General features: G+C 63.5%; 48 protein-coding genes (1 of these 48 cut by a window edge). 32 read left to right on the top strand and 16 right to left on the bottom strand.

Translation table 11 applies throughout. From position 1 onward, the window contains the following. Positions 1-1,841, top strand: the 3' portion of a protein-coding gene (locus tag LIX00_RS20270; RefSeq protein WP_227356371.1) for a molybdopterin-dependent oxidoreductase. The gene continues 1,579 nt to the left of window position 1, outside the view; 1,841 of the gene's 3,420 nt are visible here — the last part of the coding sequence; its start codon lies beyond the left edge, outside the window; the stop codon is at positions 1,839-1,841. A gap of 78 nt (positions 1,842-1,919) precedes the next feature. On the opposite strand, the gene LIX00_RS20265 is transcribed toward LIX00_RS20270, so the two are convergent. Beyond that, positions 1,920-2,204: a DUF8113 family protein gene (locus LIX00_RS20265; RefSeq protein WP_227356370.1), complete on the bottom strand. Its 285-nt coding sequence runs from the start codon at positions 2,202-2,204 to the stop codon at positions 1,920-1,922. Positions 2,205-2,276: 72 nt separating this feature from the next. Beyond that, positions 2,277-4,067 (bottom strand): aldehyde ferredoxin oxidoreductase family protein, encoded by a 1,791-nt coding sequence (locus LIX00_RS20260; RefSeq protein ID WP_227356369.1) that lies wholly within the window; start codon positions 4,065-4,067, stop codon positions 2,277-2,279. An 81-nt stretch (positions 4,068-4,148) separates the two neighbouring features. On the opposite strand from LIX00_RS20260, the gene LIX00_RS20255 reads away from it, so the two are divergent. Next, positions 4,149-4,757 (top strand): molybdenum cofactor guanylyltransferase, encoded by a 609-nt coding sequence (locus LIX00_RS20255; RefSeq protein WP_227356368.1) that lies wholly within the window; start codon positions 4,149-4,151, stop codon positions 4,755-4,757. On the opposite strand, the gene yqeC is transcribed toward LIX00_RS20255, so the two are convergent. Continuing rightward, entirely contained in the window at positions 4,754-5,482 is a 729-nt protein-coding gene (yqeC, locus tag LIX00_RS20250; RefSeq protein ID WP_227356367.1) for a selenium cofactor biosynthesis protein YqeC, read from the bottom strand. The two genes, LIX00_RS20255 and yqeC, sit on opposite strands and share 4 nt — an antisense overlap. Before the next feature lie 221 nt (positions 5,483-5,703). Between yqeC and LIX00_RS20245 the strand changes: the two genes are divergently transcribed. Next, positions 5,704-7,353 (top strand): putative glycosyltransferase family protein, encoded by a 1,650-nt coding sequence (locus tag LIX00_RS20245; protein ID WP_227356366.1) that lies wholly within the window; start codon positions 5,704-5,706, stop codon positions 7,351-7,353. Positions 7,354-7,371: 18 nt separating this feature from the next. On the opposite strand, the gene LIX00_RS20240 is transcribed toward LIX00_RS20245, so the two are convergent. Continuing rightward, entirely contained in the window at positions 7,372-8,652 is a 1,281-nt protein-coding gene (locus LIX00_RS20240) for an ABC transporter substrate-binding protein (RefSeq protein ID WP_227356365.1), read from the bottom strand. 409 nt (positions 8,653-9,061) lie between these two features. Further along, positions 9,062-10,045 (bottom strand): LLM class flavin-dependent oxidoreductase, encoded by a 984-nt coding sequence (locus LIX00_RS20235; protein WP_227356364.1) that lies wholly within the window; start codon positions 10,043-10,045, stop codon positions 9,062-9,064. 284 nt (positions 10,046-10,329) lie between these two features. Between LIX00_RS20235 and LIX00_RS20230 the strand changes: the two genes are divergently transcribed. After that, positions 10,330-12,579: a glycoside hydrolase family 3 N-terminal domain-containing protein gene (locus tag LIX00_RS20230; protein ID WP_227356363.1), complete on the top strand. Its 2,250-nt coding sequence runs from the start codon at positions 10,330-10,332 to the stop codon at positions 12,577-12,579. An 11-nt stretch (positions 12,580-12,590) separates the two neighbouring features. Here the strand turns inward: LIX00_RS20230 and LIX00_RS20225 are convergent, their stop codons facing one another. Continuing rightward, on the bottom strand, positions 12,591-14,192 hold the full coding sequence (locus LIX00_RS20225; RefSeq protein WP_227356362.1) for an LVIVD repeat-containing protein: 1,602 nt from the start codon (positions 14,190-14,192) through the stop codon (positions 12,591-12,593). A gap of 57 nt (positions 14,193-14,249) precedes the next feature. Beyond that, positions 14,250-16,037 (bottom strand): S8 family serine peptidase, encoded by a 1,788-nt coding sequence (locus tag LIX00_RS20220; RefSeq protein WP_227356361.1) that lies wholly within the window; start codon positions 16,035-16,037, stop codon positions 14,250-14,252. A gap of 233 nt (positions 16,038-16,270) precedes the next feature. Here LIX00_RS20220 and LIX00_RS20215 point away from each other — a divergent pair, with 233 nt between their 5' ends. After that, the gene (locus LIX00_RS20215) at positions 16,271-17,578 is read left to right on the top strand and encodes an acetamidase/formamidase family protein (protein WP_227356360.1); all 1,308 of its coding nucleotides are present in this window, start codon (positions 16,271-16,273) and stop codon (positions 17,576-17,578) included. Positions 17,579-17,709: 131 nt separating this feature from the next. On the opposite strand, the gene LIX00_RS20210 is transcribed toward LIX00_RS20215, so the two are convergent. After that, the gene (locus LIX00_RS20210) at positions 17,710-17,973 is read right to left on the bottom strand and encodes a ubiquitin-like small modifier protein 1 (RefSeq protein WP_227356359.1); all 264 of its coding nucleotides are present in this window, start codon (positions 17,971-17,973) and stop codon (positions 17,710-17,712) included. A 287-nt stretch (positions 17,974-18,260) separates the two neighbouring features. Here LIX00_RS20210 and LIX00_RS20205 point away from each other — a divergent pair, with 287 nt between their 5' ends. The 14 genes from LIX00_RS20205 (at position 18,261) to LIX00_RS20140 (ending at position 34,275) form a co-directional block, all read left to right on the top strand. Continuing rightward, a complete protein-coding gene (locus LIX00_RS20205; RefSeq protein WP_227356358.1) occupies positions 18,261-19,262 on the top strand; it encodes a Cdc6/Cdc18 family protein in 1,002 nt (333 codons plus the stop codon). Between the two features lie 72 nt (positions 19,263-19,334). Continuing rightward, a complete protein-coding gene (locus LIX00_RS20200; protein WP_227356357.1) occupies positions 19,335-20,006 on the top strand; it encodes a P-loop NTPase family protein in 672 nt (223 codons plus the stop codon). Next, on the top strand, positions 19,993-20,265 hold the full coding sequence (locus LIX00_RS20195; protein WP_227356356.1) for a DUF8156 family protein: 273 nt from the start codon (positions 19,993-19,995) through the stop codon (positions 20,263-20,265). The genes LIX00_RS20200 and LIX00_RS20195 overlap by 14 nt, the downstream gene beginning before the upstream one ends. Before the next feature lie 4 nt (positions 20,266-20,269). Next, a complete protein-coding gene (locus LIX00_RS20190; RefSeq protein ID WP_227356355.1) occupies positions 20,270-22,369 on the top strand; it encodes a type B DNA-directed DNA polymerase in 2,100 nt (699 codons plus the stop codon). Positions 22,370-22,628: 259 nt separating this feature from the next. Continuing rightward, entirely contained in the window at positions 22,629-24,305 is a 1,677-nt protein-coding gene (locus tag LIX00_RS20185) for an acetate--CoA ligase (protein WP_227356354.1), read from the top strand. 68 nt (positions 24,306-24,373) lie between these two features. Then, positions 24,374-25,246, top strand: a complete 873-nt coding sequence (locus LIX00_RS20180) for an LLM class flavin-dependent oxidoreductase (RefSeq protein ID WP_227356353.1) — start codon at positions 24,374-24,376, stop codon at positions 25,244-25,246. After that, entirely contained in the window at positions 25,243-27,399 is a 2,157-nt protein-coding gene (locus LIX00_RS20175; protein ID WP_227356352.1) for an oxidoreductase, read from the top strand. Before LIX00_RS20180 ends, LIX00_RS20175 begins: the two co-directional genes overlap by 4 nt. 215 nt (positions 27,400-27,614) lie before the next feature. Further along, positions 27,615-28,037 carry a RidA family protein gene (locus LIX00_RS20170; RefSeq protein ID WP_227356351.1) on the top strand — a complete coding sequence of 141 codons (423 nt, stop codon included), beginning with the start codon at positions 27,615-27,617 and terminating at the stop codon, positions 28,035-28,037. After that, positions 28,027-29,175 (top strand): acyl-CoA dehydrogenase family protein, encoded by a 1,149-nt coding sequence (locus LIX00_RS20165; protein ID WP_227356350.1) that lies wholly within the window; start codon positions 28,027-28,029, stop codon positions 29,173-29,175. The genes LIX00_RS20170 and LIX00_RS20165 overlap by 11 nt, the downstream gene beginning before the upstream one ends. After that, a complete protein-coding gene (locus LIX00_RS20160) occupies positions 29,172-29,627 on the top strand; it encodes a MaoC/PaaZ C-terminal domain-containing protein (RefSeq protein WP_227356349.1) in 456 nt (151 codons plus the stop codon). Before LIX00_RS20165 ends, LIX00_RS20160 begins: the two co-directional genes overlap by 4 nt. Positions 29,628-29,687: 60 nt before the next feature. Next, the gene (locus tag LIX00_RS20155) at positions 29,688-30,455 is read left to right on the top strand and encodes an SDR family NAD(P)-dependent oxidoreductase (protein ID WP_227356348.1); all 768 of its coding nucleotides are present in this window, start codon (positions 29,688-29,690) and stop codon (positions 30,453-30,455) included. 99 nt (positions 30,456-30,554) lie between these two features. Next, positions 30,555-31,328, top strand: coding sequence for an enoyl-CoA hydratase/isomerase family protein (locus LIX00_RS20150; protein ID WP_227356347.1), 774 nt, complete (start codon positions 30,555-30,557; stop codon positions 31,326-31,328). An 85-nt stretch (positions 31,329-31,413) separates the two neighbouring features. Continuing rightward, on the top strand, positions 31,414-32,586 hold the full coding sequence (trpB, locus tag LIX00_RS20145; protein WP_227356346.1) for a tryptophan synthase subunit beta: 1,173 nt from the start codon (positions 31,414-31,416) through the stop codon (positions 32,584-32,586). A gap of 240 nt (positions 32,587-32,826) precedes the next feature. Further along, positions 32,827-34,275, top strand: coding sequence for an MDR family MFS transporter (locus tag LIX00_RS20140; RefSeq protein WP_227356345.1), 1,449 nt, complete (start codon positions 32,827-32,829; stop codon positions 34,273-34,275). A gap of 144 nt (positions 34,276-34,419) precedes the next feature. Here LIX00_RS20140 and LIX00_RS20135 read toward each other — a convergent pair whose 3' ends face one another. Continuing rightward, positions 34,420-35,403, bottom strand: coding sequence for a BtrH N-terminal domain-containing protein (locus LIX00_RS20135; protein WP_227356344.1), 984 nt, complete (start codon positions 35,401-35,403; stop codon positions 34,420-34,422). Between the two features lie 122 nt (positions 35,404-35,525). After that, entirely contained in the window at positions 35,526-36,809 is a 1,284-nt protein-coding gene (gene kynU / locus LIX00_RS20130; RefSeq protein WP_227356343.1) for a kynureninase, read from the bottom strand. 84 nt (positions 36,810-36,893) lie between these two features. On the opposite strand from kynU, the gene lipP1 reads away from it, so the two are divergent. The 9 genes from lipP1 to LIX00_RS20085 all read left to right on the top strand — a co-directional run bounded on the left by lipP1 (position 36,894) and on the right by LIX00_RS20085 (position 43,891). Further along, on the top strand, positions 36,894-37,820 hold the full coding sequence (gene lipP1, locus LIX00_RS20125) for a LipP1 family hormone-sensitive lipase (protein WP_227356342.1): 927 nt from the start codon (positions 36,894-36,896) through the stop codon (positions 37,818-37,820). A 200-nt stretch (positions 37,821-38,020) separates the two neighbouring features. Then, positions 38,021-39,181, top strand: coding sequence for a PrnB family protein (locus LIX00_RS20120; protein WP_227356341.1), 1,161 nt, complete (start codon positions 38,021-38,023; stop codon positions 39,179-39,181). Positions 39,182-39,921: 740 nt separating this feature from the next. Further along, complete coding sequence (locus LIX00_RS20115) at positions 39,922-40,260, top strand: ArsR/SmtB family transcription factor (protein WP_227356340.1); 339 nt, start codon at positions 39,922-39,924, stop codon at positions 40,258-40,260. Then, positions 40,257-40,520, top strand: coding sequence for an SRPBCC family protein (locus tag LIX00_RS20110; protein WP_227356339.1), 264 nt, complete (start codon positions 40,257-40,259; stop codon positions 40,518-40,520). Before LIX00_RS20115 ends, LIX00_RS20110 begins: the two co-directional genes overlap by 4 nt. Further along, on the top strand, positions 40,517-40,990 hold the full coding sequence (locus tag LIX00_RS20105) for an SRPBCC family protein (protein ID WP_227356338.1): 474 nt from the start codon (positions 40,517-40,519) through the stop codon (positions 40,988-40,990). Before LIX00_RS20110 ends, LIX00_RS20105 begins: the two co-directional genes overlap by 4 nt. Beyond that, positions 40,987-41,154, top strand: a complete 168-nt coding sequence (locus LIX00_RS20100) for a hypothetical protein (RefSeq protein WP_227356337.1) — start codon at positions 40,987-40,989, stop codon at positions 41,152-41,154. The genes LIX00_RS20105 and LIX00_RS20100 overlap by 4 nt, the downstream gene beginning before the upstream one ends. Then, positions 41,151-41,588 (top strand): DoxX family protein, encoded by a 438-nt coding sequence (locus tag LIX00_RS20095; protein WP_227356336.1) that lies wholly within the window; start codon positions 41,151-41,153, stop codon positions 41,586-41,588. The genes LIX00_RS20100 and LIX00_RS20095 overlap by 4 nt, the downstream gene beginning before the upstream one ends. A gap of 287 nt (positions 41,589-41,875) precedes the next feature. Continuing rightward, positions 41,876-43,069, top strand: coding sequence for an inorganic phosphate transporter (locus tag LIX00_RS20090; protein ID WP_227356335.1), 1,194 nt, complete (start codon positions 41,876-41,878; stop codon positions 43,067-43,069). A gap of 87 nt (positions 43,070-43,156) precedes the next feature. Further along, entirely contained in the window at positions 43,157-43,891 is a 735-nt protein-coding gene (locus tag LIX00_RS20085) for a DUF1003 domain-containing protein (RefSeq protein ID WP_227356334.1), read from the top strand. A 13-nt stretch (positions 43,892-43,904) separates the two neighbouring features. Here LIX00_RS20085 and LIX00_RS20080 read toward each other — a convergent pair whose 3' ends face one another. Then, positions 43,905-45,761 (bottom strand): glycoside hydrolase family 15 protein, encoded by a 1,857-nt coding sequence (locus tag LIX00_RS20080; RefSeq protein ID WP_227356333.1) that lies wholly within the window; start codon positions 45,759-45,761, stop codon positions 43,905-43,907. A gap of 177 nt (positions 45,762-45,938) precedes the next feature. Further along, entirely contained in the window at positions 45,939-46,787 is an 849-nt protein-coding gene (locus tag LIX00_RS20075; RefSeq protein ID WP_227356332.1) for an SMP-30/gluconolactonase/LRE family protein, read from the bottom strand. Between the two features lie 146 nt (positions 46,788-46,933). On the opposite strand from LIX00_RS20075, the gene LIX00_RS20070 reads away from it, so the two are divergent. Continuing rightward, a complete protein-coding gene (locus tag LIX00_RS20070; protein WP_227356331.1) occupies positions 46,934-48,235 on the top strand; it encodes an APC family permease in 1,302 nt (433 codons plus the stop codon). A 78-nt stretch (positions 48,236-48,313) separates the two neighbouring features. Here LIX00_RS20070 and LIX00_RS20065 read toward each other — a convergent pair whose 3' ends face one another. Both LIX00_RS20065 and LIX00_RS20060 read right to left on the bottom strand, forming a co-directional pair. Beyond that, positions 48,314-49,378, bottom strand: a complete 1,065-nt coding sequence (locus LIX00_RS20065) for an FAD-binding oxidoreductase (RefSeq protein WP_227356330.1) — start codon at positions 49,376-49,378, stop codon at positions 48,314-48,316. 187 nt (positions 49,379-49,565) lie between these two features. Beyond that, positions 49,566-49,862 carry a DUF202 domain-containing protein gene (locus LIX00_RS20060; RefSeq protein WP_227356329.1) on the bottom strand — a complete coding sequence of 99 codons (297 nt, stop codon included), beginning with the start codon at positions 49,860-49,862 and terminating at the stop codon, positions 49,566-49,568. A gap of 233 nt (positions 49,863-50,095) precedes the next feature. On the opposite strand from LIX00_RS20060, the gene LIX00_RS20055 reads away from it, so the two are divergent. Beyond that, the gene (locus LIX00_RS20055; protein ID WP_227356328.1) at positions 50,096-50,815 is read left to right on the top strand and encodes a CPBP family intramembrane glutamic endopeptidase; all 720 of its coding nucleotides are present in this window, start codon (positions 50,096-50,098) and stop codon (positions 50,813-50,815) included. Between the two features lie 67 nt (positions 50,816-50,882). Here the strand turns inward: LIX00_RS20055 and LIX00_RS20050 are convergent, their stop codons facing one another. Then, positions 50,883-51,905: an NADP-dependent phosphogluconate dehydrogenase gene (locus LIX00_RS20050; RefSeq protein ID WP_438267111.1), complete on the bottom strand. Its 1,023-nt coding sequence runs from the start codon at positions 51,903-51,905 to the stop codon at positions 50,883-50,885. 554 nt (positions 51,906-52,459) lie between these two features. Between LIX00_RS20050 and LIX00_RS26385 the strand changes: the two genes are divergently transcribed. Next, entirely contained in the window at positions 52,460-52,795 is a 336-nt protein-coding gene (locus tag LIX00_RS26385) for a DUF7344 domain-containing protein (RefSeq protein WP_438267110.1), read from the top strand. Positions 52,796-52,999: 204 nt separating this feature from the next. On the opposite strand, the gene LIX00_RS20040 is transcribed toward LIX00_RS26385, so the two are convergent. Continuing rightward, complete coding sequence (locus LIX00_RS20040) at positions 53,000-54,679, bottom strand: outer membrane protein assembly factor BamB family protein (RefSeq protein ID WP_227356326.1); 1,680 nt, start codon at positions 54,677-54,679, stop codon at positions 53,000-53,002. A gap of 525 nt (positions 54,680-55,204) precedes the next feature. Between LIX00_RS20040 and LIX00_RS20035 the strand changes: the two genes are divergently transcribed. Beyond that, the gene (locus LIX00_RS20035) at positions 55,205-57,535 is read left to right on the top strand and encodes a hypothetical protein (RefSeq protein ID WP_227356325.1); all 2,331 of its coding nucleotides are present in this window, start codon (positions 55,205-55,207) and stop codon (positions 57,533-57,535) included. Positions 57,536-57,671 lie beyond the last annotated feature (136 nt).

Genomic DNA, 57,671 nt, shown 5'->3' with positions numbered 1-57,671 from the left:
CCACCGTCGCCGCGCTGAAACAGACGGTGGGCTACGGCGCGATGACGAACCGCATCAACGAGGACATCGGCGAAACCGACTGCTACCTCATCACCGGGTCGAACACGACCGAGAGCCACCCGGTTCTGGCGACGCGCATCGTCCAGAACGTCCGCGACGGCGCGGACCTGTTCGTGTTCGACCCCCGGAAGATGACCATCGCGGACCACGCCGACCAGTACACCCGGACGAAGCCCGGTTCGGACATCGCCTGGCTCAACGGGATGATGCGCCACATCATCGAGGAGGATCTCCACGACGAGGCGTTCATCGAGGAGCGGACCAGGCACTTCGACGACCTGAAAGAAGCGGTCGAACCGTACACGCCCGAGGTGGTCGAGGAGATGACGGACGTTCCGCCCGAGGAGCTGAAAACCGCGGCCGAGACCATCGCGACGTCCGACACCTGCATCTACGGCTGGGCGATGGGGCTGACCCAGCACTCCCACGGAACGCGCAACGCGCTCGCCATCGCCAATCTGGCGCTGCTCTGCGGCCACCTCGGCAAGCCACGTTCCGGGCTGTCGCCGTTCCGGGGCCAGAACAACGTGCAGGGCGGCGGCGGCGACATGGGACCGCTCCCCAACAACCTCCCGGGGTACCGACCCGTCGACGACGACGACGTGCTCGACGAGTTCGAGGAGGCGTGGGGCGTCCGCCCGCCGGACCGGGTCGGGCTCCGCGTCACCGAGATGTTCAGCGCCGTCCCGGGCGTCGAGGAGACCGTCACCGGCGGGGAGGGGAGCGACGCGTACGGCGGGGACGACACCGTCGTCGAAGAGCGGGAGCGCGGCACCGAGGACCCGAGCCCCGAGGAGGGTTACACCCCCGAGAACACCGACGTTCGCGGGATGTACATCATCGGCGAGAACCCCGCGATATCGGAACCGGACATCCAACACGCCGGGGAGGCGTTGGAGGCGCTCGACTTCCTCGTCGTCCAGGAGCTGTTCATGACGGAGACGGCGAAGCTCGCCGACGTGGTGTTGCCGGCGGCCTCCGCCGCCGAGAAGTACGGCACCGTCACGAACACCGAACGGCGGGTTCAACTCGTCCGGCCGGCCGTGGAGTCCCCGGGCGAGGCGCGCACGGACGCCGCCATCCTGCAGGACCTCGTCGGTCGGCTGGGCTTCGACTGGGAGTACGAGAGCCCCGCCGAGGTGATGGACGAGATAAACGACCTCGCGCCCATCTACGGCGGCGTCACGTACGAACGGCTGGAGGAGAGGGAAAACGGCCTCCAGTGGCCGTGCTGGGACGAGGACCACCCCGGGACGCCGTACCTCTACGACGAGGCGTTCAACTTCGACGACGGGAAGGCGCGGTTCGTGCCGGCCGAGATGCCCGACGAGAAGTTCCCGACGCCGACCGAGGAGTACCCGTTCACGCTCTCCACCGGCCGCGTCCTGTACCACTGGCACACGGGGTCGATGACCCGCCGGGTCCGAACCTCGATGCAACACGTTCCGGAGAGCTTCGTCACCATCCACCCGGAGGCGGCCGAGCGACTCGGCGTCGTCGACGGGGAGTACGTCGGCGTCGAGTCGGAGCAGGGCAGAATCGTCGTGAAGGCGAACGTCGAGGAGACGTCGGGACCGGACGTGCTGTTCATCCCGATGCACTTCGTCCACGGAGCCGTCAACACGCTGACCAAGGAGGAGTTCGACCCGACGAGCAAGATTCCGCAGTACAAGGTGACGAACGTCCGGGTCGAGCCGCTCGGAACGGAGCCCGACGAGGAGCCGACGTCGCCCGACGAACTGGCCGGGGACGACTCCGAACCGCTGGCCGGCGACGACTGATTCTCCCGGCGACCGCGGAATCGATCCCGGCGGGAGACGGCTCCCGCGCCGATTTCGGCGGTTCTCGAATTCCCTACCCTACGGCCGGAGATCCATCGACTCGGCCCGCTCGACGGCGAGTTCGGCCACTTCCTCGACGGTCGACGCCGACTGCGCCGCGAGGACGCGGGTCATCACGCCGAGCTGGTCGGCGGCCGTCTCCCTGAGTTCCGCCTCGTCGACGGCGTTGCCGAAGTAGTACTCCTTCGTCCCGTCCTCGCGTATCAGGCCGACGTACATCGAGCGGACGTCGTCCCCTTCCATCGCCTCGACCGCTCGCGCTCGCATCTCCTCGAACTCGTCGGTGTCGGTATCGTCCGCCATGTTCCCGTGAGCGTTCTCGCTCCGGGCACTAAACTGTGGGGAGACGCCTTCGAGAGCGGGGGCTGCCCACCGTCACCCGTCGTTCGGCGGACCGACGGGCTCCGACGCGACGCCGGTCGCGTCGTCGACGGCGTCCGCGAGGTCGAGTCGTTCGAGGAGCGCACGCGCGGGTCGCCCCTCCTCGCCCCAGCCGCGCTCGGCGTAGTACCGCTCCAGCGTCGCCTCGAACGCGTCGGGGTCGAGCGCCTCCCCGTCGGCGGGGCCGCCCGTCAGCGGCTCCGTGAACACCGCCGGCAACCCGTCGTCGGCCCGCGAGAACCCTTCGCGGACGTTGAAGAGGCGGACGAGCGTCCAGATGCGCTCGCCGACCGTCCGCAGGTCCGACGCCTCGTAGTCGTATCCGACCGCGGAGAGCCACTCTGCCCCGAGGTCGCTCCGGAGAACCTCGCCGACGAAGTCGTCGATTATCAGGCTCCAGAGGACGGAGCGCGCGTTCTGTTCCGCGATAACCCCGCGGACGCGGTCCGCGTCGCTCGGCTCCTCGCCGCGGAACACCTCCGTTTCGACGGGGCGGGCGCGGCGGTGACACCCCCCGCGGTCGCTCGTCGCGTAGGCGAGCGCCATCCCCTTCGCCCCGCGGGGGTCGTAGGGGGGTACCTCCATCGCTTTCACCGTCGGCACGAGGTCGTCGCCGCCGAACGACGCCGCGGCGGCGCTGACGCCGTCGGCGAGGGCGTCCCCGAGCGGCGTCTCGCGACGGGCTATCTCCTCGATGAGGGCGCGCGCACCGTCGGGGTCGCCGAACCGGAGGTCGCGCTCGACGATGCCCTCCTGGCTCGCCCGAATCGCCCACGCGACCGCGCTCCCTGCGCTGATGACGTCCACGCCGAGGCGGTCGCACGTCCCTCCGAGGACGGCGACGCCGTCGAACTCGTCGATGCCGAGGCCGGCGCCGAGGCTCATGGCGTTCGCGCCGCGGGGGACGTGTTCGCCCTCGTCGGTCTCGACGCGGAAGCCGCCCGGGACGGCGTCGTCGTCGCGCTCGCGCTCGCGGGCCGCGGCCCGCGCCGCCTCGATACCGATGTCCTCCGTCCCGTCGAAGCGGCCTTCCTGCCAGCCGCGGGTCGAGAGGACGCCCACCTCGTCGGCGAAGTCGACGCTCTCGAGGGTTCCGCTGGCCGCCTGCCACCGACCGACGTCGGCGTTCCTGAAGCGCTCGGCGTACTCCTCGCGTAGCGCCCGGAGGTCGTCCGGCCGGTCGCCTCGGGCCACGACGGCCTTCAGCCGCTTCGCGCCCATCACCGCCCCCGCCCCGCCGCGTCCGGCGTGGTGCTCCCCGCCGTCGGAGGCGATGGTCGCGTACGCGACGCGGTGTTCGCCCGCCGGGCCGACGCAGGCGACGGGGGCGTCGTCGACCCCGCACGCCTCGACGGCGTCCGCGCCCCAGAGGTCCTCGGCGGAGGAAATCGTCGCCGCGCCGTCCTCGACCTCCAGCTTCACCGGCCGTTCGGCGCGTCCCGTCACGAGCACCCCGACGTGTTCCCCCAGCGCTCCGGCGAGGCCGGCGGCGAACTCGCCGCCGCCGTACGAGTCGAGGAACGCCCCGGTCAGCGGCGACTTCGTCACGGCCGCGTACCGCGGCTCTCCGGGGAGCGCGCCCGACAACGGGCCGCGCACGAACAGGAGTACGTTCTCGGGACCGAGCGGGTCAGCGCCGGCCGATAGCTCCTCGTACAGGTACCGCGCCCCGACCCCCTTCCCGCCGACGTATCGACGGAGCCACTTCTCGGGCACGGCCTCGCTTTCGACGCGCTCCGCGGTCAGGTCGACCCGGAGCACTCTATCGAACGGACGACGTGGCATCAGTGGTACAACGCGCCAGAGAGAGGAAGGTTCTTTCGGCGCGGCGAAATCCCCTTGCCCCCCGCGAACGAACGGAGACGCATGCCGACGGGAGTCATCATCGCCGGCGGCCGCTCGACGCGCTTCGGCGACCGGGACAAGGCCGTCGCGGAACTCGCCGGCACGCCGATGGTACGCCGCGTGGCGGACCGCCTCGCCGGATCCGTCGACGCGCTGGTCGTGAACTGCCGGCCGGAGCAGGCGTCCGCGATTCGCGCGGCGCTGGAAGGGTATCCCCGCGAGGTGACCGTCGCGGAGGACCCGGAGCCCGACCTGGGACCGATGGCCGGCATCGGAACCGGCCTTCGGGCCGTCGAGTCCGCGTACGCCTTCGTCGTCGCCTGCGATATGCCGTTCGTCGATTCGGACGTCGTCGAGTACCTCTTCGAGCGGGCCGCGGGGCACGACGCGGCGGTCCCGCGCCTCGACGACGAGTGGTTCCAGACGACCCACGCCGTCTACCGCGCCGCGCCGATGGCCGAGGCGTGCGAGAGGGCGCTCGCCCGCGACGAGCGCCGAATCGTCGAGCCGCTGTTCGAACTCGACTACGTCGTCGTCGACGAAGCGGAGGTGCGCGAGCGCGGCTCGCTGGCGACGTTCGAGAACGTCAACACCCGGGAAGAGTTCGAAGCCGCCGCGAAGCGCCTCTAGTCCACGACGTCGACCAGCGGCTCGTCGTCGGCCATCCGGGTGAGCGCGACGCGGGGGACGTCGGCTCGACGGAGGACTTCGTCCGCGATTTCGCGCGCGACGGATTCGAGCGCGCCGTCGTCGACCTTGTTCACGACCGGAATCACCGTCGCGCCGTCGGGGACGCCCTTGCGACCGCCCCGCTCGTCGGCCAAGACGGCGGCGACGTCCTCCGCGCGGACGACGTCGCCTTCCGACAGGCCGGTGATGGCCGCGACCCGTTCGGGGCGGTGGACGCGTTCGTCGGTGAGCGGCTTCCCGACCACCCGCGCGCTGGCTATCGGCAGAACCGTCCCCGCGCTCGGCGGAATCTGCGGCTCGCGGTCGCCGGGGGCCTTGAACTCGCACATCCGCGCGCCGTCGGCTTTCACGAGGGTGACGGTGGCGACGCTCTCCGCCGCGAGAGCGGCGACGGTTTCGGCGTCGTACCCCTCGTAGCGGTCGGCGCGGTCGCGCCGAGGGACGAGACCGAGCGGCCACGCGTCCGCCTCCCGGAGCGCCGCGACGGGATCTTCGGTCACGACCACCTCGTCGACGTGCCGGTCGAAATCGGGGATTCGAACCGTCGCCGTCACGACGGCCCGTTCGGCGCGCGCGGCGAGGGCGTACAGCGTCGATTTCTTCCCCCCCGCACCCACCGCGCACACCGTTCCCGTCTCGGCGGCGAGCGCTTCCACGAGGTCCATGGTTCCACTGCCACCCCTTCCGTCAAAAATACCGGGGTGGTGCGAACCCGTCTACCGCCGAATCGGACCCGTCCGAATCGACGCCCTCGGCGTCCCGCCGGCGTGTTTTCCGTCCCTCCCCCGCGGGGTTTCGTGACCGCTCGCGTCGTCCTCGGCAATCCCACAACATAGAAAACGGTTCCCTCGCGTAGTGCAATCACGTTCACTCCCCACCTCCGAAGATGCAACTCGATACCTTTACTACCGATTTCGAAGACGACAATCTGAGACGCTGGTTACTGGAGTATCTCTGGATTACGCCGGCGCTGTTCATCGCGGGTCTCACGTACAGCAGCTATCTGGCCACCCATCAGTATCCGGCCTTCGGCGGCGGTCTGTTTCTCTCCATGGCCGAACAAATCGCCAAGCACGGCTATCGCTTTCCCCGCGTAGTGCCGCAGTACACGGCGAACGGCGTCCCGTTCGCGTACCCGCCGCTGATGTTCTACTGCCTCGCGGTCCTCTACGACGTGTTCGGCGTCGACCTGTTCGCGCTGACCCGTTACCTCCCCGGACTGGTCACCATCGCGAGCCTGATTCCGTTCTATCTGCTCAGCAAAGAGTTGCTCCGCTCCCCCCAGCGGGCGGGGATGGCGAGTTTCGTCTTCGCGGTGACCCCGGCGTTCGTTCGGTGGCACTTCTCCGCCGGCGGTATCGTCCGCGCGCCGGCCTTCCTGTTTTCGCTCGTCGGAGTGTACACCGCTCTGCGACTCTTCAAGACGATGTCGTGGCGATGGGTTCTTCCCACCATCGTGTGGTTCACCCTGACCGCGCTCACGCATCCGGAGTACACCGTGTTTCTCGGTCTGAGCATCGCGGTGTTCACCGTGGCGTACGCTCCGACGGTTCGCGGGTTCGCGTACGCCGCCGTCGTCGGTATCTGCGGATTCGTTCTGACCGTCCCGTGGTGGGGGCGGATCATCTCGATTTACAGCCTCGAGAACCTCGTCTCGGCGTCGAGTACGCACGGCGGACTCGGCGGCGGACTCGGCGTCGTGGTGGACCTCGTTCTCGCTGGTTCACAGTCCACCGCGACGGTATCGCCGTCTCCGCACCTCTACAGCGTGATTCTGCTATCGCTCTGGTACGCGATTCCGCTCGCCGGCGTCGCGTACCTACTCGCCGAGCGCCGCGGCTTCCTCCCGGCGTGGCTTCTCCTCGTCGGTGCGATCACCGGAGAAACCCGGTTCATCTTCGTCATCGGGTCGCTGGTGACGACCATCTTCGTACTCGACGGCGTCGTGCCGTGGGTCACGCGTCGGATGGAGCCGGTTCTGGGGCGGCAGCAAACGCTCATCGCGGTCCTGCTGGTTCTCTCGGTCTTCGGAGCGAACATCTCGACCCTGTACGTTTCCGGAGCCGTCGTCGAGTACGAAGGAAGTAACTCGATGCCCTCGTTCATCGACGAGTACGATTACTCGGCGATGCAGTGGACGCAGCGCAACGTCGACCGGTCCGCGGAGTTCATCGTCCTCGGCGACGCCGCCGAGTGGTTCCCGTACATCGCGAATCGGACGAACGTCGTCGGCCCGTGGGGCGTCGAGTGGGAGAGCAGCCCGGTAGCCTACGAGTGGCAGTACACGGCCTACCAACGAATCTCCACGACGACGACCGTCGAGGAGCTGAATAGAAACATCGCCCTCACCACCACCACCCCGGATTACATCTACGTCCCGAAAGGAACGTACACCGTCTACGGGCGCAAGTACGACCAACGACGGTCGTTCATCACGGAACTCCGTCGCTCCGACGAGTACGATGCCGTGTATCAGAATCGGGAAGTCGTCATCTTCGAGCGAGCGACTAACACGTCCGTTCCGAACGGCGGTTGAGACGAACCCCGCCGCCGGTCAGTCGAACACCCGTACTATCTTTCCGACCGCTTGGTCGACGTCCCACGTCGACGTGAACTCCTTCATCGCGTTCGTCAGTTTGGTTCGCGGTTCGGGGGCGATAGCCAGTCCGTGGGCGATGGACGGAAGTTGCGTTTTCACGCGCCGAAACTGGCTCATCTGACGACGGAAGAACGGAGCGAACGCCGCCTTCGGTACGTCCTTTCTCGGCGGAATAGCGCCCCGCTTCTGCGCGAAGTTCCGTTGCGCCTCGGCCGACCCGACGTACCGCAAGAATCGAGCGGTCGTTTCGGACGACGGGTTGTTCTTCGGAAACGGGAAGGACTCCATACCCAGGAGATACTGATCTTCCGTCCCCGGAAACTCCACGCAGTCCCAGTCCGTTCCGAACGCGAACTCGTCGTCGTTTACGAACTCCGCCGCGGCCCAGTCGCCCTGGTGGAAAAACGCGACGTTCCCGTTCCGGAAGCGGTCCGCCGCGTTGTGCCAGTCGACCGGCGCGAGCGCTTGCGGCGAGAGTTCGCGATACCGACCGACCAGGTCGAGCGCGTTCCTCACCGCGCGTTCCCTCGACCGCACGTTCCCGTTCGCGATGGACCGGTGGGCGGCCACCCCGTGTTCGGCCACCAACATCGACTCCCACAACTCGATGGTCGGCCAGACGTGTTTCGTCGCGTGTACCAGTCCCTCCGCATCGCTCTCCTCCTCGACGGTCTTCACCTCGTTCAGGAGCGTCCGCGGTCCGTCTATCGCGTCGGGGTCGATACCGACGTCCTCCAGAATCTCGACGTTGTAAAAGAGGTTGTTGAGTCGGTGGATACTCAACGGGACGGCGACGAACGACCCGTCGACCCTCGACAGCCGCTTCGAAACCGTCGAAAAGGAGTTCCACTCCGTCTCGCCCGCCCAGAAGCCGTCGTCGAGGGTCGCGAGCGCCCCCGCCTCGACGTACGTTTGCAGGTTCTTTCCGCCCCACGCCTGCCACGAACTGGGCGGATTGTCCTCGATGATTCGCTTTCTGATCGTCGTTTGTAGATCGCCGCCGGCCCGACCGGCGACCGTTCGCTCGTCGATATCCGTTTCCGGGTAGAAACTTCGAAAGCCGTCGAAGAGCGCCTTGCTCGCGTCCTTTTCGATGGCGGCGGTCCACGAGTGCTGAATCTCGAGCGACTCGGATTCCTCTTCCGTTTTCGGCCCCTCGGTCGTCGTTCGGTCCCGCTCTTGCCAAGTCGCACAACCCGCGAGCCCACCGATCCCCCCGACGCCGGCAGCCGCCATCGACTTGAGGTACGCACGACGCGAATGCATAGAAGCTGTCTATTCACTACCCGTTCACTCCTCTTATACTATACCCTATCGACCTCGTTCGGGAGTGGCTACCGCTGCTCCCCACCGAGCGCGTCGCGTCCGACGGCCGCATCAGCGGTTCTCTAACGTCGTTTCGAGACGGTCGCTCTCCCGACGGAGAGTCATCGTGGGCCTCGTACTCGGATGACGCCCCGACGAAGGTTCCGACGTACGAGCCGGTAATATTCTCGGTCAGTACGACCAGTCATACTGCCTCGTACAACTGTCGAGTGTTACTATCAGGGTCGGCCGCGTCGGGGCGCTCGGTCCCGTCCGACTGCGAGTCGTCGCTTCCTCCGACATTCTCGGGAACCGCCGTCGGTCGACGAACCCGCGGTGATCACTCGCCGGACGGTGCCATCTCTTCGATGGTTCGCTCGGTCATCTCGTCGTCGGCGTTGCTCGGGATGGTCACCATCGGACGGGTGACGCAGTCGATATCTGCGATTGCTCGGAACTGCTCGCGGGCTCGCTCGGGCGTCCCCGCGACCCCGAGCGCCTCGACCATTTCGTCGGTGACGCTCTCGGCGGCGGTCGCACGGTCGCCGCCCCGCCACGCCTCGGCGACGGCCGCGGCCTCGTTCGGGAACCGCTGGGCGACCGCCCGCTCGTAGCCTCGTCCGTTGCCGACGTAGTAGGCGACGTGGCCTCGGATGGCGTCTCTGGCCGCCTCGGGGTCGTCGCTGACGGCCGCGGGGACGTACGGCGCGACGTCGATGGCGGTGTCGCGGCCCGCTTCCTCCGCTCGGTCGGCGATGTACGCGAAGTTCTCTTCGAGATCCGGAAACGGAACGTTGTGGGGAATCCAGCCGTCGCACAGCCGAGCGACGACGCGCCGGTTCGCTTTTCCGAGCGCCGCGTGGTAGACGGGGACGTCGGCGTCCAGCGACGGGAAGTCCCGAACGTCGAAAACCTCCCCCTCGTACTCGACGCGCCCCTCGTCGCCGAGGAACGCCGCAATCAGCTCGATCGTCTCGTGGGCCCGCCGAACCGGATTGGGGTCGTTCCAGTCCGCGCCGTGGAGGTCCTCGACTGCCTTCTTCGTCGACGTCCCGACGCCGAGCCGGAACCGACCGTCCGAGACCCGGTCGAGCGTGGCGGCGGTCATCGCCAACACGGCCGGGGTCCGCGAGAAGACGTTGAGAATCGCCGTGCCGAGTTCGACGGTGTCGGTGCGAGCGGCGATGTCGGTGAGCCGGACGACGGAGCTCGTCCCCCAGAGTTCGCCGAGCCAGATGCCATCGTAGCCGAGCGACTCGGCGCGGACGCCGAGTTCGGTCTGGTCGAGGTTCGTCACGTGCGGCAACAGCAGGTCGGTTGGCATGGTTTCCCTCACGCATCGGGGCGTGAAAAACCGGCGGGGTGAAAGCGAATACACCGTGGAGGGCGCGGCCGTCGGCATCGAGCCACCGCATCCGGAGGATCGGCTGTACGACGATGCCGTCACCGGAACGCGGAATTCGGCGGTCTCTCCCCCGATTCTGTCCGTATTAACACGCTTATAGAATATAAAATTTAGATAGCGTACAAAAAATTGATTACCCGTCTTTCTCCACTTTTGATGTCATGCGAAAGAATACCACAGACGGTACGTCTCGACGACGGTTCATGGAAACGTCCGGCGGAATCGCGTTGGCAGCGGCGCTCGCCGGCTACCTCAGCGAATCTGCGGTCGCCACCGCCCGCCCGACGCCGAGCGACCGCGTGACGCGGTTCGTCGACGAGATGACGCTCGAGGAGAAGGTCGGACAGATGACGCAGATGGCGGCCTACGAGGTGCCGACCGAAAGGGCGGCCGAGGTGCTTCGCAAGTACAAGCCGGGGTCGCTCATGTATCTGACCTCGAAGAATCCGAACGAGGTCGCCCGGACCAGTAACGAACTACAGAAGGCGATGGTCGAGGAAACGCGACTCGGAGTCCCGTTCGTTTACGGCATCGACTCGGTTCACGGCAACAACAACCTCGAAGGGGCGACTATCTTTCCGCACAACCACGGAGTCGGCGCGACGTGGAATCCGGACGCCGCCACGGAGATGGCGTCGATAACGAGTCGAACGATGCGCGTTACCGGAACGCACTGGAATTTCTCGCCCGTCGCCGACCTCCAGCGCGACCCGCGCTGGGGGCGGTTCTACGAAGGCTTCAGCGAGGATCCGTTTCTCGCGTCCCAGTTGGTCGCCGCGAAAGTTCGAGGGTACGAGGAGAAGACGAACGGCTACAAGCGCACCGGGGCCACCGTCAAACACTTCGCGGGGTACTCGGAACCGGCGAACGGGAACGACCGCACCGCCGCGCTGCTGCCGTACCGAACCTTCGCGAGCACCATCCTCCCGCCCTTCTCCGCGGGTTTCACCGCCGGGGCGGAGACGGCGATGGTCAACAGCGGATCGCTGAACGGCGTTCCCGCGCACGCTTCGAAAGAACTTCTCACGGACATTCTCCGCGATCGACTCGGCTTCGACGGGATGGTGGTCTCCGATTGGCACGACTTCTACCGGATGATCAAGGTTCACGGCTACGCCGAGAACCTCAAGGAGGCGACCCGCCTGGGAATCAACGCCGGCGTGGACATGTACATGGTGCCGGCCGCGGGTATCGAGGGCGACACCGCGGAGGGTTACCAGCGCCGACTCATCGAACTCGTCGACGAGGGGAGCGTCACGACGGAGCGAATCGACGAAGCGGTCACGAACATCCTCGCGTTCAAGGAGCACGTCGGCCTGTTCGAAGATCCGTACGCCGCACCCTCCGAAGTGGACGAGGTGGTTTCCGAGGGCCGCGAACTCGCCCGGGAGGTCGCGACGGAATCGATGACCCTCCTCACCAACGACGGCACGCTCCCGCTCGGTTCCGACGTCGGCTCGATTCTCGTCACCGGTCCGAGCGCCGACAGCGTGGCGAATCAGATGGGAGGGTGGACGCTCGGATGGCAGGGAGTCGGTGACACGAAGCCGCCGGCGGTTACCGTCCTCGAAGGAATCTCCGACGCGGCGCCCGCCTCGACGACCGTCACGCACGTTCCCACCGGCCTGCGAGAGTTCACGAACGAAGAGGAGGTTCGGACGGCGGCCGAGTCCGCCGACGTGGTCGTCGCCGTCCTCGGCGAGGGGCCGTACGCCGAGGAGAAGGGTGACACGGACACGCTCGAACTCCCGACCGCCCAACGGCGACTCGTCGAGACGGCCGCGAACACCGGGACGCCCACCGTGGGCGTCCTCGTGGCCGGTCGCCCCCGGGGAACGACGGTGTTCGACCACCTGTCGGCGTCCGTGATGGCCTATCTTCCGGGAACCGCGGCCGGGCCGGCGGTCGCCGCGACCCTGTTCGGCGACAACAACCCGAGCGGTCGGCTCCCGTTCACGTGGCCGACGGGAACCGGTCAACTGCTCAACCTCCACAACAACTACCCGCCGGACCAGTTCAACGAGGCCGGCGATAATCGACCACCCGAGTCGGATCAGACGCCGCTCTTCCCGTTCGGTCACGGCCTCAGCTACACCGACTTCGAGTATGCGGATATGAGAATCAGTCCGAAGAAGCTTCCGCAACGCGCCGCGACGGACGAGCTAACCGTGTCGGTCTCGGTTCGCAACACCGGTGACAGAGCGGGCGAGACGGTCATCCCGGTGTACGGCGGGCGCGACCACGGGCAGGTGCTCTACCCGCGGAAAGTCGTCGTCGGCTTCGACCGCGTCGCCCTCGAACCGGGCGAAACCGAGCGTGTCGATATCCGAGCTTCGATCCTTCCGCTCGCGACCGTGCTCGGCGACGTCTTCGCCCGCGGTGAACTGGTCGTCGATACGGGCGAGTACTGGTTCGCCGTCGGCGAGGTAACCGAGAGTCTCTCGGTCGTCTAGACTGTCGATTCCTACGTGCTGAACAGCCCATCGAGCGCCATCCGAAGGTCGTCGCTGTACCGCCGCGCCAACCTAAACAGCCCGACGGAGCCGACGATACCCGCCGCGCCCACGCTCGCACGCGCGACGTTTCTGTCGGGTTTGTACCGAAGGGCGTAGACGCCGGTGTTGATGTCTGCGGCGTAGGTGACGCCGTTCTGGGTCACGGCCGTCCAGGTGAACGGTGCGGCGTGGTTCAACCCGACCACCTTCGACTCCTCCGGAACGTCTTTGGCGGCTTGGAAGTAGCCCTTCTCGGTGAGCGACCAATCGTCGGCGTCGATGCGCAGGAAGCGCGTCCCGCCGTGGTAGTGACCGACGTGAACCCACTTTCCGGCAGTGACTGTGAAGTTGTGAGGGCTGAAGGTGTAGGTGCCGTCGTAGGACGCGTCGTCGCGCCACTCCCAATGGTCGAGTTCGACGATATTATCCTCGCCCTTCGCGTACCCGTCGTCGAGGCCGTCGGCGTCGAGGAGTTTCACCTGCCCGGAGTGGCCGTTCTTATCGCTCGGGTACTCGTGGCCGGCGACGAGCACCCGCTTGCCGTCGAAGTAGGTCGGCGCGGGTTCGGCGTAGTGGGCGTTCGACATCGTGAAGTGGCCGAGCACGGAGATGTTCCTCGGATTCGAGAGGTCGAGCGCGTACACGCCGGCGTTCCAGTACGAGAGGTAGCCCACGGGTTTCTCCAGGCGAGGGTCGTCTTGGACGACGATGTCGTGGATGTACCTGTCGCCGCCGGTGACGTTCCCGTCCGCGAAGTTCCCCTCCTGGTTCCACGTGTTGACCAGTTCGAGGAGACCCGTCGTCCGGTCGAACTCGAAGACGTACACCCCGGAGGTGCCGTCCAATTCGATGTCCTTGATGGCGAAGACGTAGTCGGTGCCGCCGACTTCGTGGTGCCAGCAGTTGTGGAAGCCGGTGTCGTGGGCGAAGGTACCGACGATCGTCGGATTCTCCGGATCGGTCACGTCGACGGCCGTGATGGCCCCCGCTAACGGCCCGGTCGAGTCCTCCTCGGTGCTCGGCGTCGGATCCGGGTCGTCGAACAGCGCCGAAACGGGCTGTTTCGTGTAGAACACGTAGTCGCCGTCGGCGCTCGTTTTGAGATCCATCACCGCCGCCGCGTCGTTGTCGTTGCGGACGAACGCAACGAAGTTCATCTCGGCGTCTCGAAGGTCGCTCGCGTTGTCCGCGGCGTTGAACTCCGAGATGTCGACGACGCCCATTCCCCGGTTGTTGGTCGGATCTTTCGAGGAGAAAAAGCAGACGTACGCGTAGTCGCCGATAACGCGCATCTCGGAGATGCCGCCGAAGTGGGGATCGTCGGCCGAGTTGGCGCTCGACGGTCCACGCCTTCCGAGGCTGTGGTAGTCCAACAGTTCGACGTTGCTCGACGAGCCGTGAAGGCTAGCGTCCGTATGGTCGTGACTCGACGAGGTGCCGTCGCCGGCGGAGTCGCCGTTGAACTCGTGGGCGCTCGCGGTCGGCGCAACAGTGAGCGCAGCACCGCCACCTAGCGTCTTGAGCACTGTGCGTCTCGTCGCGTCCGTCAGTGTGGTGCGGTCGTTGGTCATGGGTTCGTAACGTGGTGTCGTGCGCTCGTAGTCCGATTCGAAGGAACGTTGCTGGGCTCAGTAATCGGCTAGCTTCACGGTGCCGAACGTGGCCCAATCGCCCGACTCGGCCCGCTTCACGGCGTCGAAGGCGTCGACGAAGCCCGCGCCGACGTTCCACGGCGCGTAGCTGTCGTGGACGTCCTCGGCCTCCGTTTCGATGGTGTTCAGCACGTCGATGGGGTCGGGAGATTCGTCGAAGTTCTGCCGGTATGCGTCGACGACGAGGGTAGCGACGCCGGCCGTAACCGGACAGGACATCGAGGTACCGCTGATCGCGCCGTAGTACTCCTCCGTGTCCTGGTGTTCGGTGCCGGCGGCGTAGGCTTGCAGCGGGTCTTCCGGTGCGAGCGTGCTCATCACGTAGTTACCCGGGGCGGCGACGCCGGGGCGGTAGATTCCTGTCGGCGTCACGTCGCGTTCGATTCCCTCGTAGGCCGTGAAATCGACGGTGTAATCCGCCGCGACGTCCGCGAACGGTCGAACTTCGAAGTAGTAGGTCGTCCCGCCGTCGACGGTGGCCGACAGTTCCTCGGGTTCGCTCAGCGTCGCGCCGCTCGCGACGACGGGGCCGTCCGTGCTCCCCTCGTGAAGGTAGAAGTCGACGTCCTCGGCGCTCGGCGTCCACGACAGGCTGGCGTCCACGTAGCCCGCTTTCTTCGGGGCGTCCCATCGGTGGTACTCGCTGCCGGCGGCCGTCACCGTGCCCGAGTACGACCCGGAATCGACCTTGGTTTCGGTCTTGTCGGCGGCGTAGTACTCTTCGAGGTTTCGCAGCGCTTTCTTGCGATCGTAGTTGGTCGGCCCGTCGTAGCTCGGCGTGCGACCGCGGGAGGAGAAGTCGGTGACGGTCTTGTCGTCTTTCGTCGCCGCGACGCCGAGGACGTGGGGTGCGGTCGCGTACTGGTTGAGCGTGTTCGTACTCGGCCCGCTGTTGCTCGCCGCGAAGACGGGGAGGATGCCCTCGTTGTAGGCCGCCCACGTGGCGACGTTGACCGCGTCGTCCGGGTTAAAGTCGGTACCGTCGCCGCCGCCCCACGAGTTACTCACGATTTGCACATCGACGTCGCCCGCCTGCTGGCGCGCGAGCAGGTGGTCGAACGCGGCGACGGGTTTGACGATGAGCAGGGTTAGTCCCGCCGAGTAGACGGTGAGGTCGGCGTCCGGTGCCATGCCCTTGTACTGCCCGTCGCTCGCCTTGCCCGACCCCGTAATGGAACCCGAGCAGTGCGTGCCGTGCCCGTTGTCGTCGCTGTCCAGACTCCCGACGTTCTTCCACGTTGTGTCCTCGCTGCTGGAGAGCGGGTTGACGTATCTCCAGTTAGCGACGAGGTCGTCTTCGAGGTCCGGGTGATCGCCGTCGACGCCGCTGTCGATAACGACCGAGTGGACGCTGGAGCCGGTGTATCCGAGATTCGACTGAACCGACCCGGCCTTGGTCGCCTCTCGGGCGTCGTCGTTGTAGTACTCCAGTTCGACGTTCTTCTGGACGTATCGTACCTCCGCCCAGCCCGCGACGGTGCGAATTTGATCGCTCGTGAGTTTCGCGTAGCCGATGGGGAGCACCTCGAACTTGTGGTAGCCGCTTTCGAGGTCGAGGTGCCGCAACCGGTCGACCTGGTCGTTCGAGGTGAACACGACCAGCGCCTCCGTCGGTCCGCTTTCACTCAGGTCGAACGAATCGTCGATACCGTCCTCCGTGCCGACAGCACTGGCCGTCCCGCCGAGCGGTAGCGTGATCGCTGCCCCCGCCGCTCCGGTCGCCTTCAGGAAGTCGCGACGACCCAAGATGCCTTGGTATACCATAGCTCAGTCTATCAATAGATGTCTACACTAATAATTATTCCTGATACAGAGTTTAACTTAGTTGAACCCTCCTTTAGTTCCTACTCGTCGCCGTTTCAACGGCGTCCATCGATACGACGTCGGTCCGAGGCCTCCGTCGGCGTGCGTCCGATTTCCGAGATTCACCGCTTCGGCGACCGCAATATAACACGATCGTTTAAGATATTCCCTGCTCAATCTCGTACTTGGCTACCATGGCTCAGAAAGAAGTTCAACACGAACTTTCGGTCGACCGGTACACGCTTGGCCTCGTCGGGCCGGACCAAGAGTGGGCGGGCACCGTCGCCGACGGGGGCGTCATCAGGACGCACACGCCGCCAGCGTGTTGGGGGCCGATGATTACGCCCGAATTCAGAGGCGGCCACGAAGTGACGCGACCGATCCGCGTCGAGAACGCGGAAGTCGGTGATGCGATCGCGCTGAAGATCAAGAACGTCGAGGTGACGAGTATCGCGACGAGCACCGGGAGCATGATCGAGCGCGACGGTGCGTTCGGCGACGACCCGTTCGTCGACCACAGGTGTCCGGAGTGCGGGACGGAGTGGCCGGAGAGCATCGTCGAGGGAACGGGCGAAGAAGCGATCAAATGCGCCGAGTGCGGTGCGAACGCCTCCTCGTTCGGATTCGAATACGGCTATACGGTCGCCTTCGACGACGATCGAACGGTGGGGTTGACCGTCGACGAAAGCGGTGCCGCGGACTTGGCGAATCGAGCCGACGACGCGATGGCGCTTCCGGAGAACTCCCGTCAGCATCCGATTCTCCTCTACAAACCCTCGGAGATGCCGGGCACGCTCGGTCACCTCCGCCCGTTTATCGGAAACATCGGGACGACCCCGCCGGTCGAGATTCCCGACTCGCACAACGCCGGTGACTTCGGTCAGTTCCTCATCGGCGCGGAACACGACTGGGGACTCGAAGACGAGGACGAACTCGCGGAACGTACCGACGGTCACATGGACATCAACGCCGTCCGTGAGGGTGCCGTCCTCGTTTGCCCGGTCAAAATCGACGGCGGTGGCGTCTACGTCGGCGATATGCACGCCAACCAAGGCGATGGCGAACTTTCGCTCCACACCACCGACGTGAGCGGTCACGCCGAGTTAGAAGTCGAAGTCATCAAAGACCTCGATATCGACGGTCCGCTGTTGCTTCCGAACGAGGAGGACCTCCCGCCCATCAGCAAACCCTACTCGGATCAGGAACTCGAACGCGGTCGGCAACTCGCCGCCGAATACGACGTCGACGAAATCGAAGAGATGGGGCCGCTTCAGGTGATCGGCAGCGGAGCGACGATCAACGACGCGACCGAGAACGCGTTCGAGCGCGCCGGCGCGCTCCTCGACATGACAGAGGGCGAGGTGCGGGCGCGGTGTACGTTCACCGGGGGCGTCGAAATCGGACGCCTTCCCGGCGTCGTCCAGCTCACGATGCTCGCACCGATGGATCGCCTCGAAGACCGGGGCCTCGCGGATCTCGTTCGCGCACAGTACGATCTCTAACCACCGCACTTGCCCGTCTTTCGAGACGCGACGCGTTCGGCGGCTCGCATCCGCCCGGCGCGCGCTGTCGGGACTCCTTTCGCGGTCCGTCTTCTTTCACGGATATCCCCGTTTTCGACGGTCGACGAGTCTCACCGTCCGCCCTGGACGGCGGGAAACACCGTCAGTTCCGCGTCGCCCGGGCAGTCATCGTCCAAGTCGACCGGTTTTCCGTTTACGGAAATACGGGCGCTGCCCCGGAGTTGCCCGTCGGCGGCGTACAGTTGAGACGTCGCTCGGGGATAGTTCTCGACGAAGACGGTAAGCGCGTCTTCGACGGTTCCTCCGTCGAACGGTAGCGTTACCGTTTTCTCACCCGTCGCGCCTCGGAGCGGCCCGTACACGGTGACTTCCATGCGGTACACTACGAGCGTGCGCTCGAAAAACGCTGGGTGCACACGACTCGATACATCCCGCCGAATTCGCGCATTCGACGATCTGGTCGTCCACTGAACCGTGGATCACCACAGAACGTCGAGAGACGGAGCGTTCTCCGACGTTTTCTCCCACGGATCGCTTCGATCGCGTCGTTCCCGAACCCACCGCGAGCAACGTCCGTTCCGGAATCGGCGAACCATCGCGTATCGGAAGAATCGGAAATCGCCCGCTTCCGTTTATTATGTCGGGCAGAATAGCCACCGGCATGATTCACGATGCTCGCGTCCTGCAACCCCAGTTCATCCCCGACGAAGTCGAGCATCGCAACTCTGAGGTCAACGCGCTATCGAACACGCTCAAACCCATCATGGACGGCCAGACCGGCGAGACGTCGCTCCTGCTCGGACCGTCCGGTGCGGGAAAGACCTGCATCGCCAACTACACCGTCGAGCGCCTGCGCGAGAACGTCCTCGACATCGATACCCAGTACGTCAACTGCTGGCAGGATCACACCCGATTCCAAGTGCTGTATCGAATCCTCGAAGGGATCGGCAAGACGGTCGACATCCACCGCCGGTCGACGCCGAAGGACGAACTGCTCGACAGACTCCAGGGGTACGACGGCCCGCAGTTCGTCGTCATCCTCGACGAGGTCGACCAACTCGAGGACAAAAGCGTCCTCTACGACCTCTACCGGATGCGGACCATCTCGATGATTCTCATCGCGAATCGCGAGGAAGCGCTGTTCGGCCAGCTCGACGGCCGCCTCACCAGTCGATTACAGACCTGTGTGAGGATTCCGTTCGAGAAGTACCACCTCGACGAACTCGTCGCGATTCTCGAAGCGCGCGCTCGGTGGGGACTTTCGGAACGCGCTATCGGAAACGAACAGTTGGCTCTGATCGCCGACGCCGCGGCGGGGGACGCCCGCGTCGCCATCGGTATCCTCAGAAACGCGGCACGGCGCGCCGACCAGTCGGGCACCGACCAAATCACGACCGACATCGTCCACGAGGCCGTCCCCGACGGTCGCCACGAAGTCCGCCAGAAAACCATCGACCAACTCAACGCCCATCAGCGTGCCCTCTACGAGATTTTGGACGAGGAAGGCGAACTCGATCCGGGCGACCTCTACGAGTTGTATCGGGAGCGCGTCGACGACCCGAAGACGAATCGAACCGTCAGAAACCACCTGCAGAAAATGGAACACTATCGGCTCGTCATCGCCGAAGGAAAGAATCGCGCCCGCACCTACCGACTCCGCTGATCGGTTCTTTCGGAAGGATTGGAAACGACCCTGTCTTGCCTATGTACGGTTCCGACGATACGTTGAGTTACGATGCGCCACGACCAACCGGAACTCCCGACCCTCGACGGTGGAATCACGCTGCTCGAAACGGACGCGCGAGCGACCGGGGCGTTACAGTCGCTCGTCCTCGATCAGGTGCTCCTCGCGGGCGGGTCGGCCGTCTGGGTGGACGCCCACGGCCACGGAACCACCCGACACTTGGCACGAATCGCCCCGTCGATGCGCGTCCTCGACCGCATTAAAATCGCGCGTGCGTTCACGCCGTGGCAACACCAGAGCCTCTGCCGTGACCTCGCACCCGAACTCGCGGACGATACAGCTATCGTCGTCCTTCCGGCGTTCGACCGGTTCTACCGGTCGGACGATCTCTCCCCCGGCAACGGTGAGCGGATGCTCTCGGCGGCCGTCGATCTCGTCCGCGAAATCGCGGACACGGTCGACGTCCCCGTGCTCGTGACGCAACACGCGGACGATACGCTGACGGCTCCGGTCAGAGAGTGTGCGGACGCCGTCATCCGCTGTGAACGGACGCCGTACGGACCGCGCTTTTCGGGCGACGAGTACGAGACGTTGGTGTACCCGCTCGACAACAGGACGGTGCAGACGACGCTAGCGTTCTGGAAGCGCGTCCTCACGACGCGTCATCCGGCGGTCGCCGGCGCCGATTCCCCGACGGAGGTGAGCGTCCGTGGGTCGTACTAATCCGACCTACCGCGACGCGCTGCGCGCCATGGAATCGCGGTGGGAAGACTACCGCCGCGCGCTTCGACACGCCGACCAAGAGGTGTTCGACCGCCTCTTCGAGGACGCGCGAGCGCACGCCGACGCCAGCGGCCTGCAGAACCACCAGTTCGTCGAGATACCGGCGCTCGTCTCGATGCTCCTCGAACAACGGAAACGACTCGACGACCTCGAAGACCGAATCGACCATCTGGAGAACGACCTGAACGCCGAGAGATGACGCCATGGCGTACAAGTTCGACTATCTCGACGGCGATGTACTGAGATGGTCGCTGACCGAGTCGGGTGCCGAGTACGAAATCGACGGGTCGTACGCGCCGACCATCTACGTCTCGGCGCACGGCGCGGGCTCACTGTCCGATGCGAAGGCCGCACTCCGCGTCCACCCCGCCGTCGCTCGCGTCTCGGTCGTCGAGAGGCGCGTTTCCTTTCGACGCGATCCGCGATCAGTGCTCCGGGTTGACGGTATCGATCTAGATGCCATCGCCGCGATCACGTCGATGATACGCCGGTGGGGGTCACCCGGTGAGTATCGGTGTTACAACGTCGATTTCTCCCGCGAGTTCCGTTACTGCCTCGAGAACGAGCTTTCGCCGCTTCCCGAGCGCGACCTCACTCGGATGCGTATCGCGGTTCCGGAGACGGAACTTGCGGGCGAGACGATCACCGAACTCACCATCGGCGACCAAGTGGTGACCGGCGACGGGGTGGACGTACTGGAAACGGTGGCTGCTCGCGTCGAACGTCACGACCCGGACGTCCTGATGATGAACACGAGCGACGTCGTTCCCGCGCTGTATCGCCAGGCGGACCGTCTCGATACGGACTTTCACCTCGGTCGACTCCCCGGTTGGCAGCAACTCGCCCGTGAATCGACGTACACGAGCTACGGCCGGGTGGGTCACTCACCGGCTCGATACAACCTTCCGGGACGCGTGATCGTCGACGCGTCGAACACGTTCATGTGGAACCAGACGAATCTGGACGGCTGTCTCTATCTCGTGAAGCGGTCGGGTAAACCGCTGCAAGAACTGTCGTGGTCCTCGATCGGAAACATCCTCACGGCGATTCAGATTCGGGAAGCGCGGAAACGGAACGTGCTCGTCCCGTGGCACTCGTGGCGTCACGAGAAATTCAAAACGATGCGCCAACTCCACGCCGCCGACCGCGGCGGGTTCACCTTCTCGCCGGACGTCGGACTGCACGAGGACGTGCACGAACTCGACTTCTCGGCGCTGTATCCCAATATCATCGTCACCCGGAACGTGAGTCCGGAGAAGATTCGGTGCGAGTGCCACGCCGACCGTGAAGACGTACCCGGTCTCGGCTATTCGATCTGTGACGAGCGGGGCTACCTTCCGGACGTGCTCGAGCCGCTGATTCGAGACCGAGACGCGATCAAAGCGGAGTTACAGCGGACGGACGATGCAGCGCGGCGAGCGGAACTCCGGGGACGGTCGAACGCGATCAAGTGGATTCTCGTCTCCTGTTTCGGTTATCAGGGCTTTTCGAACGCGAAGTTCGGGCGGATCGAGTGCCACGAAGCCATCAACGCGTTCGCTCGCGAGATCCTCTTGGAGACGAAGACGATGCTCGAAGAACACGGTTGGCGCGTCGTCCACGGCATCGTCGATAGCGTCTGGGTCACGCCGATGGACGACGCGGAACGGACGTCGCTCGACGAACTCACGACGCGAATCTCGAAGCGGGTCGACATCCGACTCGAACACGAAGCGCGCTACGACTGGGTCGCGTTCGTCCCGCTGCGCGATTCGGACGCCGGTGCGCTGACGAAGTACTTCGGGAAGGTCGCTGGCGAAGACGAGTACAAGTATCGCGGCATCGAGTGTCGCCAACGAAGCACGCCGCCGTTCGTGGACGAGGCACAGAAGGCACTCATCACGGCACTCGACGAACATCGAGCGCCGGAACCCGTGTGCGAGGAGCTACGCTCGTGGATCGACCGCCTTCGGCGGGGCGACGTCGATCCGATCGACCTCGTCATCACGAATCGCGTCTCGAAGGCCCGCGACGACTACGCGCAGTCGACGCGGAGCGTGGCGGCACTCGACCGTGCGGCGGACTTGGGGGTGACGCGAGCACCCGGGCAGAGTATCTCGTACGTCGTCGTCGATGACGAGAAGCGGTCTCGTGACCGGGTCGCCTTAGCGATCGAGGAGCCGACCGAGTACGACGTCGAGTTTTACCGGGAGCTGTTGGTGCGAGCGGCCACGAGCGTGCTATCGCCGCTCGGCTGGCGCGAATCCGATATCGACCGGAAACTGTCTACGTACTCCGAGTTCAGTTTACAGTCCTTCGGCTAGCGCCGAGTACATGCACCGTATCGCGTACTCGACGAACCGTGCCGGATTCGGGACTCCGCAATCCGTCGGCCCCTCTCCGTCCGGGTGGATACGCCGGCGGGGACGAAAAACGCAGAAGCACCCGTTAGACCGCAAATCGAGCGGTAGCGGTCGTTCGCCGGTCCGCGGCGGACGCATTACCGGACGAGAGAGGCCCATCCGAACGATTCCTGTAAAATTTTTCTTAGGATATATAATGGATGGCATTGAAAGGGGGGGTATGCTACGTGAGAACAGCATCCAAGGAGAGAACGTTCCGGCAGGGAAGTTCCCACCGACCGAAACGGAGGCCGATCTCTTCTACGCGCTCCCCGAACTCCACTATCCGAAATCACTCAACGCAGCCGTCGAACTCGTCGACCGGCACGTCGAGGCGGGAAAGGGGGATGCCGTCGCGATCTATTTCGAGGACGAATCGATAACGTACCGCGATCTCCAAACGCGGGTGAACCGGCTCGGAAGTGCGCTACGGGACCTCGGCGTCGAGCCCGGTGAGCGAGTTTTCGTCCGCTTCCCGAATCGGCCGGAGTACGCGGTCTCGTGCCTCGCGGTTCAAAAAATCGGTGCCATTCCCGTCCCATCGATGAAACTCCTCCAGGCGAAAGAGTGCACCTACGTTCTCGAAGACTCCGATGCGACGGTCGCCCTCGTGCACGATGGGCTGTTGGAGCCGGTCGAAGCCGCAAACGAAACGTGCGAGTCCCTGCAAACGATCATCGTCGCCGATCGCGAGGAGATCGCACACGACCACCTCGACTACGACGACCTCTGTGCAGCGGCGACGCCGAAACTGGACGCGGCGGAAACCCACCGCGACGACCTCTCGATGCTCGCGTACACGAGCGGGACGACGGGCCGACCCAAAGGGACGATCCACACGCACCGGCAGATGCTTTCGATTATCGATGGCTACGCACGATACTGCCTCGAACCGACTGCGGACGACGTTTTCTCCGGCAATCCGCCGATCGCGTTCACGTTCGGATACGGCGTGCTCGTCGCATTTCCGCTCCGATTCGGCGCGAGCACCGTCATCATCGAGAACGCCGAACCGGCGGATCTCATCGAGACGATCGACGAATACGGTGTCACGGTACTCGGATCGATACCGACCGCGTACAACCAAATGCTCAACGAGCACGCCGACCGGATCGAGGCGGCCGACCTCTCGTCCCTTCGTATCGGCATCAGCGCCGGGGAGCCTCTATCGCCGTCCACGTTCGAGCGCGTCAAATCGTCGTTCGGTATCGAACTGCTCGACGGGCTCGGGTCGACCGAGATGCTCCACATCTTCGTCAGTCACCGAATCGGCGACGAAATCGACCCGTCGGTGACTGGCTACCCCGTACCGGGCTACGAGTGTAAGGTCATCGACCCGGATACGGGCGAGGAACTCGACGACGGCGAACCCGGTCTGCTCGCCGTCCGCGGCCCGACGGGAGTCACCTATTGGGGGCGGCCGGAGAAACAGGAACTGGCGGTGCAGGACGGGTGGAGCCTGCCCGGTGACGTCTTCGTTCGGACTGCGGACGACCGGTTCGAGTACAAGTCGCGCCGCGACGACCTCATCATCTCCAGCGGATACAACATTCCCGGCCCGGAGGTCGAGTCGGTGCTCCAAGAGCGGGACGAAGTTTACGAAACTGCCGTCGTCGGAAGTCCCGACGAAGAGCGCGGAACGGTCGTCAAAGCGTTCGTCGTCCTCGTCGACGGGGTCGAACCGAGCGAGGAAACCACGTCGACGCTCCAAGATCACGTCAAAAGCCGGATCGCCCCGTACAAGTACCCGCGACGTATCGAGTTCGTCCCCGAACTTCCGAAAACGGAGACGGGGAAGATACGACGAAATCTCCTCCGCGAACGCGAACGAGAGAGTGGCGCCGCCAGCGCTCCCTGAAAGTCGTGGCAAGCGGTAACATCCACCGATAGTTATAGGGTGTTGGTAACAGTCGAAGGACATATAATATGCAAGTTGGGATCGGCCTACCGAATACGCTGAAAGAAGCGGACAGGGAGCTGGTACTATCGTGGGCGGAGCGGGCGGACGACGGCCCGTTCACGAGCCTCGGGGTGTTCGATCGGCTGCGCTATCACGGCCTCGATCCGATGACGACGCTGACCGCGTGCGCGGCGGTCACCGACGAAATCGAGTTGGCGACGTCGATCATCGCGGGACCGCTTCGGCCCAACGCGTCGCTCGCGAAGACGGCCGCGACGCTCGACGTCCTCTCGAACGGCCGACTGACGCTCGGAATGGCTCTCGGTGCGCGAAAAGACGACTACGACGCCGTCGGCGTCGAGTTTGGAAAGCGCGGTCGCCTCTTCGACCGGCAATTAGCGGAACTTCGTGAGTATTGGGAAGGCGACGATATCGGTCCCGACCCCGTCCAGGACGGGGGGCCGACGATTCTCGTGGGCGGCGATAGCGACCACACGTACCGCCGGGTCGGACGATTCGCGGATGGCTACATTCACGGCGGGGGTCCGCCACGCGCCTTCGCTCGGCAGGCGGAACGAGCGCGAGCGGCGTGGGCCGAATGCGAACGACCGGGCGACCCCGAACTCTGGGGGCACGGGTACTACGCGCTCGGCGGTGGCGATGCGGCCGAGAAGGGGCGGGAGTATCTGCTAAACTACTACGAATTCACCGGGCCGTTCGCCGAACGAATCGCCGAGAGTCTTCTGACGACCCCTCAAGAGGTCACGCAGTTCGTCCGAGGCTACGAGAACGAGGGGTGCGACGAGCTCATTTTGTTCCCGACGGTGGCCGACCCCGAACAGTTCGATCTGCTGGCCGACACCCTCGGCACCGCGTGGAACGGGAGTGATGATGCGTGAAAGTGGACGTACTCGGGGGCGGCCCCGGGGGACTGTACGTCTCGCTGTTGCTCAAGAAGTCCTTCCCGGAGTGGGAGATAACCGTCCACGAGCGCGACCCCGCGGACAACACGTACGGTTGGGGCGTCGTCTTCTCGGACGCCACCCTCTCGTCGCTCCGCGAGGCGGATCGACCGAGTCACGAACGGATTACCGATGCGTTCGTCCGCTGGGATCCGATCGACATCTACTACGACGGAGAGTACTTCCGATGCAACGGACACTCCTTCGCGGGCATCATGCGCTCGGACCTCCTGTCGATCCTCCAGACCCGGGCAGACGAGCTCGGAGTCACGCTACGTCACGGAGAGGCGATAGACGATCCGGAACGACTTCGAGAGGAGGCGGACGTCCTCATCGGCGCGGACGGTCTGAACAGCACCGTCAGAGAGACCTACGACCGGGCGTTTCGGCCGAACACCAGCGCCGGGAACGCGAAGTTCGCGTGGTTCGGAACCGACAAACCGTTCGACGTGTTCACGTTCATCTTCCGGGAGAACGAACACGGGCTCTGGCGGGTTCACGCCTATCCCGGGCGGAAGAGCACGTTCATCGTCGAATGTACCGAGGAAACGTGGGCGGCCGCCGGAATGGACGACGCATCCGAGGAAGAGGCGCTCGATTACTTCGAGGAGCTGTTTGCCGATCACGTGGGAGCGTACGAACTCGAGGCGAAGCTCTACGCCTGGCGGAACTTCCCGACCGTGCGAAACGCGACGTGGTCGCACGAAAACGTCGTTCTGATCGGCGACGCGGCCCACACCGCCCACTTCTCCATCGGCTCCGGGACGAAGATGGCGATGGAAGACGCGATCGCCCTCCAAGAAGCGTTCGAGGAACACGGTCGGGACGTTCGTGCGGCGTTCAACTGGTACGAGAAGGAGCGCCGTCCGCGCGTCCAAGGGCTGCAGGAGGCCGCCGAGCGAAGCGAGAACTACTTCGAGAACGTCGAACGCTACCGGAATCTCCGCCCGCGTCGGTTCGCGTTCAACCTCCTGACGCGGAGCGGACGTATCACCTACGATAACCTCCGGGTTCGCGACCCGTCGTTCGTCGACCGCTTCGATCAGTGGTTCGCAGCGGCCGAGGGTGAGGGAACGACGGCGGTCGCGACGCCGCCGCTGTTCAAACACCTCTCGTTGCGGGAGGTGCGAATACCGAACCGCACGGTCATGACGCTGCCACCCACGGAGACGGCAACCGACGGACGGCCCGCGGACTCGTATCTCGACCGGTTAGTGAAACGGGGCGAACGGGGCCCCGGCATGTTGCTGACCGACCCGCTGGCGGTCGCGCCCGACGGACGGATAACGACCGGTACGCCGGGACTCTACGCCGACGAACACGCTGACGCCCTCGGCGAGGCGATCGCTCGAGTACGCGACGCCTCGCCGGCGGAAACCGTCGTCGGTGCACACCTGTTTCACGCCGGACGACGCGGTGCGACCAAATCCCGAGAACGCGGTCTCGACCGTCCGCTCCCCGAGCGCGAGCGGTGGGAACTGCTCGCCCCCTCGTCGAAGCCGTTCGGGCCCGCGAGTCCCACGCCAACCGCCATGAACTCCGACGACCTCGATCGAGTTCGGGAGGCGTTCGTCACCGCGGCGGAGCGCGCAGATACGGCCGGGTTCGACCACTTACAACTCCACGCGGGACACGGCTATCTCCTCTCCAGTTTCCTCTCGCCGCTCTCGAACGACCGCGACGACGAGTACGGCGGATCGCTGGAGAATCGAATGCGCTACCCGATCGAGGTTTTCGACGCCGTTCGCGGCGCGTGGCCGGAGGAAAAATCCCTCGGGGTGACCCTCCAAGCGACGGATTGGAATCTGAACGGTCTCAAAACGCACGAGTCGTACGAGGTGGCCCGCTCGCTCGAGGAACGCGACTGCGACCTCCTCGCTATCGTGGCCGGACGGGCGTCCGTCCGGGAACGCCCGCAGTTCGATACCGATACGCTGGGCCGGTTTAGCGAACAGTTCCGTAACGAGATCGAGGTGCCGACGCTCTCGACGAACTACCTCACGACGTACGACGAGGTGAACACGATGGTCGGCGGCGGCCGGGCGGATTTGGTATCGTTCTACCCCGAGAATCCCGTCTCTAATCGGTGAACTCGCTCCTACTCGCCTAGTTTGTGCGAGAGGGGCTTCGTACCGGAGTCCGAGAAAGCGAGACCGGAGGTGCCGGACGAGACGCCGCTTTTCGAACGAAGGCGAGAACGGTACCGTAGAGTATCCCCGTGCGAGGAACGCTGCTGTCCCCGCTCGCCCAAAAGATTTCATCGCGAGGATAGCTCTTAAGATAGCTGCGCCAGTTGTTCCCACACATGAAACGCCAAATCGTCACACCGTCCGAACTGGCCGACCCCCGCGGGTTCAATCACGGTGTGCTGGTCGAGGGCGGGAAGACGCTCTACCTCGCCGGACAGGACGCGACGGGGGCAGATGGAAACATCGTCGCCTCGGGTGACCTCGTCGGCCAGTTCGAACGGGTGCTCGAAAACCTCGCGACGGTCGTCGAGGAAGCGGGCGGTGCGAGCGAAGATATCGTGAAACTGAACATCTTCGTCGCGGACCGCGAGCGGTATCGCGAGAACCTCGAACCGCTGGGCGAGGTGTTCGGCCGATACTTCGAGGAGTATCCGGCGCTCGCGCTCTTCGAGGTGAGCGGCTTCTTCAAAGAGGAGACGCTGGTCGAGTTGGAAGGGTTCGCCGTCATCGACGAGGAGGGACCGACCGATGCTCGGTGAGTTCACCGTCACCGCCGACCACGGGGCACACCGCGAGACGGTGCGCGAGTTCTGCGAGGAGGAGATACTGCCGCGTATCGAGGAGTACGAGGAGCGCGGAGAGTTCCCCGCGGAACTCGTCCGACGGGTCGGCGAAGCGGGACTGACGGGCGTCCCGTTCTCGACGGACGTAGGTGGAGGTGGACTCGACTATCGCTCGTTCGTGGTCACGGTCGAGGAACTCTCGCGAGCGTGGAAACTCGTCGCGGGTGCCGTCAACATCGCCTGCGGGCTGGTGGGCTATCCGATCGCCGAGTTCGGCACCGACAGACACCGTGAAGAGTGGCTCGCCCCGATCTGTCGGGGCGAGTCCGTTCCGGCGCTGTCGATGACGGAACCCGACGCGGGGAGCGACGCCGCCGCGATGGAAACCACCGCTCGACGCGAAGGAGACGAGTGGGTGATAGACGGTCACAAAGTGTGGACGACGAACGGGGAAGTCGCGGACTTCCTCCTCGTCGTTGCGCGGACGGGCGATGAGAGCCATGCGGGATTGAGTCTCATCGGCATCCCCGATCCCGGCGACCGCGACGGGGTGGAGTTCGTCCGGAACATCCCTTGCATGGAAGGCGACACCGCTATCGAGAGCGAGATTCGATTCGACGACGCCCGGGTTCCCGTCGAGAACCTCGTCGGCGAGGACGGACGCGGGTTCCGCTACGTCATGGAGGGGCTCGATATCGGTCGAATCGGTACCGCCGCCCAAGGCGTCGGCCTCGCACAGGGGTCGCTCGATGCGGCAAAAGCGTTCGCCGACGAGCGAGAGCAGTTCGGCCAGCCCATTCGCGAGTTCCAAGGAATCGGATTCAAACTCGCGGATATGGCCACGCGGACGCAGGCGGCACGGCTCTTGACGATGTACGCCGCCGGAAATCGCGACCGGGGCGAGCGCGTCACGCAGGACGCGGCGATGGCCAAAACCTTCGCCACCGACGCGGCGATGGACATCGCTACGGAGGCGGTGCAAGTACTCGGATCACGCGGCTACTCGCGCGACTACCCCGTCGAGCGGTACATGCGCGAGGCGAAGGGCACGCAGATCTACGACGGGACGAACGAGGTGAACCGGCTCGTGGTGAGCAAGCGACTCTACGAATGACCGAGGAATCGACGCACCGCTATTTCGACGACCTCACCGTCGGCGAGGCGTTCGACCTCGGGTCTGAGACGGTCACCGAAGCGGAGATCACCGCCTTCGCCGAGCGATACGACCCGCAACCGATTCACACCGACCCGGCGGCAGCGGCCGAATCGACGTTCGGCCAACTCGTCGCCAGCGGCTGGCACACGGCGGCGATCAGTATGCGGCGGTTCGTGGAGGGCGTCGTCGACAACGCGGGCATCGCCGTCGTCGCGGGCGTCGAGGTCGAGAACCTCCGGTGGAGGCGCCCTGTCACACCCGGCGACGTTCTCACCGCCCGCGCGGAAATTACCGGTCTCGAAGAGTGGGACGAAAAGCGGGGTATCGTTCGATTCGAACTCGTGGTGCGGTCGGACGAAGGCGAGCCCGTCTTGCAGTTGACCAAGCGGGTGTTAGTCGGGCGGAAGTGATGGACGACGGCCCGCGACCCGACATCAACTTGATTATCCGCGCCCTCTCACCTCGAAGGGATGACCGATTTGACACCGGATCTCTCGGGGCGGGTAGCCGTCGTGACCGGCGGTACGCGTGGAATTGGACGCGCTATCACCGAAGCGTTCGCGGAGACGGGCGCCGACGTAGTGCCGACTTCTCGCACCGAAGATGACGTCGTCGATGCCGCCGAGGCCGTGCGAGAGCGAGGGTGTGCGTCGCTCGTTGCTCCCACCGACGTGAGCGACCGGGAAGCGGTGGAGAAGCTCTTCGCGCAGGTCGAAGACGAGTTCGGCCGCATCGACGTCGTGGTCAATAACGCGGGAATCAATCCCCGAGGCGCACTCGGTCGGCCCGAGACGACGGACGTTGACGAGTTCGACCGGACGGTCGACGTGAATCTCCGAGGTGCGTTCGCCTGCGCTCGGGAGGCGGGTGCGGCGTTACGAGCATCGGGGGGTTCGCTCATCAACGTCGCGAGCGTCGGCGGCGTCGTCGGTATCCCGCGCCAGCACCCGTACGTCGCATCGAAGCACGGACTCGTCGGCCTGACCAAGAGTCTGGCGCTCGATTGGGCGCCGGACGTGCGCGTGAACGCCGTCGCGCCCGGCTACGTAACCACCGAACTGACGGACGGCATCCGTGAAAACGAGGAGCTCTACCGCCGTTTACTCGACCAAACGCCGATGAAGCGGTTCGCCGACCCTGACGAAGTCGCCGCACCAGTCGTGTTCCTCGCCAGCGAGATGGCTTCGTACGTGACCGGAGAGTGCCTGGTTGTAGACGGCGGCTGGCTCGCCGAGTGATTAATCGGTTCGGTGTTTGCTCCGCCGCCAGCGGCGGAGGTGGGCGAATCGGACGGCGGAGGGTACCCTTTTTTCGAGGAGGGCGACAACTGTCGTATCATGGCCGACGTTAACGCCGAGTTCAGCGTTCGAGACGGTGTCGCGCGGGTCGAGATCCAGCGCGAAGCGAAACTGAACGCGATCGATATGGAGACGAAGCTGGCGATCACGGACCGACTTCGCGAGTATCGCGAACGGGACGATGTTCGAGTGGTACTCTTCGAGAGTGCGGGCGATGCCTTCTGCGCCGGCGGGGATTTACAGGAGGTAAAAGAGCGCGAGTACGCTCTCGAACCGTTCACCGAGACGTGGGAGGAGTTGTTCACCGAAATGCGGACGATGCCTCAGCCGACGGTGGCGAAGATCGACGGGCACACGTACGGCGGTGGATTCGATCTCCTGCTACACGCCGACATCCCGATCGCCGCGGACGACGCTCAGATCGGCCAACCGGAGTCGGCGCTCGGTATCGTCAATCACTTCTCGCCGCCGGAACTGTTGGAGCGAGTCGGCCTTCCGACGACGATGGATATCCTCATGACCGGCGAACCGATAACCGGCGCTCGCGCTGACGAAATCGGCCTCGTAGCCAGAAGCGTTCCCGCGGAGAAGTTGGACGCGACGGTCGAATCGGTGCTCGATGCGCTCGGAGCTAAGAGCCCGCGGGTGCTCAAAAAACTCAAGCGGGGTATCTACGCGAGTGCGGATATGTCGCCGACGGCGGCGAAAGGACACCTGGAGGCGATCTCGTTGGAGGCGGCCCGTACCGACCCCGATTACCGGGAGGGCGTCGACGCCCGACTCGAACGACGCGATCCCGATTGGCCGGCGTAGCCACGCAACTCGTGCCCTTTGCGACCCGATGATGGAATTTCCACGGTACAGTATGTTTATTATCCATACTGTGGTATGGGAAGACATGGCTAAAGAAGGCCAGCGGCACGAATTCGGGTCGTACGGAGGCAGATACGTTCCTGACGAGCTAGCGGACGTTCTACAACAGTTAGCTGACGCGTACGACGGCGTGAAAGACGACGAGGACTTTCGGGCCGAACTCCGACGACTGCAGCGAGATTTCGCCGGGCGACCGACACCGTTGTATCGCGCCGATCGACTATCGGCCGAATACGGGGCGACGATCTATCTCAAACGGGAAGATCTGCTCCACGGCGGCGCACACAAACTCAATAACTGCCTCGGGCAAGGGCTCATGGCCAAACACGCCGGGAAGGAGCGTCTCATCGCCGAAACCGGTGCCGGTCAGCACGGGACGGCCACGTCCATCGTCGGCGCACTCCTAGGACTGGAGACGGTGATCTACCAAGGGAAGAAGGATCTCGAGCGCCAGAAGATGAACGCCTTCCGCATGGAACTGATGGGGGCGGAGGTCAACGAAGTGACGCAAGGCGGACAGGGGCTTGCCGACGCCGTCGACGTCGCGCTCGAAGATTTGATCGAGAACGTCGAGAACACGCACTATCTCGTCGGCTCGGTCGTCGGTCCGGATCCGTTCCCGCGGATGGTGCGTGACTTCCAATCCGTCATCGGCAACGAGGCCCGCGAACAAATCCTCGAAAAGGAAGGGCGTCTCCCTGACGCTGCGGTCGCCTGCGTCGGCGGGGGTTCGAACGCGATGGGGCTGTTCCACGCCTTCCGCGACGACGATGTCGAGTTTTTCGGGGCGGAAGGCGGCGGCGAGGGCTCCGATTCGAAACGCCACGCCGCGCCGCTCGCGTCCGGGAAGGAAGACGTCATCCACGGGATGCGAACCCGCGTTCTCGACGACGATGTGGAGGTCCACTCCATCGCTGCGGGACTCGACTACCCCGGCGTCGGGCCCGAACACGCGATGTTCCGCGAAGTCGGCCGCTGCGAGTACCAGGCCGTCGTCGACGACGAGGCGCTCGACGCGTTCCAGGACCTGTGCCGTCTCGAGGGAATCGTGCCGGCCTTGGAGTCGAGTCACGGCGTTGCGCTGGCGAAGAAACTCGCCGCAGAACGCGATTCGGACGACGTCATCATCGTGAACTTGAGCGGCCGGGGTGACAAAGACGTCGACAAGATAGCGAACGAGTACCTCTCGACGAGGTGAACCGTCTCTTAGCGGGAGTTCCGTCTTCCTTCCCTCCTGCTGCGGAGGCCCGGTCGTTCCAAATTGCCGCGTCGATTCGTCGTCGCTATCGACCTTAACGACGATCCGTCAGCGCCAGCGTTCCGCGGTTCGCACTCCCAACGACCTATTTACGTGCACGAGCAAACAGAGTAGGATGACCGTCTTACTCGGTACCTCGAACGGCGTCCGCCGAGCTCGCAATCTCTCAGGGGGACGTGCATGACGGATCGGCGGCTCGCTACCCTCGGGATGATGCTCGGAATCTTCCTCGCCGGCATCGATGGGACGATCGTCAGTACGGCCATGCCGACGGTCGTAGCCTCGCTCGGGGGGCTCGAACTCTACTCCTGGGTGTTCGCCATCTACATGCTGTTCGCTGCCATCACGATGCCGCTGTTCGGCCGACTCGCGGACATTTACGGCCGTAAACGCCTCTTCTACGTCGGCATCGGAGTGTTCGTTATCGGCAGCGTGCTCGCCGGTGTTGCTCAGAGCATGTCCCAGCTTATCGTCTTCCGCGGGCTCCAAGGGATCGGCGCGGGAGCGATGTTCTCCATTCCGTACACCGTTCTCGGCGTGATCTACCCGCCGGATCAGCGCGGGAAGGCGATCGGATACGGGAGCGCAGTCTGGGGGGTGTCGAGCGTGATCGGTCCCTTGCTCGGCTACCTGATCGTCGCGACGCTCTCGTGGCGGTGGGTTTTCTACCTCAGCGTGCCGGTGGGAGTCGCGGCCGTGCTCGTGACGTCCCGGTCGCTCGACGAGACCACGGGCGACGCCGAGCGCCACGTCGACTTCGCCGGTGCCACGACGCTGTCCATCGGCGTGGGTGCTATCCTGATCGCGCTGGAAACGTTCGACTCGGCACTGCCGTTCGCGGCGGGTCTCGTCGCACTCGGCGTCGTGAGTCTCGGGTTGTTCTACATCGTCGAGCAGCGCGCCCACGTGCCGATTATCCCGCTGTCGTTGTTCGGCGACACGACGTTCGTCGTCACGAACGCGGCGGGTTTCCTCACGAGCTTCGCCGTCTTCGCCGCGCTCACCTACGATCCGCTGTTCGTGCAGAGTATCCGGGGCAGCGCCTCGAGCGCCGCGTTGATCGTCTTCCCGATATCCATCGGCTGGTCCGGGACGAGCTTCGTCTCGGGCCGCCTGATCAATCGATACGGCGAGCGCCGCCTCGCGACGATTGGCCCACTCCTCATGGCCGCGAGTTTCGTGATTGCCGTCTTCTGGACCGTCGACACGCCCCTGTGGATGATGATGGTGACGGTGTTCATCACCGGCGTCGGGATGGGGACGCTCACCCCGCCGCTGTTGGTCGCTATTCAAAACCACCTCGGCACCGAACGAATGGGACTCGCAACCTCTACGCAACAGTTTTTCAGAAACCTCGGCGGAACTATCGGCGTCGCGGTGCTCGGCGTCGTCCTCAACACCTCGATGCGCGACCGACTCGCCTCGATCCCTGGCGTTTCGGATCTCGGCGACCTCCAGCGCCTCCTGCTGGGGGGCGGTGATACGCCAGCCGGAATCGCCGCCGTCATGGCTGACGGACTGACCGTCGTTTTCGCGGTGGCCGCGGCCGTGTGTCTCACCGCCGCGGCAGTTGCCGCCTACATTCCCAAGGCGACGCAGGCGACGACGGTCAGTCCGGTCGACGATTAATCGTGCCGGGTCGTTTCGGCGTGCGCTCGTCGGCCGTCCCGTTTCCTCGCCTGCGTGCGGGCGCGATGTCCCCGTCCACGAAGAACGCACGCGAGAGGAGGTGTGGTAGTTCACCGAGGGTAGTTTGCCCGGTGCCGATACGGCCTAAGACACCTTTTCGAGTTCGACGAAAAACCGCTCTTCGCGGTCGGCCAGCGCCATCGCTTCGTCGCCCGCTTGCTCTAAGAGCCGTTCCTGTCGCCGCCCCTCGGCCTCGCTCGCGTCTTTGAGCGTTCCGCTCAACTCGGTCCATTCGTCGGCGATGTCGTGGAGTCGATCCGGAAGTTCCTCCCCCAGTCCGACGTCGGGGGCTACTTGGTCGAGAAAGTCGGCGTACAACCGGCGGAAGGCACCGCCGCCAGTTCCGCGTCGTTCGATGTTTTGGTAGGCGAACCGGGCGCACCAACTCGCGTCCTCCAACGCTGTCCACGTCGGAAGGTCCGCGGCAAACCGTCGAATACCGTCCACGCCCTCCGACTTCCACTGACCGTCGGCCGGTGAGAGCATGTGTTCCGCCGCCCGTCGAATCGCGCGCTTACTCGCCGTCGCGAGATCGTTCTCGACGGTGGGGTCGGCGACGACGAGCCACCGATTGTCGAGCGGGGCGAACCCGTACTCCGAACTCCACGCCCCCCGTAGCCGTGCGGTCGGTAGTCGCTGTACGGAATCGAACTCGCTGTCGGAAAGGAGCACCTCGTCATCGTCGGTTCCGACGCAGAGGAGCACGTGCGGGCCGAAATGCGTGTTCGTCTCGAAGTAATCGAGATAAAAGAGGTCGACGAACAGCACCACCGGAGTCTCGTCAGCGATCCGCGCCCGCACGTCGTTCCACGCGGTTTCCCACGCCTGTCCGCTGACTTCCCGATAGTCGATTCCGAGCGTCTCGAAAAATTCCGTCTCTAGTCGTCCGTTCCGCCCCATGATGACGCGACTCGCCGGACCGCGGTCGTAGTAGCCGAATCCGAGGCCGGAACCGAGTCCGAAACAGAGCGATTCGTTCAATCCCCACCCGTAGTAGGTCGCCAGGTTGCGAAGCGACGCCGACCCACAGTGAGCGCCGGACGCGTGCGAGTACTCGGAGAGATACATATCCAATCGACCGATTTCCCTCCCTAAAGTACTATTGTCTCCGTAGGGTCGTTAGCCGTACGCTTTCCTCGTCTCCACCGGCGAGAGACGCGGCAGCGTGACCGACGCCGGCGACAGGTGAGCTACGTTACGCCGCCGCCGCGTTCTTCGAACTGCTCGTACGCACCCTCGTCGAGGATTTCGCGCAGATGCTCGACCGCTTCCCAGACGTCTTCGAAGCCGACGTAGAGCGGCGACGGACACACGCGAATCACGTTCGGCGGCCGGAAGTCGACGACGACGCCGCGCGCTTTGAGCGCCTCGTTGATGCGATACCCCTCCGGGTGCTCGATGGCCACGTGGCCGCCGCGCCGATCGGGGTCGCGGGGGGTCCCCACCGTACACTCGGGGAGACGTTCGTCGACGAGCGAGATGAGATACTCGGTGAGTTCCACCGACCGTTCGCGCACCGTTTCGATGCCGACCTCGTCGACGATATCCAACACGCCCGCGAGCGGCGCGGCGCTCAGGATGGGAATCGTGCCGATCTGCCACGCCCCCGCCGAGCGCGCGGGCGTGTAGGTCAGTTGCATCTCGAACTGCGTCTCCTTCTCGTGACCCCACCAACCCGCCAGCGCCGGCAGTTCACCGTGATAATCCCGGTGAACGTACAGCCCCGCGATGGCGCCCGGGCCGGCGTTGAGATACTTGTAGTGACACCACACGGCGAAGTCGACGCCGCTCTCGGCCAGCGAGTGAGGGACCGCTCCCACGGAGTGTGCGAGGTCGAAACCCGCAAACGCATCGTGTTCGTGCGCGAGGTCGGTTACGGAATCGATATCTAGTAACTGACCGGAACGGTAGAAGACGGAGGGCATGAAGACGATGCCGACGTCGTCGTGTTCGTCGAGCGCGGCCGCGATATCGTCCTCGCGGAGCGTCCGCCCGTCGTGAGACTCGACGATAACGAGGTGGTCGTCGGGGTCGAGCCCGCGCAGACGGAGTTGCGAACGTATCGCGTAGTGGTCGGTCGGAAAGTCGAGGTCGTTCACGACGATCTTCTGCCCGCGGTTCGACTCCGCACACAAATCGAGGAACGTACCGACGAGCGTGTGGATATTGACGGTCGTGGAGTTCGCCACGACGACCTCGTCCTCGCGCGCCCCGACGAGCGGTGCGAGACGGGTGCCGAGATGTTCGCCGTAGTGGAACCACGGCGGTTCGCCATCGGTCCAGCCTCGAATGCCACGTTCGCGCCACTCGTCGATAACGCGCTGAAGGCTGCGCTCGGCGTCCGTCGAAAGCGGGCCGAGGGAGTTACCATCGAGGTAGAGGTCGTCGGGAAGATAGAACCGATCGCGAAGATTCACGCCGGCCGCATCGTCGAGTCGCTGGGCGCGTTCGCGCCCGAGTTCGTGATCGTCCATAGGACGTGTGACACGCCCATCAGGGTGTATTTTTCGGAGCAAATCACCCGAACAGCCAAGGTGGAGTGACGAAATACACCACGCATGTCAACGAGTGCTGATGAACTCGACGCCGAACTCGCCACCGTCATCGATGAAATCGAAGCGATGGGGATTCCGGAATGGCACGAACTATCGGTCGAGAGTGCGCGGCGCATCGAAGACGAACTGTTCACGACCGGTGGCGGCCCCGAGATGGAGGTCGTCCGCGACTTTGCGTTCGACGGCCCGGGCGGCGAGGTTCCGATTCGAGTGTACTCCCCCAGTACGGACGAACGCCTTCCGACACTCGTCTACTATCACGGTGGCGGGTGGGTACTTGGGACGCTCGACTCGGTCGAGAATATCTGTCGCGAACTCGCGATGCGCGCGGAGTGCATCGTAGTCTCGGTGGACTACCGTCTCGCACCGCGACACACGTTCCCGGCGGCAGTCGACGATGCGTACGCTGCCCTCGAGTGGGTCGCCCGGAATGCCGACGTTCTCGGGAGCGATGGGCGTATCTCCGTCGGCGGTACCAGCGCGGGAGGTAATCTCGCCGCAGTAACGGCCCTCCGGGTTCGGGAACAGAACGGTCCCGACATCACCCGCCAATTGCTTCTGTATCCCATCACCGATTTCGCGTTCGATACCGATTCGTATCAGGCGAACGCAGGCGGACCGCTGTTGACCCGCGCCGATATGGAGTGGTTTTGGAACCGGTACCTTCGGAGTTCTGTCGACGGCTACAACCCCTTCGCGTCTCCGTTGCGGATGAACGATCTGTCGGGGGTTGCACCGGCGACGGTCGTTACCGCGGGGTTCGATCCACTCCGCGACGAGGGGGCCGCCTACGCCGACCGTCTGGCGAACGACGGTGTCGATGTCGAGCACCTCCACTATCCCACGATGGCTCACGGGTTCCTCAGCCTCAGCGACGACGTGACAGTCGCCGACGAAGCGTTGGATGCGGTGGCGCGAAGCATCGAGTAGAAACCGACGACCGTCGGTTTCCCGTCATTCTCCCGCATCGTTATAATCAGAAAAATTTCGATTTCGAGAGAGGAACACAAACATCGTCAATCGAGGGTAGGTGTGGGCGGCATTGTACAAATTCGGAATCTAGCCATCAAATTTGACAGTAGAAACGAACTTCATACTTTAATAGGATTACCGTGCTGGTCAAACCAACGATGACCGAACGTGCTGAATCACTCGACTACGATCGGTTCGATATCAGTCCCGATCACGGATTCCTCCCCGATACCGAACCACTCACTTCGTTCGGGAAAACCACTCGTTCGCATCTGCAGTCTCTCGACGAACTGGGAGAAAACCTTCCTCGCCTCCTCGAGGACGACCGGTTACGAACGGCGGTAGAAGACCTCGAAGCGCCAGCGCCGCGGGTATTCGACGCGTTGACCGAACGCGAACTGATGCGCGTCTACAGCGTCAGCGGATTTCTCGCGAACGCGTACGTCCAAAAGCCAGACGCGCCGACCGCCGAGGCGATTCCTGCAGGGGTGGCCGTCCCGCTCTACGAATCGACGAAGCGCCTCGGCTGCACGCCGGTGCTTTCGTACGACGCGTACGTCCTCCACAACTGGACTCGAATCGACGCTGACGGTGCGATGACGCCACCGAACATCGATTCCATCACGAACTTCTTCGAACCGCGTGACGAGCGATGGTTCATCGCCATCCACGTCGCCATCGAGAGCGCAGCAGGGCCGGCCATCGCGGCAATCGGAGAGGCACAGCAGGGAATCCTTGAAGACGCCCCGAAGAGGGTTAAGCGGGCCCTTCGGACGATAGACGACGCACTACGCGATATCACAGATACCCTCGACAGGATGCCGGAGCGCAACGATCCTGAGCGATACGGACGAGGGTTTCGACCGTATTTGAAATCGCTCACGAGCGTCGAGTACGAGGGTGTCGCCGAACTCGACGGCCCTCGATCGTACCGAGGCGCTTCGGGCGCACAATCGAGTCTCTTTCAAGCGTTCGACGCCGCTTTGGGAATCGATCACGGTGATAACCCACTCGTGTCCCATCTCAACGTCCTACGGGGTGATATGCCCCCCGGTCACCGAGCGTTCATCGAGGCGGTCGAAGACGGTCCAAACGTCCGTGACTACGCCGAAAATGGCGACGAAAGCCTCCGCAAAACGTACAACGACTGTATCGATCGGATGGTTACCTTCCGCGATCACCATATCGAAATCGTCGAGACCTACTTGACGAAGCCACTCGACGAACAGAAAGGAACGGGTGGAACGCCGTACGGGCGATATCTCGGGTCGTTCACCGACGATACGCAAAACTCCAAGCTATCGTCCCCGTCGGGGTGAGAATTTCAACCCATCACCTACCGAACTGAGACGTTTCTGCAAGTAGGGCTCGTATTGACCTCCCGAGAATCGTCCGTTATCTACGATCGCCGATTTCAAAACGGAAACTGATCCGAGTACTGCGGCCGCCCGCCCGACCCGAACCGAACCGAACGAGAACCGTTGGCTCGACCTGACGCGCGATGACGCGGGTTCCGGCTATCGTAGCGGAATACGACATCTCTATCAGATCACTGACTGATGTGCGGGGTATGCACCGCCGAGCCCTCCTCTACACCCTCGGAAGCGTATCGATCGCTGGCTGTGCCGATCGATCGAAATCGCCCGACCGCAGTCGGCCACCCACCGGGACGGGAGGTACTGAGACACCAACGACCACGACGAACGCACGGGCGACGACCACTGTTCATTTTGACACCACATAAAATATCTTATATTAACATATTTATTACTAATTTAGGCTGTCTAATCGACGACCTCGAAAAATCGTTTCGGTTGGAGAGGAGCTCATCCTCGCATTCTTCGCCCCACCGCAGAGTAATCAGGAAGTGTCAGCGTCATCGCCGACGTCATCCGGTCGGGTGACCGAGTTTGGCGTAGAGCTCGTCGGACCGAGCGGACGACCGTCGCGCCGACCGCCGGTGGATTACGGTAGTACCGGCTATCGCGTAGTCGAGCCACCGAGCTGCCAAGACATTTAACCAACAGGTTAAATATGTGGGGAGCGTACGTTTAACCGGATGGTTGAACGACTGCCAGGCGACCCGGATCTCGACGCGATCTTCAAAGCCCTCGCTCACCCGACGCGCCGAGCGCTCATCGAACAGATGGCCGCCGAGCCGAAGAGCGTCAGCGAGTTAGCCGAGCCGCACGACGTCTCGCTAGCAGCAATCTCTAAGCACCTGCGTGTGCTGGAAGAGGCGGGCCTGATCGAGGTCGAAGAGGACGGGCGAGTTCGTCGCTGCTACTTGGACGCAGCACCGCTGAGCGCGGCGTTCGGCTGGTTGACCCGGTACCGCGTCCTCTGGGAAGATCGATTGGATTCGCTGGCCAACCATCTGGAGATCGAAGACCAATGATAGCAGACAAAACCGCGCCCGAAACGAGCGAGACGACGCTGACAGCTAACCCGGGCGAACAGGCAATTACCATCGCACGCACTTTCGATGCACCGCGCGAGCGCGTGTTCGAGGAGACGGGTGACAGAACGCGTCTAGCGATCCGGGACGTCTTCCAGAGCGTTGAAGACCGCGACGCGATGTTCGAGGAGGGCGCAGGCGAGACGTGGGAGCGGTTCGCGGATCTGGTCGCGAAACCGAATGGAGGGGATGAGCAATGACTGACGATGCGACGACGAACGAGAACCGAAGCGTGACCGTAAGCCGCGCGATCGAGGCACCACCCGACGAGGTCTACGACGCGTTCCTCGATCCCGAGGAACTCGCCCGATGGTTACCTCCGAGCGGTTTCAGCGCCGAAGTCCACGAGCTGGAGCCGGAAGAGGGTGGCCGGTTCCGCATCTCGTTCACGGCCGACACCGAGGAGTTAGAACCTTACTCGCACTCGTTCCACGGAAGGTACTTGGAGCTGGTGCCGGGCGAGCGGATCGTCCACACCGACGAGTTCGAGACCGACGAGCCGGGAATGGCCGGCGAGATGACGACCACGATCACCTTCGAGCCGGTCGCCAACGGAACCGAGGTCACCGTTCACCAGGAAGGTATCCCCGAGGATATCCCCGTTGACGATGCCACGGCGGGGTGGACCGACTCCCTCGAAAACCTCGCCCGCCTGGTGGAGGAAGCGTGACCGAGAGCGAGGCAACCAGCGGCGGCCTGACCGTCCAACGAACGCTCGACACGCCGGACGAGCGCATCCATGGAGTGCGGAAAGATTCCCGGCGTGGGCGGGCGACCGCGGTGATCGGTACGAAAGCGACCGAGCCAGAGACTGCAAGAAAGGAGTCCAGATGACGACAAATATCGAACCCCGAGTGCGGAAAGATGCGGACGAATCACGACCCCGGAGACCGCTCGTAAGCTACGCCCTGTGGATCATCCAGGGGCTGCTCGCGCTCCTCTTTCTGTATACTGGCGGAATGAAGCTGCTCTTACCGCTCGAGATGTTGACAGCGCAGACGCCAGTACCGCTATCGGGCCGCTTCGTGCGCGTCCTGGGCGCGGCCGAAGTACTCGGGGCACTGGGTCTGCTCCTCCCCGGACTGTTGCACGTTCGAGTGGGCCTGACACCGCTGGCCGCCGCCGGACTGGTGATCATCATGAGCGGTGCGACGGTGCTCACGCTGGTCGGCGGTGGTGGCACGCTGGCGTTGATTCCGCTGGCGATAGGGCTCCTCGCGGCGTTCGTCGCTTACGGCCGTTGGTCCCTCCGACCGCTAAGCGACTGAAACTGCAACGAGAACCTGCGAAGCTCCGCATTTTTCGACCCTCGACGTTGACGACCTGCGACGAGAACTTCTCGCATAGCGGGTAATATATAAGTACCGAGGTGTTGTACTTCGCTTACGGAATCGAGAACATCCCACGGAGATGAGAGTGGCGGATCGATCGAGCCTACCTATGCGAAAATGGAGACCCTTTTCATCGCTAACTCGTCGCACCACCAGCCCGAACGATAGCAGCACGCTGCATAGGCAAGCCGAAAGGATTTGCGTACTGTTTGGTTAGTTTACACATGGTCGCCCTCGAACAAGTGCTGATTCTCGTGATCGCGGGCGGTGCGAGTTTCATTATGGCGTGGACCATCGGCGCCGGTTCGTCGGGATCTACCCCGTTTGCTCCGGCAGTCGGCGCTCACGTGATCTCGATAATGCGGGCCGGCTTTTTCGTTGGTATTCTCGGATTCGCCGGTGCGGTGCTCCAAGGTGCGAACGTCGCGGAAGCGGTTGGTACCGGCCTCGTCGGCGGTGTCGTTCTCACCGCACCGGCGGCAATGGTTCTCTTATTGCTCGCTGCCGGCCTCGTCATAATCGGGATATTCACCGGCTATCCGATTGCAACGGCGTTTACGGCGACGGGAGCCGTGATCGGCGTCGGACTCGGTCTCGGGGGGACTCCCGTCTGGCCTGCTTACATCGAGATCGCTACGTTGTGGATGCTCACTCCCTTCGTCGGTGGGGGCGTTGCGTATCTCACGGCGCGAATACTGAGAAACGATAGCGTATCTGACCGCCAGAGCATTCCAGTCCTCGGCGGGATCGTTGGACTCATCCTCGCGAATATTCCCTTTACGCTTCTTCGTCCTGCGTCTGGCGGTGCATCGATTGCCGCTGTCCTCGCAGCGGAATTTCCGGTGCCCTCTCTTGCCGGGGTGGTACTGATTTCGCTGCTCTTCGCGCTCCTTCTCGCACTCCTTCTTCGACGGGATCTCGAGTCTAACGCCGAAAAGGCTCAACACCGCTTTTTATTGGGACTCGGTGGACTGGTTGCCTTCTCCGCAGGGGGGAGTCAAGTCGGTCTCGCCGTCGGACCACTGCTCGCGGCGTTTCACGGCACTTCGATCTCGGTCGCGGTGCCGTTGATAGCATTGCTTCTCTTCGGCGGAGTTGGTCTCTTGGCGGGTTCGTGGATGGGTGCGCCTCGAATGATAAAGGCGATCGCACAGGATTACTCCTCGCTCGGGCCCCGCCGGTCGATTGCCGCTCTAATTCCATCGTTTGCGATCGCCCAAACGGCGGTCCTGTTCGGTATTCCGGTATCTTTCAACGAGATCATCGTCAGTGCCGTAGTCGGCAGCGGCTTCTCAGCGGGAAGTGCGAGCATAAGCAAACGGAAAATGCTCTATACCGCGATGGCGTGGGTGGGGTCGCTCGCGCTCGCGATAGGCGCCGGATACGGTACGATGCAGATGCTCCAAATCGTATTTTGACACGCCGGGAGGCCCTTCTGATTGCTACGTTCGGCGGCGATACCTCTCCACCGACGTTTATTGATTCGCTTGATGAACTCTCCGGGGATGACGAGTACGGACCAAACGCGCAATTCGGGCGGTGAGTCGGTGGTCTGTCCGGTCTGCCACCAGCAAAAACCCGGATCTCAAATGGTGGCCGCCGAGTTCGTCCACGCGCCCCTGAGATCGCTCGTTCGAAAGGACCATCCGGGGTGGGACGAGACGGGCGTTATTTGTACCGAAGACTTACACCGGTACCGACTCGAGCACATTCGCAACCTACTCGCCGAAGACAGCGCGGACAGCCTCTCGAGTGAAGAAGAGAACGTCCTGGGATCGCTGGAGACGAACGAGATCATCGCCCACGATACTGAAGAGGAGTATCAAGATCGACTCACGCTAGGCGATCGGCTTTCGGACCGACTATCGGAGTTCGCGGGGAGTTGGAGATTCATCATTCTGTTCGTGGCGTTCATGGCTGGCTGGATGGTACTCAATACGGTCGTGCTGGTTAGTCGGGCGTTCGACCCGTATCCGTTCATTTTGCTCAATCTCGTACTTTCGACGCTCGCTGCGCTTCAAGCGCCGGTCATCATGATGAGTCAGAATCGCCAAGAAGATCGAGACCGCGTGCGCGCCGAGAACGATTACGAGGTGAACCTCAAGTCGGAACTGGAAGTGAAACGAATCAACGACAAACTCGACCACCTCCTCACGCAACAGTGGCAACGACTACTGGAGATCCAGGAGACGCAGGCGGAACTCATAGACGAGCTATCAAGCGATAACGAGACGGGGTGAGTCACCGATGGGGTCATTCGTCGTCGATGTGCGGGGACGATCCGACGCCTCGAAGCTCCGGCCCGGGATGTTCGATTCCGCGCGCTCTGTTGAGGTAGATCACGCTGTTGATGAGACCGATGTGACTGAACGCTTGCGGGAAGTTTCCCAGTTGCGTGCCGGTCGCCGGATCGATCTCCTCGGCGAGCAGGCCGAGCGGATTCGCGTGTTTCAGCATTCGCTCGAAGATGGCGGTAGCCTCGCGTTGCCGTCCGCCGAGTGCGAGCGCGTTAATGAGCCAGAACGAGCACAGAAGGAACGCCCCTTCCTCGCCCGGAACGCCGTCCGCACCCTCGTATCGGTAGACGAACCCCTCGTCGGTAGCGAGCCGCTCGAGGGTTCGATCGATCGTGCCCTGCACGCGAGGGTCGTCGAACGGAAGGAACCCTCGCATCGGGATGAGGAGACCCGCCGCGTCGAGCGTGTCGTCGCTCTCGAACGATCGAACGAAGCTGCCGAGCGAGTCGTTGTATCCCTCGGCGAGAATCGTCCGGCGGATTTCGTCGCGGGTTTCGGTCCACCTTCCGAAGTCCCCGTTCGCGTCGGCGCGTTCGGCGAGGCGAAGTCCGCGATCGAGCGCCACCCAACACATGAGTTTCGAATAGACGAACTGCTGTGGCTCGCTTCGAACCTCCCAGATACCCGCATCGGGACGGTCCCACACCTCGCAGACGTAATCGACGATTTCCCGAAGCGAGTTCCACGCGCGCTCAGGAACATCCCTTCCGTAGCGCGTCGTTTCGTAGATCGCGTCGAGGAGCTCCCCGTAGACGTCGAGTTGCAGCTGTTCGTGCGCCGCGTTGCCGACTCGAACCGGCCGCGAGTGCCGATAGCCGTCCAAGTGCGAGAGCGTACGCTCGGTCAAGTCGGACGCGCCGTGAAGGCCGTACAACGGTTGCATCTCGGCAGGTGGAACGTTTTGACAGGCCTCGACGAACCAATCGAGGTACTCCAAGGCCTCGCGTTCGTGACCGAGTTTGAAGAGGGCTTGCGTCGTGAACGCCGCGTCTCGAAGCCAATTGTATCGGTAATCCCAGTTCCGAGACCCGCCGATCTCCTCCGGAAGCGAAGTCGTCGGGGCGGCGCAGATCGCTCCCGTCGCGTGGTGCGTGAGGAGCTTCAGTATCAATCCGGAGCGAACGGCGTGATCGTGCCACAATCCGCGGAGATTACACTTGGTCGGATCGTCACAGTCGTGTACCCATCGCCGCCAGTACCGAACCGTATCGGTCAGGACGCTCTCCGGTTCGGGTTCGAACTCGGATCGGTCGGTTTCGAACGAGAGTATCAGCCACGCCTCTTCGCCCGTCGTCAGCGACAGCGTCCCGTACGCACCGCCGTCTCCGACTCGGTCGGGAGAGAATCCGAACAAAGTAACCTCGGTCTCGTCTCCGATAGCGGTGAGACCGCCGTTTTTCGGCTCGAACTCCGGCGCGGCGAGCGCGTAGTCGAACGAAGGGACGAATTCGATTCGAAGATCGCTGTTTCCTTCGACGCCGATCCGCCGATACACGGCTTGGTGAGGGTTCGGCCGTCGGCTTTCGGATTCGGCGATGGGCATGAAATCGGTGACGGTGACCTTTCCGCTCGCCGTTTGAAAGAGCGTTTGAAGGACGTTCGTATCGGGGAGGTACTGTTGGTGCGAGTTGAACGATTCGCTCGGTTGCACGGCGAAGTGGCCGCCGATGTCGTCGTCTATTAGTCGAGCAAAAACACTCGACGATTCCACGTGCGGAACGCACAACCAGTCGATGACGCCGTCGTCGCCGACGAGGGCACACGTTTCGAGGTTTCCTATGAGACCGTACCGTTCGAGACGTTTGTACACCATTCCTTCTCACCGAATCGTCCGCGCGTTCGGGTCGTCCACGGACCCGTTCGGGGACTCCGTAGTATCGGTTACACCCCCCATCCACAAAGACCGCGCGCCTCTGTACCCCCCACGACCGCACGAGTTCCGTCCTCGAATTTCGGCGGTCGAAACGCGTTTCCCGACGTCGATACCGGACTACGTCGCGATTCTGGAGCGGAACTCTGGAACGCCCGAACCGGCCTCCGAGATGCGAAAGAGCGCTCCGGCCTCGTCGCCCTCGTCGTCCCCGCCGGCGGTCGTCACGTAGAGGTCGGCGTAGTTCGACCCGCCGAACGTCGGACAGGACACCTTTTTCACCGGGAGTTCGATTCGTCCGATTACGGTTCCGTCCGGTGCGTACCGCACCACGCGATGGCCGTTCCAGCGCGCGGACCAGACGTTACCGTCCGCATCGACCGTCATGCCGTCGGGGACGCCGTCGTGTTCCGGCGTTTCGACGAAAACCCGACGATCGGACAGGTCACCGGTCGTCGCGTCGTACTCGAAGCGGTAGATGCGCCGCGCGTTCGACTCCGTGAGGTAGAGCCCCGTTCCGTCCGGCGTGAACCCCATACCGTTGGGGATGTCGTATCCGTCGTCGAGCTCGACGATGGAACCGTCGCGGTCGAGTCGGTACAGACGACCGAGTCGATCGTCCGTCGGCATCGTCCCGCAGAAGATGCGACCTTCGGGATCCGCGATGACGTCGTTGAACCGCGAGTCGCGTTCGGCCGGAATCCCGTCGACGACGGGGGTGGTCGAGTCGTCGTCCCAGCGGAGGATTCGACCGCGATCCATGAACAGGAGGAGACTTCCGTCCGCCTGAAGCGTGAGCGCGCTGATGACGGAGTCCTCGTACCGTAGCTCGTGTTCGCCGGTCGCCGGGTCGTAGCTGAAGAGTCGGCCTCGCGGGATGTCGACCCAGTACACGATCTCCCGGTCGGGATGCCAGAGGGGGCCTTCGCCAGTTCGACAGCGGGTGTTCGCTATTAATTGCGGCTCCATCGTTCGGCACGTCGGTGGCTAACCACGAAACTGTTACCGGCCGACTGCGCAGACCGACGCGCCGAGGTCGACCGAGTTCGCGAGCACTCGATCGAGAGCGCCGAACGTCACCCCGTTTTACATCGACGGCGGCGTAACAACCAAGGATGCGAGGGAAGATCGGTCTGGCCGAAGCCGTATCGATGGCCGTCGGGGGGATGGTCGGAGGCGGTATCTTCGCTGTGCTCGGTGTCGTGGCGCTCCAGGCGGGACGAGCGACGTGGATCGCGTTCGTCGTTTCCGGATCGATAGCGTTCTGCGCCGGATACTCGGCGCTTCGACTGAACGCGCGATCGGACGAGCAGCTGAATCCCATCGCGTTCATCGAGCGGTTCACCGGTCGAACCGCGCTCGCCGGAATGACTGGATGGACGTTCGTCATCGGGTACGTCGGAACGATGTCCCTGTACGCCTACGCGTTCGGCAGTTACTTCACCGAACTCACCGGCGTCCGCTCCGTCCGAGGGATTCCCCTGCGTCCGCTCGTCACGCTGCTGGTGATCGTCGCGTTCGTCGGTCTCAACGTCGCCGGTGCCCACGCGTCGGGACGCACCGAAGACGTCCTCGTCGGGCTCAAGGTGCTGATTTTGCTCGGGTTCGGCGTCGGCGGGTTCTACTACGGCCTCCGTCGTGGAGAGATACGCTCCGGCCTGTCGGACTTTCGCTTCGGAACGGTGCTCGCCGCGGCGATTGGTTTCGTCGCGTTCGAGGGGTGGGAGCTGTTGTTGTTCGATCAAGAGAGTATCGAGAACCCGCGGCGGACGATTCGGACGGCGATTTACTCCTCGATCGTCGGCGTGACCGCGCTGTACGTCATCGTTGCCGTCGTTACCACGAACCTCGTGAGCGCCCAGACCATCCAGCAGCAGTCGGAGACCGCGCTCGCAATCGCCGCGAAACCGTTTCTGGGAGCGATCGGCTTTTTCTTGATATCGATCGCCGCGCTCTTCTCGACCGGCAGCGCACTCAATGCGACGCTGTTCAGTGCGTCGCGCCTCTCGCGGATGCTGATCGCGGACGATCTCCTCCCGAGTCGGCTCCGAAGCGGAGGAGCGGAACCGATTCGACCGCTACTCGCGCTCGGCGCGCTCACCGCGCTACTCGCCATTTTCGGCAGTTTGACCGCGATCAGTTCGTTCGCGTCGCTCGCATTCGTCACGATATTCGGCGGGTTCAGCCTCCTCGCCTTCCGCGAGCGCTCGTCCCCCGCGACGGCGGTGCTTCCGGCCGTCGGCTTTCTCGGAGCGGGGGCGACGATCGTCGGATTGCTCTACTATCTGTTCGTAAACCAACCGAACGTGTTCGTGACCGTAATCGCCCTCGTCGTCGCGGTCGTCGCGGTCGAGGTGCTCTACTTCGAACGAGCGCCCATTCTCACCGAGGTGTCGGAGATCGAACGACACCTCTGATCGCGACGGGGTTTCGCCCGTTCTCGTTCGTTACGCGCCGTTACGCGAAGCGCGTCCGAACCCCCCTCGTGACCGGGGTTATCCGTACCCTTCACCCCGAATGAGTTTCGCGGGAACGCCGACCGCCTCGGCGACCGAGACGATGCCGTAAACCATCAAGTTGATGCCGCACGCGTAGAGTTCGAGGTTGTTCGGGTCGATGCGAGCGTCGATGTCGTACTTCGGTTCCTCGTCGATAAACGGCCGGACGTCGTCGGGGAGTTCGGCGACCGCGGTTTTCTCCCGGTCGAGGTACGTGGCGAACGTGTACTGGGTGTACGCCGTTTCGCCGTCCCACTCCGAGAGGGTCGTCTCCCGACTGAGCGTCGGGACGTAGTGGAAGTTCTCGCGTTCGTCGGCGAGCGTTCGGAATTCGCGGTGGTAGGGAAGGTCGTCCTCCCACGACGCGCCGAGAAACAGCCAGATGTTCCGTTTACCGCCGGCGTACTCGTCGAATCCCTCCTCGAACGCGTAGTCGATCATCGATTTGAACGGCGCGACGCCAGTCCCGGTCGCGAGAAACGCGACGTCTCGCTCGGATCGTTCCTGCAGCAGGAACTCGCCGCCGACGAACTCGCCGCTGAACGGCCCGCGAACCCCTATCTCGTCCCCCGAGGACAAGCGGTCGCACAACTGCGTCGAGAGTCTCCCGCCGGGAACGCGACGAACGCAGATCTCCATGTGATCGCGATTCGGCGAACTCGCGACGGAGTACGCTCGCGGGACGTGCTGGTAATGTACCGTGATGTATTCGCCCGGTTCGCAGTCGAACTCGGACTCCGGGTCGAATCGGATTCGGACGAGCGACGGGTTCGCCCGTTCGTAGCGCCCTTGGAGCGTCCGGAACGTCTTTTCTAACCGGCCCCCGACGGCGTGGTCGTGGACGAGTTCCCAGAGGCGTTCCCAATCGACGTCATCGGTTAGCATCACCTCGTCGACCCACGCTTCACGGTCGTGCTCGCGAAGGAGTCGCTTCGCGGCCCTTCTGACGGTCACCTCCCGACGTTTATCCATGGCCTCCTTTCTCGCCACCGTCGCGGACGTGGACACCATCGGCTCCGCATCGACCAACTCGTGTTGGGTCATGTGCGGCTTGACAATCATACCCCCTAGTGGACAGCCAAGTGGTTAGGTATATCGGGAAATGGAGGGCGTTCGTACCGCCGAACTCTCGGGCGGAACTCGTCCCGATCCCTTCGCCGTTCTCACACGATTTTCCGCCCGAAGCGGGACCGTAGAGCGACTCGTAGGGGTCTCCTTCCGTACGACGTGTTGGGACGCCGTCGTCCGACTAAAAGCGGTGGAAGGACTGTTCCGCCTCCTCGAGCAGTTCGCGCGTCCGGCGGTTGCTCTCGGCGTACGACTTCCAGCCGGTCACGAGAAAGGCGACGCCGACGAAAATAAACAGGCCGCCCGCCAGATCCGACGTTAGATTTTCGAAGAAGCCGATCACAGTCGTTCCGAAGATGAACGACGCGAATCCGGTACGGATGTGCGCGAGGATCGTCCGCTCGCGCGCCAACTTCCGTCGCTCCTCGGCGAGTTTGAGGGTGTGTTCGGTTGGATCGAAGCGGTCTCGGTCGGTCATGGTTCGAGTCTCCCCCTTCTAATTAGTCGACCATCGGTAAAGCGACTGGTGCTCGCTACGGAGACTCGCTCGTTACCCCGGACGACTTTCGGTACCCCTCGCGCACGTACCGCGATGGCGTTGCCGGAGATGATAACGGACGAATCGGCCGATGCGCTGCGGCGAGCGAGTCCCGAGACGGGTCGAACCGTGGAAAACGGTTTTCTGAGTTCCTAGCGATGGAGTAGGTTACGATGACGCGCGTCACGGAGGCTCTCCGCGCGGTCGGCGTCGGTCTCGGGCTGGCGATCGTCGCCATATTCGGCAGCTTCGCGCTCGTACTCGGCGCGAGTCGGGCGTTAGCTCTCGGAGGAGTTTCAGTACGGGGCGATCCCGAACTCCGAATCGCTCTCTCGCTGCTCCTCGTTCAGGGAGTCACCTTCGGCGGGATATCGCTGCTGTACCTTCGACTTCGCGGGCGAGAGTACGTCCGCGTTCGGGTTCCGACGGTGAACGACGGTAAGTGGATGCTCGGCGGCGTCCTCGCGATGCTGGCGGCGATGTTCGCCGTCGTTTCGATTCTCGGCGCGCTGGGAATCCACTCGGCACAAAACGAGGTCGTTCGACTCGGCGTCGACGATCCGCGCGTGTTCCTGCTGCTGATTCCGTGCGCGTTTCTCATCATCGGCCCCGGCGAGGAACTCCTCTTCAGGGGCGTCATTCAATCGCGGTTGCGGGACGCGTTCTCCCCGGCAATCGCCATCGGACTCGCGTCGGCGATCTTCGCGTCCGCGCACGCCCTTTCGCTCGTCGGCGCGTTTCAGGCGCGAGTTGCGACTATCGCCAGTTTGTTCGTCGTTTCGTTGGTGCTCGGGATCGCCTACGAACGGACGGAAAACCTGGCGGTGAACGCGTTCATCCACGGGTGTTACGACGCGTCGCTGTTTCTGCTGGCGTATCTCGCGATTCGCTAGTCCCGACGGGAACCGATCCGTCGCGCTCCCCGAATCGAGAAACGAAGCGGATTGAGAGGGTCAGACTTCACTCGCCACGCGGTTCGCTTCGGTCGTCGTTACGACGGTCGCCGGCGATATCGTCGACGGACAGTTCGAGCCTCGATTCGTCGCGAACTCGGCTGGTCACCCGTTCGTTTTGAATCGCCTCGTTCGAACCGAACGGATGGTCGCCGAAGCCGTGGCGCATCATGGCTATCGCGCGGTAGGCGTTCCGCTGCTCGCCGCGCGACTTGAACAGTTCCATCACGGACTGCGAGATGACCGGAATCGGCGTCTCGCTCTTGAGCGCTTCCTCGACCAACCAGTTCACCTCACCGGTGTCTTCGATGTAGTTCGGCACATCGTCGAGACCTCGTTCGCGTAGTTGCTCCCCCATGAGGTCGACGAGCCAACTTCGGATGACCGACCCGTTCGACCAGTTATCGAACACCGCCGGTAAGTCGAGGTCGAACTCGCCGTCGGTAAGGAGTTCGATCCCCTCGCCGATGGCCTGCAGCATCCCGAATTCGATTCCGTTGTGGACGAGCTTCACGTAATGGCCGCTTCCCGACGGGCCAGTGTACAGGACGCCCCCATCGACGGCTAGTCGTTCGAGAACGGGCCGCGCTATCTCGAAGCCCTCCTCCGATCCACCGACCATGAAACACGCCCCGTGACGGGCACCCTCCCAGCCGCCGCTCGTGCCGCAGTCGAGGAAATAAACGTCTCGCTCGGCGGCGCGATGCGCGCGGCGCATCGAGTCGCGGAAGTACGAGTTACCGCCGTCGAGCACGACATCGCCTTCGTCGAGGTGTGGGACGAGCGCGTCGAGTTCGTCGCCGATGGTCGGCCCCGCCGGCAGGGAGAGGTAGATCGCTCGGGGTCGATCGAGTGCGGCGGCGAACGCGTCGAAGTCGCCGTTCTCGATCATCCGTACGCCGATCGATTCCAGTTCGGGACGCGGAGAGCGGTTCATACCGACGACGCGGATCTCCTCATCGGTGGCTTGTCTCGCGAGGTTCCCGCCCATCGTCCCGAGTCCGATAATTCCGAGTTCTCGTGCTGTCATTGTGATCTCCAGCAGATGCACCCTCTCTTCGAACTCCCACGCCCCGTCACCATCCACCACTCGAAAAACGCCACTGACGGAGATAAACATCGGGGTCACGAAGAAAACACCGTGCGACACGGCTGTTTGATCGGTTGCGCGCCGTTCGTTTTCCGGCTCGAGGTTCGAATCGGCTCGGGAGCGAGATACGATTCTCGGCTTCTTTCTCGAGCGGAGATGGGTTGCTACTGGCGCGACTGGCGGCGAAGCGGTTCGAAGAACCTACCAATGTCGTCCGAGCAACCGACCGTAAACGGTGCGGGGACGTCGATCGAAGCGAGTACTGATCGGCTGGACGCAACCAAAATCCGCGGGTAGGAGAACTTCGTGTGCCAGCGTCTTTCAGCCTCACCTTTAATTCCTACCGAAGTTATATCTCATACATGGTTCAAAAATATTTATATGGCTAAACAATAATTTCCGAATAAGGACAGAGAAAAAGATAAACGTCCGAAAGAAATAAAATAACGCTTGCATTCAAATTGAACGCCGCCGCGCCGCCCTCACACCGTACTATGTCCAAATCCAAAACCTCGCCTCGTCTCACGGTCAGCACCGTTTTCGAACTCCTGGCCAATCCCATCAGACGCCAGATCCTTTACTATCTGAGAAAAACGCAGACCGATTCGGTTGGGCGCGAAGAGCTTGCTATGCACCTTTTCCGCGAAATGGAGGAGCTCACTTCGCCACGACGGGCGAGAACGGTACTCCTGCAGATTCATCTGCCGAAACTCGCTAACTGCGGAGCCGTCGAAATCGATCAGCAGAACGATCGAATTCGCTACCGAAACGAACCGCGACTCGAGGCGGCCATCGATTTCGCGGCCGACCACGAACCGACGCCGTCGTAACGTCGTTCGACTGTGTCCCCTATTCACCGTTTCTGCCGAAAAACCGCGATTTTCGGGGGTCCGTCGAGGAGAATCGCTCGTCGTTGCCGCCACCTCGTCTTTCCTCGGCACGGTCGTCACGATCTCTCTTTGCGGGACGACCATCGGTTTCGGTTGTAGCGGGGAGCGCCGAACCAAACGCTCGAACTCCGACGCGAGGCCGAGTCAGTTCGCGGATACGGTCTCGGTCGCTTTCTCAACTTCGTCGTTCGAGTCCGTGATTCGGAGCGTCACCGTCACGGATCCGCATTCGGGAACGCGCACCCGAACCCAACTCCCGGACTGGTCGTACCGACCGTCGCCGTCGGTATCCCACTCGTAGCCGAGTTCGCAGCCCGCAGAGCCGGACGCATCGAGCCTGACGACGTCGCCGCTCTCGAGGTCGCACGAATCGAGAGGCGGCGTCGCGTCGATGCGGGCTTTCGGCCGCGGACACTCGTCGCAGTCGTCCGACGCTTCGTCTCTCGGGAGCCGATGGTCGTCGCTCGGCCGCTCGTCGGTCGAATCGAGGACGAAGAAGTTGGAATAGTAGAGATATCGGTGATCGAGCGTCGAGTTAGCGGGGTGCGTCGTGACGTACAACTTACCGTCCCCCGCGACCGGCGTGCCCGCGGCCGGCGGGTTCTCCGGCGAGGTTTCGAGACCACTACTGTCGAGTAAGTACGCCCACCGTCGCTCGCCGGTCTCCGCGTCGAGGGCGTGGACGAGCGCGCGACCCTCCGGACTGTTCGCATCCGGCGCGTACCACCCGCCGACGTATATCGTTCCGTTGGCCACGACCGGATCGCTGCGGAGCGTTCCCTCCGCCTCCGTCTCCCACATCTCCTCCCCCGTCCCCGCGTCGAGCGCCCTTACGACCGAACTGCAGCCGTTCGTCTCGAGGAGGAACACGCGACCGTCGGCGATCGAGAGTCGTCCGTCCCACCGATTAGATCCGTCGGGATCGTACGTCCAAACGACCGTCCCGTCGACCGCCGACCGTGCTTCGACGGCGAGGTCGTTGTCGTTCCCGACGATGTACTCGGTTCGAGCATAGTACACCCGCCCGTCAGCCGCCGCGTGATCGCCGAACGTGGGTTCGTCGTCGTTCGCCCGCCACTTTTTCGAACCGTCGGCGGCACGGAGCGCGGTACCGTCGCTGAAGAACACGGTTCCGTCGGCGTAGCTCAACGCCCCGTCGACGCCGTTCGCGAGGCCGCCGACCCCGTCCGTCTTCCAGACGGTGTCGCCGGTCGCAGGGTCGAGCGCGTACGCCCCCTCGTCGTTCGCCGTGTACACGCGATCCTCCGTGACGACCGGGGAAGCCCACCGGGGATAATCCGTTCTGCTCCACGCTCGCTCGCCGGTGTCGCCGTCGAGCGCGTAAAACCCTCCCTCGCCGTTATCGAGGAGTCCGGGGACCCTCGCGGCGAAGTACAGCCGTCCGTCGCCGATCGAGGGGGCCTTCGGTCCCGGGAGATCGGTTTGTTTCCACAGTCGATCGCCGGTTTCCGGGTCGTACGCGGCGACGTAGCCCTTGTTTTTGGTGGGATCGTTGTCCGTCGTGACGGCCAGATACAGCACCCCGTCGGCGATCAGCGGCTCGACGTTGTACGTGCTACCTTCCAAGTCCATCTTCCAGCCCTCGGTAGCGTACGGCGTCGGCCCGTTATCGTCGGTCGCTCCCGTCCGTCCCGGGCCCGACCGGGGACCCGTCCAGCCGTCAGACGACTCCCGACCCTCGCCCGGTTCGCGTGCGGTGGCGATGGCTCCGTTGGAACCCGCGGCGGCTAGCGCGACTCCGACGGTCTTCAGAAACGTTCGCCGGCTGTTTCGACCGCTCCGCATCTGTCGTTTTTCGTTCATACAACCAATAGTTAAAGCAACTGGATAACGCTTTGTTATGAGCATCCTGAACCGAAAAATCATGGAACTATCAGCGAAGTATATCGACGGTGCGTGCTCTCACGAGCTCGGTTACGAAACGGAAGCGACTCGGTCTTCGAGGCCGCTCGCTACCGATTTTGGAAGGTAGCAGCGCAGACGTTCGACGAGTAAAGCGGGTAATCGCACCGCCAAACTCGGTGCAACACGATACGGCGCAGAAATGTATCGATCCTCTCGCGGTAAACGCCCTCTACCGCGGCTTTACTTCTAGTCCACCGAATTGAATTCATTTTCAGGCTCCCCATAACAATAGCTTTACAACCGTGTAATTAAACTATGCCCTGGAGCAAAAATGATGGGCGGAAAACAGACAGAATTGACACGAACGATCCCGGGAGGGACGGCAAACGACTCGTCAGGGGAAAATCGCGGACGTCCACGGACAGCCGTCGGTCGTCGGACGATCGAGTGAGTTTCGCGCGCACACCGAGCGGGGGTGTGTGAATGCCGACGTACAATATCGTGGAGCAGGGGGCGGACAACTCCGGAGGCGCGGCCATCGACCCCGTCCTCAACGACCTCGTCGGTAGCGATACGACCATCATATTCCCGCAGGGTACCTACAAACTAAACGAGCTGGTGGTTCAATCCGGGACCGACGATCTCGAACTCATCGCCCCCGACGGCGCGCGCCTCGTTCCCGGTCAGTCGGGCGACAACGTGCGGTGGGTGGACGTGTACTCGAGGGGGTTCGTGCTGGATGGGTTCGAACTCGACATGCGGAACGTCGCGGTGCCGCCGTTCGTGAGGATGAACTCCGCCGCTGGCAACTGGGAGCTGAGACGGTTGGTTACGCGGGGAAAGGTGCGAGCGGCCACCGACGCCAACGTCGGGAGCAACAACTCGAGCGAAGCCCGAACGTACTTTCGGCTGTCGGCTGCGGAAGGTACTCGCGGACTCCTTCAAGATTGCTACTTCCACGAGGGGTCGTGCGCGCCGACCGAAGCCAGCAATCGACGGGCGGTCCTGGTCGAATCGGCGAAGGGCGAGTTGGTATTCAATCGCTGTTGGTTCGAGCTGTGGGGCGAAAACACAATCTATGCCAAGAAACCGGAGGGGATGCTAAAGATTTACAATTGCTTCTTCCGCAATACGCAGAACGGCATGCGCCTCGGCGGTAACACCGAGGTGCGAAACTGCGTCTCGATAAAGAACGGCCAGCACCCGACACAGGCGTGGTCGAACGGTTCGCTCCAGCGCGGCGTGAACGCGGAGGCCAACGAACCGACGAACTCCGCGGCCGGCATCAACAGCTACGACGGAACGCTCGCTATCGTGGACAGCGACTTCTACCACCGCTTTTCGGATTCGAGTTGCGGCGGGGCGATTACGGCGCCGGCGCCGTGTAAGCGTCTCTACGTTCGCAACGCTCGCATCAGCTACCTATCGACGAAGAACCACGATGCGATATACACGTACGAGGGAACGATGAGCGACGGCACTCCCGCCGATCTCAATTTCCTTCAGCTTCAAAACGTCCACGTTCGAAACGACCACAACTCCGAGTACGCTGTCTGGATCGGGCAGACGCCCGATTCGTGGGGGACGGTCTCCGGCGTTCTCGGCGGGAGCGGTCCCCAGACTAACTCGGACTACGTTCAGTCGCACATGACGATCAACGGCGATCCCGCGGCGCCGGACACGACGCCGCCGCTGCCGAACCCGCCGTCGTTAGGGCAGGTGCCGATGCAGTCGGCGCAACTGGTCCGCATCGACAACACCGGAAATCAGTCGGCAGCGACGTACGAGATAGAAGCCGGGGAGTATGTCCTTCCTGCGGGTAACGACGGGGCGACCGTCACCATGACGTGGGGAGCGACGCCCATCTCGCCACGCCCGCCGAACTCCAAGCGAGCGACCGGAAGGATACCGCCGGGGGAGGTCTACGCCTTCTACGTGGTCGGCGGTATCGCCTCCGTGGAGGCGAGCGGGTCGGCTACGTGGACCGTGGACGGAGAGCCGTACTACCCGGCGGCACCGCTCTCCACGAAAACTCTCTCCTCCCGACAGACGAGCAGAGATCAGTGGCACCAATTCGATTCGAGCGAGCAATCTACCCGCGTCGTCGTCGGAAAGCCGCTTTCGTTCAGCGGGAGCCAACCGTGCCACGTCCGCCTCCAGAACGTCGCGGGTGGCGACTTCGAGTACAAGCTCGAAGAGTGGGCGTACCTCACCGGGGTGCACTCTCTCGAGAGATTTCACGCGCTCACGGTCGAACCGAGCGAGCACGAACTACGGCTGGGCGACGGCTCGCCCTATCGGATCAAAGCCGGAACGACGTCCGTTTCCACCGCCTTCGAGACCGTGTCGCTCGGGGATTTCTTCGGCACCGAAAATCCGGTCGTCTTGGCGCAGGCGCAGACGTTCGACGGACCCGAACCGATCGTCACGCGATTAAGGGACGTCTCTAGCGGTTCGTTCGCGGTGCAGATCCAAGAGGAGGAAGCCGGTGGCTGGCACCGGAACGAGACGGTCGGCTTCATTGCGCTCCAGCAAGCGACAGGTCGCCTCAACACTAAACCGTTCGAAGTACGGCGAACCGGAACGACGGTCACCGACGGATGGTCTCGTATCGACTTCCAGCAGCAGTACGAAACACCGCGGTTCATCGCCGACCTCCAAACGTTCAACGGCCCCGATACGGCGAATCTACGCTATCGAAATCTGTCGGGAACCGGCGTCGAGGTAAAGGTCGAAGAGGAACAGAGTGCCGACGCCGAGACCGCCCACACTCAGGAAGCGGTCGGATACGCCGTCTTCGAAGGCTCCGTTTGAGTGCCGCCTTCCGGTACGGCGAGAACCCTCTCGCGGAGCCTCGAAGGAGGACCAACTCTCCCCGACAGTCGTGATGGATACGCTCGTCGCGCTCACCGGCGCGGTGGACGCGATTACGAAAAATCCGACTCGGACG

This window comes from Haladaptatus salinisoli (assembly GCF_020614375.1).
GTDB classification, from domain to species: domain Archaea; phylum Halobacteriota; class Halobacteria; order Halobacteriales; family Haladaptataceae; genus Haladaptatus; species Haladaptatus salinisoli.
Note: the sequence above shows the minus strand (reverse complement) of the source record. Positions and strands in the feature narration are given on the sequence as shown.

Bases quoted from the DNA above. Each gene is read 5' to 3' on its own strand.
- LIX00_RS26385 (WP_438267110.1), top strand. From the start codon at position 52,460: ATGTCCAAATCCAAAACCTCGCCTCGTCTCACGGTCAGCACCGTTTTC.
- trpB (WP_227356346.1), top strand. From the start codon at position 31,414: ATGGCTAAAGAAGGCCAGCGGCACGAATTCGGGTCGTACGGAGGCAGA.
- LIX00_RS20115 (WP_227356340.1), top strand. From the start codon at position 39,922: ATGGTTGAACGACTGCCAGGCGACCCGGATCTCGACGCGATCTTCAAA.
- LIX00_RS20065 (WP_227356330.1), bottom strand. From the start codon at position 49,378: ATGATTGTCAAGCCGCACATGACCCAACACGAGTTGGTCGATGCGGAG.
- LIX00_RS20120 (WP_227356341.1), top strand. From the start codon at position 38,021: ATGACCGAACGTGCTGAATCACTCGACTACGATCGGTTCGATATCAGT.
- LIX00_RS20265 (WP_227356370.1), bottom strand. From the start codon at position 2,204: ATGGCGGACGATACCGACACCGACGAGTTCGAGGAGATGCGAGCGCGA.
- LIX00_RS20070 (WP_227356331.1), top strand. From the start codon at position 46,934: ATGCGAGGGAAGATCGGTCTGGCCGAAGCCGTATCGATGGCCGTCGGG.
- LIX00_RS20140 (WP_227356345.1), top strand. From the start codon at position 32,827: ATGACGGATCGGCGGCTCGCTACCCTCGGGATGATGCTCGGAATCTTC.
- LIX00_RS20200 (WP_227356357.1), top strand. From the start codon at position 19,335: ATGCGCCACGACCAACCGGAACTCCCGACCCTCGACGGTGGAATCACG.
- LIX00_RS20180 (WP_227356353.1), top strand. From the start codon at position 24,374: ATGCAAGTTGGGATCGGCCTACCGAATACGCTGAAAGAAGCGGACAGG.
- LIX00_RS20060 (WP_227356329.1), bottom strand. From the start codon at position 49,862: ATGACCGACCGAGACCGCTTCGATCCAACCGAACACACCCTCAAACTC.
- LIX00_RS20205 (WP_227356358.1), top strand. From the start codon at position 18,261: ATGATTCACGATGCTCGCGTCCTGCAACCCCAGTTCATCCCCGACGAA.
- LIX00_RS20040 (WP_227356326.1), bottom strand. From the start codon at position 54,679: ATGAACGAAAAACGACAGATGCGGAGCGGTCGAAACAGCCGGCGAACG.
- LIX00_RS20230 (WP_227356363.1), top strand. From the start codon at position 10,330: ATGGAAACGTCCGGCGGAATCGCGTTGGCAGCGGCGCTCGCCGGCTAC.
- LIX00_RS20090 (WP_227356335.1), top strand. From the start codon at position 41,876: ATGGTCGCCCTCGAACAAGTGCTGATTCTCGTGATCGCGGGCGGTGCG.
- LIX00_RS20210 (WP_227356359.1), bottom strand. From the start codon at position 17,973: ATGGAAGTCACCGTGTACGGGCCGCTCCGAGGCGCGACGGGTGAGAAA.
- LIX00_RS20240 (WP_227356365.1), bottom strand. From the start codon at position 8,652: ATGGCGGCTGCCGGCGTCGGGGGGATCGGTGGGCTCGCGGGTTGTGCG.
- LIX00_RS20260 (WP_227356369.1), bottom strand. From the start codon at position 4,067: ATGCCACGTCGTCCGTTCGATAGAGTGCTCCGGGTCGACCTGACCGCG.
- lipP1 (WP_227356342.1), top strand. From the start codon at position 36,894: ATGTCAACGAGTGCTGATGAACTCGACGCCGAACTCGCCACCGTCATC.
- LIX00_RS20170 (WP_227356351.1), top strand. From the start codon at position 27,615: ATGAAACGCCAAATCGTCACACCGTCCGAACTGGCCGACCCCCGCGGG.
- LIX00_RS20105 (WP_227356338.1), top strand. From the start codon at position 40,517: ATGACTGACGATGCGACGACGAACGAGAACCGAAGCGTGACCGTAAGC.
- yqeC (WP_227356367.1), bottom strand. From the start codon at position 5,482: ATGGACCTCGTGGAAGCGCTCGCCGCCGAGACGGGAACGGTGTGCGCG.
- LIX00_RS20190 (WP_227356355.1), top strand. From the start codon at position 20,270: ATGGCGTACAAGTTCGACTATCTCGACGGCGATGTACTGAGATGGTCG.
- LIX00_RS20220 (WP_227356361.1), bottom strand. From the start codon at position 16,037: ATGGTATACCAAGGCATCTTGGGTCGTCGCGACTTCCTGAAGGCGACC.
- LIX00_RS20235 (WP_227356364.1), bottom strand. From the start codon at position 10,045: ATGCCAACCGACCTGCTGTTGCCGCACGTGACGAACCTCGACCAGACC.
- LIX00_RS20165 (WP_227356350.1), top strand. From the start codon at position 28,027: ATGCTCGGTGAGTTCACCGTCACCGCCGACCACGGGGCACACCGCGAG.
- LIX00_RS20110 (WP_227356339.1), top strand. From the start codon at position 40,257: ATGATAGCAGACAAAACCGCGCCCGAAACGAGCGAGACGACGCTGACA.
- LIX00_RS20135 (WP_227356344.1), bottom strand. From the start codon at position 35,403: ATGTATCTCTCCGAGTACTCGCACGCGTCCGGCGCTCACTGTGGGTCG.
- LIX00_RS20245 (WP_227356366.1), top strand. From the start codon at position 5,704: ATGCAACTCGATACCTTTACTACCGATTTCGAAGACGACAATCTGAGA.
- LIX00_RS20085 (WP_227356334.1), top strand. From the start codon at position 43,157: ATGACGAGTACGGACCAAACGCGCAATTCGGGCGGTGAGTCGGTGGTC.
- LIX00_RS20185 (WP_227356354.1), top strand. From the start codon at position 22,629: ATGCTACGTGAGAACAGCATCCAAGGAGAGAACGTTCCGGCAGGGAAG.
- kynU (WP_227356343.1), bottom strand. From the start codon at position 36,809: ATGGACGATCACGAACTCGGGCGCGAACGCGCCCAGCGACTCGACGAT.
- LIX00_RS20055 (WP_227356328.1), top strand. From the start codon at position 50,096: ATGACGCGCGTCACGGAGGCTCTCCGCGCGGTCGGCGTCGGTCTCGGG.
- LIX00_RS20080 (WP_227356333.1), bottom strand. From the start codon at position 45,761: ATGGTGTACAAACGTCTCGAACGGTACGGTCTCATAGGAAACCTCGAA.
- LIX00_RS20035 (WP_227356325.1), top strand. From the start codon at position 55,205: ATGCCGACGTACAATATCGTGGAGCAGGGGGCGGACAACTCCGGAGGC.
- LIX00_RS20095 (WP_227356336.1), top strand. From the start codon at position 41,151: ATGACGACAAATATCGAACCCCGAGTGCGGAAAGATGCGGACGAATCA.
- LIX00_RS20160 (WP_227356349.1), top strand. From the start codon at position 29,172: ATGACCGAGGAATCGACGCACCGCTATTTCGACGACCTCACCGTCGGC.
- LIX00_RS20225 (WP_227356362.1), bottom strand. From the start codon at position 14,192: ATGACCAACGACCGCACCACACTGACGGACGCGACGAGACGCACAGTG.
- LIX00_RS20255 (WP_227356368.1), top strand. From the start codon at position 4,149: ATGCCGACGGGAGTCATCATCGCCGGCGGCCGCTCGACGCGCTTCGGC.
- LIX00_RS20150 (WP_227356347.1), top strand. From the start codon at position 30,555: ATGGCCGACGTTAACGCCGAGTTCAGCGTTCGAGACGGTGTCGCGCGG.
- LIX00_RS20215 (WP_227356360.1), top strand. From the start codon at position 16,271: ATGGCTCAGAAAGAAGTTCAACACGAACTTTCGGTCGACCGGTACACG.
- LIX00_RS20050 (WP_438267111.1), bottom strand. From the start codon at position 51,905: ATGACAGCACGAGAACTCGGAATTATCGGACTCGGGACGATGGGCGGG.
- LIX00_RS20155 (WP_227356348.1), top strand. From the start codon at position 29,688: ATGACCGATTTGACACCGGATCTCTCGGGGCGGGTAGCCGTCGTGACC.
- LIX00_RS20075 (WP_227356332.1), bottom strand. From the start codon at position 46,787: ATGGAGCCGCAATTAATAGCGAACACCCGCTGTCGAACTGGCGAAGGC.